The sequence below is a fragment of the Thermomonas sp. XSG genome (assembly GCF_014678725.1).
Taxonomy (GTDB): Bacteria; Pseudomonadota; Gammaproteobacteria; order Xanthomonadales; family Xanthomonadaceae; genus Thermomonas.
Genome location: NZ_CP061497.1, coordinates 1,409,224 through 1,466,894 on the forward strand (window position 1 = coordinate 1,409,224; position 57,671 = coordinate 1,466,894).

General features: G+C 65.5%; 47 protein-coding genes (2 of these 47 only partly in view). 34 read left to right on the top strand and 13 right to left on the bottom strand.

Going from position 1 to position 57,671, the window contains the following annotated elements; translation table 11 throughout:
- Window positions 1–126 carry the 3' end of a hypothetical protein gene (locus ICG51_RS06635; protein ID WP_190282193.1) on the top strand. The gene continues 273 nt to the left of window position 1, outside the view, so the window shows 126 of its 399 coding nt (coding positions 274–399); its start codon lies beyond the left edge, outside the window; it ends in the stop codon at window positions 124–126.
- A gap of 22 nt (window positions 127–148) precedes the next feature.
- Window positions 149–1,411: a Y-family DNA polymerase gene (locus ICG51_RS06640; protein ID WP_190282194.1), complete on the top strand. Its 1,263-nt coding sequence runs from the start codon at window positions 149–151 to the stop codon at window positions 1,409–1,411.
- Window positions 1,412–1,534: 123 nt separating this feature from the next.
- Here ICG51_RS06640 and ICG51_RS06645 read toward each other — a convergent pair whose 3' ends face one another.
- The gene (locus tag ICG51_RS06645) at window positions 1,535–3,187 is read right to left on the bottom strand and encodes an ATP-binding protein (RefSeq protein WP_190282195.1); all 1,653 of its coding nucleotides are present in this window, start codon (window positions 3,185–3,187) and stop codon (window positions 1,535–1,537) included.
- Between the two features lie 236 nt (window positions 3,188–3,423).
- Between ICG51_RS06645 and ICG51_RS06650 the strand changes: the two genes are divergently transcribed.
- The 20 genes from ICG51_RS06650 to ICG51_RS06745 all read left to right on the top strand — a co-directional run bounded on the left by ICG51_RS06650 (window position 3,424) and on the right by ICG51_RS06745 (window position 30,344).
- Window positions 3,424–4,047, top strand: coding sequence for a tyrosine-type recombinase/integrase (locus tag ICG51_RS06650; RefSeq protein ID WP_190282196.1), 624 nt, complete (start codon window positions 3,424–3,426; stop codon window positions 4,045–4,047).
- A gap of 236 nt (window positions 4,048–4,283) precedes the next feature.
- Window positions 4,284–4,961, top strand: a complete 678-nt coding sequence (locus ICG51_RS06655) for a TorF family putative porin (RefSeq protein ID WP_223809547.1) — start codon at window positions 4,284–4,286, stop codon at window positions 4,959–4,961.
- Between the two features lie 23 nt (window positions 4,962–4,984).
- The gene (locus ICG51_RS06660; protein ID WP_190282198.1) at window positions 4,985–5,077 is read left to right on the top strand and encodes a potassium-transporting ATPase subunit F; all 93 of its coding nucleotides are present in this window, start codon (window positions 4,985–4,987) and stop codon (window positions 5,075–5,077) included.
- Between the two features lie 12 nt (window positions 5,078–5,089).
- A complete protein-coding gene (kdpA, locus tag ICG51_RS06665; RefSeq protein WP_190282199.1) occupies window positions 5,090–6,796 on the top strand; it encodes a potassium-transporting ATPase subunit KdpA in 1,707 nt (568 codons plus the stop codon).
- A gap of 11 nt (window positions 6,797–6,807) precedes the next feature.
- Complete coding sequence (kdpB, locus tag ICG51_RS06670; protein ID WP_190282200.1) at window positions 6,808–8,895, top strand: potassium-transporting ATPase subunit KdpB; 2,088 nt, start codon at window positions 6,808–6,810, stop codon at window positions 8,893–8,895.
- A 10-nt stretch (window positions 8,896–8,905) separates the two neighbouring features.
- A complete protein-coding gene (kdpC, locus tag ICG51_RS06675) occupies window positions 8,906–9,496 on the top strand; it encodes a potassium-transporting ATPase subunit KdpC (RefSeq protein ID WP_190282201.1) in 591 nt (196 codons plus the stop codon).
- Window positions 9,497–9,515: 19 nt separating this feature from the next.
- Window positions 9,516–12,185 (top strand): sensor histidine kinase KdpD, encoded by a 2,670-nt coding sequence (locus ICG51_RS06680; protein ID WP_190282202.1) that lies wholly within the window; start codon window positions 9,516–9,518, stop codon window positions 12,183–12,185.
- Window positions 12,182–12,898: a response regulator transcription factor gene (locus tag ICG51_RS06685; protein ID WP_190282203.1), complete on the top strand. Its 717-nt coding sequence runs from the start codon at window positions 12,182–12,184 to the stop codon at window positions 12,896–12,898. Before ICG51_RS06680 ends, ICG51_RS06685 begins: the two co-directional genes overlap by 4 nt.
- A gap of 671 nt (window positions 12,899–13,569) precedes the next feature.
- Window positions 13,570–15,900, top strand: coding sequence for an ATP-dependent helicase (locus ICG51_RS06690; RefSeq protein WP_190282204.1), 2,331 nt, complete (start codon window positions 13,570–13,572; stop codon window positions 15,898–15,900).
- A 308-nt stretch (window positions 15,901–16,208) separates the two neighbouring features.
- Complete coding sequence (locus ICG51_RS06695) at window positions 16,209–17,165, top strand: DUF932 domain-containing protein (protein WP_190282205.1); 957 nt, start codon at window positions 16,209–16,211, stop codon at window positions 17,163–17,165.
- Window positions 17,165–17,542 carry a hypothetical protein gene (locus ICG51_RS06700; RefSeq protein ID WP_190282206.1) on the top strand — a complete coding sequence of 126 codons (378 nt, stop codon included), beginning with the start codon at window positions 17,165–17,167 and terminating at the stop codon, window positions 17,540–17,542. The genes ICG51_RS06695 and ICG51_RS06700 overlap by 1 nt, the downstream gene beginning before the upstream one ends.
- A 66-nt stretch (window positions 17,543–17,608) precedes the next feature.
- Window positions 17,609–18,586 carry a lambda-exonuclease family protein gene (locus tag ICG51_RS06705; RefSeq protein WP_190282207.1) on the top strand — a complete coding sequence of 326 codons (978 nt, stop codon included), beginning with the start codon at window positions 17,609–17,611 and terminating at the stop codon, window positions 18,584–18,586.
- A gap of 10 nt (window positions 18,587–18,596) precedes the next feature.
- Window positions 18,597–19,484, top strand: coding sequence for a hydrolase or metal-binding protein (locus tag ICG51_RS06710; protein WP_190282208.1), 888 nt, complete (start codon window positions 18,597–18,599; stop codon window positions 19,482–19,484).
- Between the two features lie 106 nt (window positions 19,485–19,590).
- On the top strand, window positions 19,591–20,094 hold the full coding sequence (gene radC, locus ICG51_RS06715; protein WP_190282209.1) for a DNA repair protein RadC: 504 nt from the start codon (window positions 19,591–19,593) through the stop codon (window positions 20,092–20,094).
- Between the two features lie 254 nt (window positions 20,095–20,348).
- Window positions 20,349–20,594 carry a DUF4258 domain-containing protein gene (locus ICG51_RS06720; RefSeq protein ID WP_190282210.1) on the top strand — a complete coding sequence of 82 codons (246 nt, stop codon included), beginning with the start codon at window positions 20,349–20,351 and terminating at the stop codon, window positions 20,592–20,594.
- A gap of 2 nt (window positions 20,595–20,596) precedes the next feature.
- Window positions 20,597–22,435: an N-6 DNA methylase gene (locus ICG51_RS06725; protein WP_190282211.1), complete on the top strand. Its 1,839-nt coding sequence runs from the start codon at window positions 20,597–20,599 to the stop codon at window positions 22,433–22,435.
- A 19-nt stretch (window positions 22,436–22,454) separates the two neighbouring features.
- Window positions 22,455–24,833, top strand: a complete 2,379-nt coding sequence (locus ICG51_RS06730) for a class I SAM-dependent DNA methyltransferase (protein WP_190282212.1) — start codon at window positions 22,455–22,457, stop codon at window positions 24,831–24,833.
- Window positions 24,833–26,239, top strand: coding sequence for a restriction endonuclease subunit S (locus ICG51_RS06735; RefSeq protein WP_190282393.1), 1,407 nt, complete (start codon window positions 24,833–24,835; stop codon window positions 26,237–26,239). Before ICG51_RS06730 ends, ICG51_RS06735 begins: the two co-directional genes overlap by 1 nt.
- Entirely contained in the window at window positions 26,226–29,300 is a 3,075-nt protein-coding gene (locus tag ICG51_RS06740; protein ID WP_190282213.1) for a type I restriction endonuclease subunit R, read from the top strand. The genes ICG51_RS06735 and ICG51_RS06740 overlap by 14 nt, the downstream gene beginning before the upstream one ends.
- A gap of 300 nt (window positions 29,301–29,600) precedes the next feature.
- Window positions 29,601–30,344 (top strand): MobA/MobL family protein, encoded by a 744-nt coding sequence (locus tag ICG51_RS06745; protein WP_190282214.1) that lies wholly within the window; start codon window positions 29,601–29,603, stop codon window positions 30,342–30,344.
- A gap of 147 nt (window positions 30,345–30,491) precedes the next feature.
- On the opposite strand, the gene ICG51_RS06750 is transcribed toward ICG51_RS06745, so the two are convergent.
- The 6 genes from ICG51_RS06750 to ICG51_RS06775 all read right to left on the bottom strand — a co-directional run bounded on the left by ICG51_RS06750 (window position 30,492) and on the right by ICG51_RS06775 (window position 35,580).
- A complete protein-coding gene (locus tag ICG51_RS06750) occupies window positions 30,492–31,940 on the bottom strand; it encodes a YfjI family protein (protein WP_190282215.1) in 1,449 nt (482 codons plus the stop codon).
- Window positions 31,937–32,242 carry a hypothetical protein gene (locus tag ICG51_RS06755; protein WP_190282216.1) on the bottom strand — a complete coding sequence of 102 codons (306 nt, stop codon included), beginning with the start codon at window positions 32,240–32,242 and terminating at the stop codon, window positions 31,937–31,939. Before ICG51_RS06755 ends, ICG51_RS06750 begins: the two co-directional genes overlap by 4 nt.
- Window positions 32,243–32,350: 108 nt before the next feature.
- Entirely contained in the window at window positions 32,351–32,584 is a 234-nt protein-coding gene (locus ICG51_RS06760) for an AlpA family phage regulatory protein (protein WP_223809548.1), read from the bottom strand.
- Window positions 32,585–32,761: 177 nt separating this feature from the next.
- Window positions 32,762–33,346 (bottom strand): hypothetical protein, encoded by a 585-nt coding sequence (locus ICG51_RS06765; RefSeq protein WP_190282217.1) that lies wholly within the window; start codon window positions 33,344–33,346, stop codon window positions 32,762–32,764.
- Window positions 33,347–33,679: 333 nt separating this feature from the next.
- On the bottom strand, window positions 33,680–34,876 hold the full coding sequence (locus ICG51_RS06770; RefSeq protein WP_190282218.1) for a HAMP domain-containing sensor histidine kinase: 1,197 nt from the start codon (window positions 34,874–34,876) through the stop codon (window positions 33,680–33,682).
- Window positions 34,873–35,580 (bottom strand): response regulator transcription factor, encoded by a 708-nt coding sequence (locus ICG51_RS06775; RefSeq protein WP_223809549.1) that lies wholly within the window; start codon window positions 35,578–35,580, stop codon window positions 34,873–34,875. The genes ICG51_RS06770 and ICG51_RS06775 overlap by 4 nt, the downstream gene beginning before the upstream one ends.
- Window positions 35,581–35,673: 93 nt before the next feature.
- Here ICG51_RS06775 and ICG51_RS06780 point away from each other — a divergent pair, with 93 nt between their 5' ends.
- The 5 genes from ICG51_RS06780 to ICG51_RS06800 all read left to right on the top strand — a co-directional run bounded on the left by ICG51_RS06780 (window position 35,674) and on the right by ICG51_RS06800 (window position 42,141).
- A complete protein-coding gene (locus ICG51_RS06780; RefSeq protein ID WP_190282219.1) occupies window positions 35,674–37,641 on the top strand; it encodes an LTA synthase family protein in 1,968 nt (655 codons plus the stop codon).
- Window positions 37,642–38,072: 431 nt separating this feature from the next.
- The gene (locus ICG51_RS06785) at window positions 38,073–39,752 is read left to right on the top strand and encodes a YadA-like family protein (RefSeq protein ID WP_190282220.1); all 1,680 of its coding nucleotides are present in this window, start codon (window positions 38,073–38,075) and stop codon (window positions 39,750–39,752) included.
- 139 nt (window positions 39,753–39,891) lie between these two features.
- Window positions 39,892–40,608, top strand: a complete 717-nt coding sequence (locus tag ICG51_RS06790; protein ID WP_190282221.1) for a hypothetical protein — start codon at window positions 39,892–39,894, stop codon at window positions 40,606–40,608.
- A 45-nt stretch (window positions 40,609–40,653) separates the two neighbouring features.
- Entirely contained in the window at window positions 40,654–41,325 is a 672-nt protein-coding gene (locus tag ICG51_RS06795) for an alpha/beta hydrolase (RefSeq protein WP_190282222.1), read from the top strand.
- A gap of 69 nt (window positions 41,326–41,394) precedes the next feature.
- Window positions 41,395–42,141, top strand: coding sequence for a LytTR family DNA-binding domain-containing protein (locus ICG51_RS06800; RefSeq protein ID WP_190282223.1), 747 nt, complete (start codon window positions 41,395–41,397; stop codon window positions 42,139–42,141).
- Window positions 42,142–42,154: 13 nt separating this feature from the next.
- Here the strand turns inward: ICG51_RS06800 and ICG51_RS06805 are convergent, their stop codons facing one another.
- The 6 genes from ICG51_RS06805 to ICG51_RS06830 form a co-directional block, all read right to left on the bottom strand.
- Complete coding sequence (locus ICG51_RS06805) at window positions 42,155–43,150, bottom strand: MlaA family lipoprotein (protein WP_190282224.1); 996 nt, start codon at window positions 43,148–43,150, stop codon at window positions 42,155–42,157.
- Entirely contained in the window at window positions 43,147–43,449 is a 303-nt protein-coding gene (locus ICG51_RS06810) for an STAS domain-containing protein (protein WP_190282225.1), read from the bottom strand. The genes ICG51_RS06805 and ICG51_RS06810 overlap by 4 nt, the downstream gene beginning before the upstream one ends.
- Window positions 43,436–44,083, bottom strand: a complete 648-nt coding sequence (locus ICG51_RS06815) for an ABC transporter substrate-binding protein (RefSeq protein WP_190282226.1) — start codon at window positions 44,081–44,083, stop codon at window positions 43,436–43,438. Before ICG51_RS06815 ends, ICG51_RS06810 begins: the two co-directional genes overlap by 14 nt.
- Window positions 44,080–44,601: an outer membrane lipid asymmetry maintenance protein MlaD gene (gene mlaD / locus ICG51_RS06820; RefSeq protein WP_190282227.1), complete on the bottom strand. Its 522-nt coding sequence runs from the start codon at window positions 44,599–44,601 to the stop codon at window positions 44,080–44,082. Before mlaD ends, ICG51_RS06815 begins: the two co-directional genes overlap by 4 nt.
- A gap of 93 nt (window positions 44,602–44,694) precedes the next feature.
- Window positions 44,695–45,444 carry an MlaE family lipid ABC transporter permease subunit gene (locus ICG51_RS06825; RefSeq protein WP_190282228.1) on the bottom strand — a complete coding sequence of 250 codons (750 nt, stop codon included), beginning with the start codon at window positions 45,442–45,444 and terminating at the stop codon, window positions 44,695–44,697.
- Window positions 45,444–46,232 carry an ATP-binding cassette domain-containing protein gene (locus tag ICG51_RS06830; RefSeq protein ID WP_190282229.1) on the bottom strand — a complete coding sequence of 263 codons (789 nt, stop codon included), beginning with the start codon at window positions 46,230–46,232 and terminating at the stop codon, window positions 45,444–45,446. Before ICG51_RS06830 ends, ICG51_RS06825 begins: the two co-directional genes overlap by 1 nt.
- Window positions 46,233–46,478: 246 nt before the next feature.
- On the opposite strand from ICG51_RS06830, the gene recC reads away from it, so the two are divergent.
- From recC to ICG51_RS06865, 7 genes are all read left to right on the top strand, one after another.
- Window positions 46,479–49,847 (top strand): exodeoxyribonuclease V subunit gamma, encoded by a 3,369-nt coding sequence (gene recC, locus ICG51_RS06835; RefSeq protein WP_190282230.1) that lies wholly within the window; start codon window positions 46,479–46,481, stop codon window positions 49,845–49,847.
- The gene (gene recB, locus ICG51_RS06840; protein WP_190282231.1) at window positions 49,844–53,437 is read left to right on the top strand and encodes an exodeoxyribonuclease V subunit beta; all 3,594 of its coding nucleotides are present in this window, start codon (window positions 49,844–49,846) and stop codon (window positions 53,435–53,437) included. Before recC ends, recB begins: the two co-directional genes overlap by 4 nt.
- Window positions 53,434–55,341: an exodeoxyribonuclease V subunit alpha gene (recD, locus tag ICG51_RS06845; protein ID WP_190282232.1), complete on the top strand. Its 1,908-nt coding sequence runs from the start codon at window positions 53,434–53,436 to the stop codon at window positions 55,339–55,341. Before recB ends, recD begins: the two co-directional genes overlap by 4 nt.
- Before the next feature lie 85 nt (window positions 55,342–55,426).
- Window positions 55,427–55,840 carry a hypothetical protein gene (locus tag ICG51_RS06850; protein ID WP_190282233.1) on the top strand — a complete coding sequence of 138 codons (414 nt, stop codon included), beginning with the start codon at window positions 55,427–55,429 and terminating at the stop codon, window positions 55,838–55,840.
- Between the two features lie 112 nt (window positions 55,841–55,952).
- A complete protein-coding gene (locus ICG51_RS06855; RefSeq protein WP_190282234.1) occupies window positions 55,953–56,693 on the top strand; it encodes a hypothetical protein in 741 nt (246 codons plus the stop codon).
- 105 nt (window positions 56,694–56,798) lie between these two features.
- On the top strand, window positions 56,799–57,101 hold the full coding sequence (locus ICG51_RS06860; protein WP_190282235.1) for a hypothetical protein: 303 nt from the start codon (window positions 56,799–56,801) through the stop codon (window positions 57,099–57,101).
- 191 nt (window positions 57,102–57,292) lie between these two features.
- Window positions 57,293–57,671: the 5' portion of a hypothetical protein gene (locus ICG51_RS06865; protein WP_190282236.1), read on the top strand. Its footprint extends 305 nt past the window's final position; only the first 379 of its 684 coding nucleotides appear in the window; the start codon lies at window positions 57,293–57,295; its stop codon lies off the right edge, out of view.

Below are 57,671 nucleotides of genomic sequence, written 5' to 3' on the forward strand. Positions count from 1 at the left end.
GAGCCGGAGACCTATGCCCGCGCCACCACTGAAGAGGCCGAATTGCAGCGCTTCGAGGGCGTGTTGAGCCTGATCCGCCAGCTGCCCGGTGAAGCGGAATCGACCGTCCATCTGCCCGTGGGCTGATGGGCGCACGGAGGGACAACGCATGTTCGGCCTGGTCGACGGCAACAACTTCTATGCCTCCTGCGAGCGGGCGTTCAAGCCCGAGCTGCAGGGCGTGCCCGTCTGCGTGCTGTCCAACAACGACGGCTGCGTGATTGCGCGTAGCCAGGAGTGCAAGGATCTCGGGATTGGGATGGGCCAGCCCATCCATGAGGTGTCGCCGGCGCTGCGCCGGCAGCTGCGGATCTTCTCGGCCAACTTCGCCCTCTACGGCGACCTGTCGGGACGAGTGGTGTCGATCCTGCGCGACCAGTTCGCCCGGGTGGAGGTGTACTCCATCGACGAGTCCTTCGTGGACTTCCAAGGCATCCGGGCGGAACGGCGCGAGCAAGTCGCCGCCGAGGTGCGTGCCCGAATCCGGCAGTGGGTGGGCATTCCCTGCTGCGTGGGAATCGGGCCAACCAAGACACTGGCCAAGCTGGCCAACAAGCTTGCCAAGAAGACGCCCCACGGCATCGTGACAGTGCTGCCCGGTGATGCGGCGCTGGAGCGTTTCCCCGTGGAGGATGTCTGGGGCGTGGGGCGCCGCCTCACGGCGCGGCTGGGTGCCGAGGGCATCCTGACCGCGGCAGACCTGTGCCGCGCCGACCCCGAAACGCTCCGGGCGCGCTACGGCGTCGTGTTGGCCCGCACCCAGCGCGAGCTGCAGGGCATCGCCTGTGCGGACCTGGAAGAGAGCGAGCCGGACAGGAAGCAGATCGTGGTCAGCCGCTCCTTCGGCCGCGAGGTCGTCGCGTTGGAGGACCTGCAGCAGGCCGCGGCGACCTTCGCCCAGCGCGCCTGCGAGAAGCTGCGGGCCCGCTCCCTGCAGGCCAATGGCGTCTGGGTCTGGTGCAACACCAACCCCTTCAAGCCGGACGCCCCGCAATACCACCCTTCCGGCGCCATGTCCCTGATCGCCCCCACGTCCGACACCCGCGAGGTGCTGCGCTTGGCGCAGCACCTCGTGCGGGCGATGTATCGGGAGGGCTATCGCTACAAGAAGGCAGGCGTCGGCCTGCTGGATCTGACTCACGGCGACCACCAGCAAGCGGATCTGTTCGCACAGGCCGATCCGCGCTCCAAGACCCTGATGGACGTGATGGATCGGGCCAATGCGCGCTTCGGGAGAGGGGCGCTAGGACTGGCGTCGAGTGCCTGGCGTCCGCGCAAAGGGGCGCTAGAGAAGCCGGTATGGAGGATGAATCAGGCGACGCTGTCGGGGCGATATACGACAAGCTGGGGTGAGCTTGCTGTCGCCAGATAAGGAGTGAGAAGCGGACGACTGATTTCGGCCAGAAGCTGACCTTCGCACTGCTCAAGCCCCCGGGACTCACGAGTGCTCGACCCGGGCGTGCGTGTGGCCGCGCCGGTCCAGCCAGGCTATGTCCTAGAGAATTCCTTCAATGAGGTGCTTCAGATCCATGCCTAATACACCCCCGGTCGGAGCTCCCAGAACCTTGAGTTCGTCGTACGCGTTTCCAGGAATCGCGTTCTTCAATTGCTTGAACACGAACTTTCCCTTGGCGCCTTTGAGCGGTCGAGCTTGGAATCCTGCCCAAACCGCAGCGTTCACGGGGCCACCGCCACCCGCGTGAAATTCCTGATTGTGCGCGGCACGCTGGGAATCAAACTGCTGCGAAATCGCAGCACTGTGCTTGGCCAAGACGCCTGCCAAATGTGCGTCCGCGTCGGCCTTGGTGCAGCCTAGGAACACCTCTAGAAACCGCGGATTGCAGTAATACGCTTCCACGTCTGACTCGGCGGGCAGCCAAAGCGTGATCCCTTCTGCGGCGTACGTTGAAATGAGTTCGTTAGCTTCGTCGTCAGTCATCGAGTCTCGATCTCGATGCACGACGATCTTGAACTTGCCGCCCATTGCTTCCGCAAGTTCTTTAGCTTGCTTAGGCGTTGCGAGGCTCTTATAGCCGAGGCCGGGTAGGACAGCAGTCACGCGGTCGACCTCTGGCCATTGCGACAGCAGATTTCTAAGCATTGACGTGTTTGAGTCTTCAGAAAGCATCAACACCCGCTTGCCGAAGGCACCCCATCCCAATGCACGTTCGACGACTGAACGGTCTTTTGATGCGATTTGACCGTCATGCAGCCAAAAAACACTAGTGGTTGGAGGCGCTCCTCGCACAACGAAGGGTGAATGCGTAGAGAGGATGATCTTGATGCCTCTCTCCGCCGCGATCTTGCCCAGCGCAGCCACCAGTTTTTCTTGCACGTCTGGATGTAGGTGGATATCCGGCTCATCGATGAGTAATACGCCCGGGTTGAACAATAGGACGTAGCAGAAAATTTGAATGAGCTGGAGGAATCCAGTTCCGGCCAGTTCCAACCCCCTGGTGACACCGTTCACAGTAACGTCGCACGAAATATGAAGATCTTTGTCTTCGTCGTGAGTCACGTTGATTGAAATGGGGCCGAGAATCGACGCAATCCACCTCTCAATGGTCTGAATGTTGTCTGGATCATCTTGCTTCAGGAGCAGAAGTGCGTTTCGGAGAATCACGTTCGAGTCTCCGAAGCTGCACGCCTTCATGATTACTTTCTTCGATCGCCTTTCTTCCCGATTTGGTACGCCGGAAATGCCCGGTATGTAGGCAGAAAAGAACCGTCGCTTAGTGCGTAGTAGTTGGCCAAGGTCGGCGGGGATGTGCCCCGAAATTGAAATGCCTGCATTTCTTGCAGATCTCAGCAGGCAGTGAGCATCCACCATCGACCCGTCGTCCTTTCGGAACGACATTGAGACCTTGGAAGACGGCGTGCCTTCTTTGTTGCCCCAGTTCGCTCCGTGGCCAAGCGTCTTGTAGTCATTCGTAGGGAGGTAATCAAGCTCTTCTACGCCGACCGTTGCGGTTTTGGTTGCCTCGATTCTTTCCGCTTGACGCATCACGCAGCACGCCAAGTGCACTGCCTGCAGGACGGAGGATTTTCCGGACCCGTTCGTCCCGACGAGCAGATTGACGTCCGAGAGGTCGAGCTCGAGATCTTTGGTCTTCTTGAACCGCTCGATCCTAAGTTTCTTGAGTTCCAAGGAGCATGCCTTCGTCGGATTCCAACCTAAAGCTATCCTGATGCGTTAAGGGACGCAACGGAGCCCACGGGCCCAGGAAGTCTGCAAGCGGCCAAGTCCGAACTTCATTTTAGGACTCGGCGCAGACCCGAAGCACACCGCGACAGAAGCGCGCAGAATGTCCGCTTCGGGTCGCATCACGCCTTGCTTCTGCACATAAGCGAACTCTGACCCCCCCTCATTAGCAGGAGTTGGTCATGGCAATTTTTCACACGCCTCAATCCCGGCACCCTTGGAACAAGGGAAAGCTGGTCGGCCAGAAGGCCCCGCTCAAGCTGAAGGACATCTGGGCTATCCGAATCAGGCTCCAGCTTGGCCAAAAGGTTCGTGACCTGGCCTTGTTCAATCTGGCGATCGACTCGAAGCTTCGAGCCTGCGACCTGGTGAAGCTCCGGGTATCAGACGTCTCTCATGGCGGGCAAATGGCGTCACGTGCCGGGGTGATGCAACAGAAGACGGGCCGACCCGTCCAGTTCGAGATCACCCAATCGACTCGTGAGGCCGTCCAGGATTGGATCCAGAAGGCCGGACTTACGTCATCGGACTTCCTGTTCACCAGCCGCGTTTCGGACTCGCCTCACCTGTCGACACGGCAGTACGCCCGGATAGTCCATCACTGGGTCGAGGAAGCCGGGCTCGAATCAGCCTCCTATGGAACCCACACGATGCGAAGGACCAAGGCATCGTTGATCTACCGCCGCACCAGGAACCTGCGTGCCGTCCAGCTCTTGCTTGGGCACACGAAGTTAGAGAGTACCGTGCGTTACCTAGGCATCGAGGTAGATGACGCCTTGGAGATCGCCGAGCAGACAGATGCCTGAACCCATATGGCCTGCTCCTCGACCTTAGGGGGTCGCGGAGCGGGTAGTTTCGGACGTTGGCCCACCAAGAATTTACGTCGAATTTACGTAGCGGCGACTCTGTCGAATAGAGGCTTTACGCACACCTTCCCGAGAATTTCGCCGTGGCCATGAGGCCTCGCAAACGGTTCTCGAGCAGGTAGATGAAACAGGTCCTATTCCGACAGCGCGAAGCATGCGCGCCCCTGATTGCGTTGTTGGCGCTGGTCGTGGGTGGCATGAGTCTGGCCTCGCAGACCAAGGCTGCCGACTTCAGCGGCAATGCCGCCCTTACCACCGACTACGTCTGGCGTGGCAGCACCCAGACGCAGGGCGATCCTGCCGTGCAGGCTGGCTTCAAGCTGTCCGGCGATTCCGGGCTCTACGCGTCCATCTGGGGCTCGAACGTCAGGTTCGCGCCGGAAATCGGGGCCGATACCGAACTGGATTTCACTGTCGGCTGGGGCAAGGCCCTTTCCGACGACTGGACCGCGGACGTCAACGTCCTGCGCTACCAGTACCCCTCGACCGCGGTCGACCTGAACTGGACCGAGCTCAACGGCACCCTGACCTACCGGGGCAACTACTGGGCATCAGTGGGTTGGTCGAATCGAGCGCTTGGCTATGATGCCGCGGGGGTCTACACGCTGGTCGGCGCGAAATTCCCGGTCAACGACGCGCTGCGCATCGAAGCCTCACTCGCCCGCTACTCCCTCGACGACGCGGTGGTCGCCGGCAGCGGCTATTCGCACGGCCAGCTCAGCGCGATCTGGGCGTTCAAGGCTCCGCTCGAGCTGCGCCTCACCGCGCACGCCACCGACACCCGTGCCAAGCGCCTCCTCGGTGATGACTTCGCCGGCAGCCGCATCGAAGCGTCGCTGCAGGCCAGCTTCTGATTCGGCAAGCAAGGAGACCCCTCATGCCCATCTGGCTCACCTTCGTTTGCAGCGCCGCGGTGATCGTGGCCTGCGCCTATCTGCTCTACGTGATCCTGCGCCCGGATCGGTTCTGACGAGACACCACCATGATCGAAACATTCCTCGTTTTCGCGCTGGCGATCGGCCTAGGTTGGCCGCTCGGGTGCTATCTCGCCGCGGTGATGCGCGGCGGGCCAATGCGCGGTGATCGCGCGTTCGAATTGATCGAAAGGCCGCTGTATCGGTTGCTCGGCGCCGATCCGGCGCGCGGCATGAATTGGCGCGGCTATGCCAAGGCCTTCGCCCTCAGCAATCTCGTCGTGGGCCTGCTGGTGTGGGCGCTGTTCATGACCCAGGCTTGGCTGCCGCTGAATCCCGACGCCATCCCCAACATGCGCTGGGACACCGCGCTGCACACGATGGTGTCGTTCCTGACCAACACCAACCAGCAGCACTACTCCGGCCAGGCGCAGCTGTCCTATCTCTCGCAGATGGTCGGCATCGTCGGCCTGCAGGTGATCACGCCGATGATGGGCCTGGCGCTGGTGGTGGCCACGCTGCGCGCGTTGATGGGCGGGCGAGCGGTCAAGCGCTCAGCCGATGCCCTGTCGGCATCGACCAGCGAAGCCGACGTCGGCAACTACTGGGCCGACGTGGTGCGCCCGACGCTGCGCTTCATGCTGCCGCTATGCCTGCTGTGGAGCGTGCTGCTGACCTCGCAGGGCGTGCCTTCAACCTTGCAGGCGGGGCCGGTGGCGACGCCGGTCGATGCCTCGGTGGAAATGAAGGAACAGAAGATCCCGCTGGGCCCGGTGGCACCGATGGTCGCAGCCAAGCAGCTGGGTTCCAACGGTGGCGGCTGGTATGGCCCCAACAGCGCGACGCCGCTGGAAAACCCGACCCCGCTGTCCAACTTCATCGAGCTGCTGGGCATCCTGCTGATCCCGGTGTCGGTGGTGTTCATGGTCGGCCCGTTCACCGGGCGCCGCCGCTTCACCGGGCTGGTATTCGGCAGCATGCTGCTGATGTCGGTCCTGTCCACCGGCGCGTCGCTGCTGCTGGAACAACACGGCCCGTTCGCGTCGGCGCTGATGGAAGGCAAGGAGGTTCGGCTCGGCGGCGACGCATCCGCGCTGTGGTCATCCATCACCACCCAGGTCAACAACGGCTCGGTCGATGCGATGCACGACTCGCTCAGCCCCCTGACCGGCCTGGTGTCGCTGGGCAACATGCTGATCAACGCGATCTGGGGCGGCGTGGGCTGCGGCCTGCAGCAGTTCCTGGTCTACCTGCTGCTGGCGGTGTTCCTGGCCGGCCTGATGACCGGGCGCACGCCGGAACTCTTCGGCCGCAAGATCGAGGCACGCGAAGTGCGGCTGCTGTCGCTGCTGGTATTGCTGCAGCCGATCGTGGTGCTGGGCTTCACCGCGCTGACGCTGGCGATGCCGTCGATCACCGGCAACTCCAATCCCGGCTTCCACGGCATCAGCCAGGTCTTCTACGAGTACACCTCCGCCTTCGCCAACAACGGCTCCGGCTTCGAGGGCCTGGGCGATGCCACCTACTGGTGGAACCTGAGCTGCGCGGCGGTACTGGCACTTGGCCGCTATCCCGCGCTGATCGTGCCGCTCGCCGTCGCCGCCGGCCTGGCCTGCAAGCGCCACGCGCCGGAAGGCCCCGGCAGCCTGCGCATCGAAACCCCCACCTTCGCGCTCACCACCATCGCGGTGATCGTGATCCTGACCCTGCTGCAGTTCATGCCCGCACTGGTGCTCGGCCCCGTCGCCGACCACCTGAGCCTGGCGGCGCGTTGAGGAATGCCCCGATGATCCAACAGACCTATGAAGCGAAAACGCAGCGCGGCCATCCCGCGCTGGTGGATGCCGCCGCGCTACGCTCCTCGGTGCGCGATGCGTTCCTGAAACTCGCGCCGCGCCACATCGTGAAAAGTCCGGTGATGGCAGTGGTGCTCGTCGGCACCCTGCTGGCCGCGCTGATCACGATCAGCGGCAATGCCGCCGCCGGCTTCGGCTGGACGGTGACCGCGATCCTGCTGGTCACCGTGCTGTTCGGCAATTTCGCCGAAGCGGTGGCCGAGGCGCGCGGCCGCGGCCAGGCCGCCTCGCTGCGGCGCGCGCGCAAGGATCTGGTGGCGCGCAAGCTGCACGATCCGAAGGGCTACGCCACCGCACTGCGCGGCGATGAAGTGCAACTCCCCGCCGCCGAATTGAAGCCCGGCGACCTGGTGGTGATCTCGGAAGGCGAGTTGATTCCCGCCGATGGCGAGATCGTGCACGGCCTGGCCACCATCAACGAGGCCGCGGTCACCGGCGAATCCGCGCCGGTGCTGCGCGAGGCCGGCACCGACCGCAGCGGCGTGATCGGCGGCACCAAGGTGCTGTCGGACGAGATCGTGGTGCGCGTCACTGCGGAACCGGGGCACAGCTTCCTCGACCGCATGATCGCACTGGTCGAAGGCGCGAACCGGCAGAAGACACCGAACGAGATCGCGCTGACCATGCTGCTGGCCGCGATGACCCTGACCTTCCTGGTCGTCTGCGCCACGCTGCCGGCAATCGGTGCCTTCGTCGGCGTCAAGGTCGATCCGCTGCTGCTGATCGCGCTGCTGGTCTGCCTGATCCCGACCACCATCGGCGGCCTGCTGCCGGCCATCGGCATCGCCGGCATGAACCGCGCGCTGTCGGCCAACGTGCTGGCCAAATCCGGCAAGGCGGTGGAAGTGGCCGGCGACGTGGACGTGCTGCTGCTCGACAAGACCGGCACGATTACCCACGGCGACCGCCAGGCCACCGCCTTCCATGCGCTGGCCGGCATCAATGCCGAACAGCTGCGCGATGCCGCGCTGCTGTCCTCGCTGGCCGACCCGACCCCGGAAGGCAAGTCCATCGTGCGTCTCGCGCGCGAACAGGGCGCGGCGATGCAGGATCCGGCGCAAGCGCATTACCTCCAGTTCACCGCGCAGACGCGCATGTCGGGCGTGGACTTGCCTGGCAACGGCCGCGACGGCGGCGCGCGGGTGATCCGCAAGGGCGCGGGCGATGCCATCGAACGCCATGTGCGCTCGCTCGGCGGCGAGGTGCCGGCCGAACTGAAGGCGCGCATCGAACAGGTCGCGCGCCAGGGCGCGACGCCGCTGGTGGTCAGCGAAGGCAAGTTCGTGCTCGGCGTGGTCGAGCTGTCCGACGTGGTCAAGCACGGCGTCAAGGACAAGTTCGCCCGCCTGCGCGCGATGGGCATCAAGACGGTGATGATCACCGGCGACAACCCGCTGACCGCCGCCGCCATCTCCGCCGAGGCCGGCGTGGACGATTACATCGCCGAAGCCACGCCCGAGGACAAGCTGGCGCGCATCCGCAGCGAACAGGCCGGCGGCCGGCTGGTGGCGATGGTCGGCGACGGCACCAACGACGCGCCGGCGCTGGCGCAGGCCGACGTGGGCCTGGCGATGAACTCCGGCACCCAGGCGGCGAAGGAAGCCGGCAACATGGTCGATCTGGATTCCGATCCGGCCAAGCTGCTGGCGGTGGTCGAAGTCGGCAAGCAGCAGCTCATCACCCGCGGCGCGCTGACCACGTTCTCGCTGGCCAACGATGTGTCCAAGTATTTCGCCATCCTGCCGGCGCTGTTCGCTGCAGCGATCCCCTCCATGGCTGCGTTGAACGTGATGGGTCTGTCCAGCCCGCAGAATGCCGTGCTGGCCGCGCTGATCTTCAACGCGCTGGTGATCCCGGCGCTGATCCCGCTCGCCCTGCGCGGCGTGCGCTTCAAGCCGGCCAGCGCCACCGTGCTGCTGCGCCGGAACATGCTGCTCTACGGCGTCGGCGGCGTGCTGCTGCCGTTCGTCGCCATCAAGCTGATCGACCTCGCGCTGGTCGCGACGATCGGCGCCTGAGGAACTCGACATGAATCAACCCATCACCTTGCAGGACAACATCGGCCTGCGCGCGCCGCTGCTGTTCGCCATCGCCATCCTGCTGCTGTTCGGCCTGCTGTATTCGCTGCTGGGTGCCAGCCTTGGCCGCGTGCTGTTCCCGGCGCAGGCGCAGGGCAGCCTGATCGAACGCGACGGCACGGTCGTCGGCTCGGCGCTGGTCGCGCAGCCGTTTGCCGATCCGCGCTACTTCCAGCCGCGCCCGTCCGCCGCGAACTACGACCCGATGGCCGCCGCCGGCAGCAACCTGGCGCGCAGCAACCCGGCGCTGCACGAACGCATCGCCAAGACCAGGCTTGCGATTGCCGAACGCGACGGCATCGCGACGGCGCAGGTGCCGGATGATCTCGTCACCCAGTCCGGCGCCGGGCTCGACCCGCACGTCAGCCCGATGGGCGCGCGCGTGCAGGCCGCCCGCGTGGCCCGCGCCCGTGGCCTCGACCAGGCGGTGGTGGAGCGGCTGGTCGATCAGGCCATCGAGCCGAAGCAGCTCGGCGTGCTGGGCCAGCCGCGCGTCAACGTGCTGCGCCTGAACCTGGCGCTGGATGCCATGGCGCGCTGAGCCGGCGCACAATCCGCGCATGCACAGCGATCCCTCCACCTCCGGCATCGACAGGCACGAGCGCGCCGATGCGCTGCTGGGCGAGCTGCGCAAGCACGACGGCGGCCGCCTGACCCTGTTCCTGGGCGCCGCGCCGGGCGTCGGCAAGACCTACGCGATGCTGTCGCGGGCGAAGGAGCTGCGCAGACAGGGCGTGGACGTGGTGGTGGGGCTGGTGGAGACGCATGGCCGCAGCGAGACCCAGGCCTTGCTGGAGGGACTCGAAGTACTGCCGCGCCGGCGCGTCGAATACCAGCAGCGGGTGCTGGAAGAACTCGACCTCGACGCCCTGCTGGCGCGCAAGCCCAAGGTCGCGCTGGTGGACGAACTGGCCCATCGCAACGTGCCCGGCAGCCGCCACGAGCGACGCTGGCAGGACGTGGCGGAACTGCTGGACGCCGGCATCGACGTCTATACCACCGTCAACATCCAGCACCTGGAGAGCCTCAACGACATCGTCCACCGCATCACCGGCGTACGCGTGTCGGAGACCGTGCCGGACGCGGTGTTCGACCGCCTGCGCGACATCAAGCTGATCGACCTGCCGCCACGGGAACTGATCGAGCGCCTGCAGCAGGGCAAGGTCTACGTGCCGGAACAGGCGGCGCATGCGCTGCAGGCATTCTTCTCGCCCTCCAACCTCACCGCCTTGCGCGAGCTGGCGATGCAGACCGCCGCCGACCGGGTAGACAGCGACCTGCGTGAAGCCCAGGCCGCGCGCGGCCTGCCGGGCACACCGCTGCGGCGGCGCGTGCTGGTCGCGATCGACGGTCGCGGCCAGTCCGAATACCTGGTGCGGATCTCGCGCCGGCTGGCCGAGCGCCGCGACGCGCCGTGGACCGTGGTGACGGTGCAGACCGGCGCCGCCGACGCCAGCCAGCAGCGAGAACTCGACCACGCCTTCGCACTCGCGCGCCGGCTCGGCGGCGAGACGGAAGTACTGCATGGCGGCAACGTGGTTGACGCCATCCTCGACCACGCCGCGCGCAGCGGGGTCTCCACAATCGTGCTCGGGCGCACCCGCGAGCGCCCGTTCGCGCGCATGTTCAACCGCACCCTGACCCAGCAACTGCTGCAACGCGGCGCGCATTACGAACTCACCATCTTCAGCACGCCCGAAGCGCGGGCGAAGGCGCGCCGGACGGAGCGCCGCATCGGCAGCTGGCTGAGCCGCAACGATGTCGGGCTGGCAGTGCTGGCCGCCCTGCTCGCCACCGGCGCGAGCGCGCTGACCGAACGCTGGTTCGGCCTCGACGACCTGTCGATGGTGTTCATCGTGGCGGTGGTGATGGTGGCGTCGAAAACGCGCATGGCGGCGGCGGTGCTGGCGGCCGCGCTGTGCTTCCTGTCCTACAACTTCTTCTTCCTCGATCCCCGCCTGACGTTCTTCATCGGCGCGCGACAGGGCGTGGTCACGGTATTCCTGTTCCTGGCCGCGGCGCTGGTGGCCGGCCGGCTGGCCTCGCGCCTGCGCATGCAGGTGGTGGCGCTGCGCGCCGCGAACGCACATGCAACCGCGCTGCAGGCGCTTGGCCGGCAACTGGCCGCCGCAGCCGACTTGGGGCAGGTGCTGGAAGCCGGCCGCCGCGCCCTGAAGCTGGCCACCGGCGCCGATGCCTTGGTGCGGGCCGGGGACGACCCCATCGGGACAGGCGATGCTCCAACCCTGTCCGACAGGGATCGCGCCGCCGCCGACTGGGCGCTGCGACACGGCCAGGTCGCGGGGCGCCACACCGACACGCTGGGCCATGCCGACTGGTGGTTCCTGCCGCTTGCGGGTGACAGCCGGCCGATCGGTCTGGTCGGGCTACGCTTTCCGGACAGCACGCCGCGCCCAGGCCCGGAGCAGAGCCGCTTGGTCGAAGCGATGGCCGACGACATCTCCCAGGCCATCGTACGCACCCAGCTGGTGACCGACCTGGAGAACGCGCGGGTGACCGGCGAAACCGAACGCCTGCGTTCAGCGCTGCTGTCGTCGGTGTCGCACGACCTGCGTTCACCGCTCGCCGCGATGATCGGCGCCGCCGGGAGCCTGCAGCATTACGGCGACTCGATGGATGCGAAGGATCGTCGCGACCTGCTGGACACCATCCATCTGGAGGGCGAACGGCTGGATCGCTACATCCAGAACCTGCTCGACATGACCCGGCTCGGCCACGGCGGATTGACGCTCAACCGCGACTGGATCGGTGTGGACGAACTGGTTGGCTCGGCGGTGTCGCGATTGCAGCGCTACCAGCCCGGCCTGCGCTTTGACCTGCGCATCGCGACGAAGCTCGATCCGCTGTGGGTGCATCCGGCCTTGCTCGAACAGGCCCTGTTCAACGTGCTGGAAAACGCCGCGAAATTCTCGCCGCCCGGCGAACCGATCGAAGTGGATGCCCGCAACGCCGACGGCGCGCTGCGGATCGATGTCATCGACCGCGGCCCCGGCATCCCGGAAGACGAACGCAGGCGCATCTTCGACATGTTTTTCAGCGTGGAACGCGGCGACCGTGGCCGTCAGGGCACCGGGCTGGGGCTTGCCATCACCCGCGGCATGGTCGGCGCGCACGGCGGCAGCGTCGAAGCACTGCCCGGCCACGATGGTCGTGGCACCCTGATCAGGATTACCCTGCCGCGGATGACGCCTGCATCTGCCAACGCATGAGCGAAACCACCGCAGCCGCGCCCGCGCGCATCCTCGTGATCGACGACGAGCCGCAAATCCGCAAATTCCTCGACATCGGCCTGCGCGCGCAGGGCTATCGCGTTGAAAGCGCGACGGATGGCGAAGCCGGCTTGCAGGCGCTTGCTACGCATGGCGCCGATCTCGTCATCCTCGACCTCGGTCTCCCCGATCTCGACGGGCACGAAGTGCTCGCGCGGCTACGCGAATGGTCGCAGGCACCGGTGATCGTGCTGACGGTGCGTGCCGATGAACGCGAGAAGGTCGCCGCACTGGATGCCGGCGCCAACGACTACGTGACCAAACCGTTCGGAGTCCAAGAGCTGATGGCGCGGGTGCGCGCCCTACTGCGTTCGCATGCCACCGCAGGCGAAGCGCCTCCGATGTTCGACGACGGTCGGTTGCGGGTGGACTTGGCGCGGCGCGAAGTTTTCCTGCAAGGCAAGCCCGTGCAACTGGCGCGCAAGGAATATGCACTCCTGGCCTTGCTCCTGCAGCATTCAGGCCGCGTGGTCACCCAGCCACAGATCCTGCGCACGTTATGGGGCGGCCAACACGACCACGACACCCACTATCTGCGCGTGCTGGCCGGCAAGCTGCGGCAAAAACTTGGGGACGATGCCGCTAGGCCGCGATGGATTGCTACCGAGCCCGGCGTAGGCCTGCGTTTTATTGGCAGAAATTCCACTTCTTGAACAAGTTGCGAATGTCTGCTTCGGGTCGAACCCGGACATAGCCTATCGCCGGCTTGCCGGTGCTTACTCCCCGATGAAGGCTCTTGGCATGACCCTTGTCGTCGCCTTCGGAAGGCTCTGCCGCCGATGGATGCACGTTCGCAAACTCGCGTAATGAGCGAAGATTCACCGAACTAGCAGAAGATTCAAGGGCCAGAGCTGCGGGGGCCTTCAAATCACCACCCGGCTGCGTCCGTGCCGCAGTCCATGGGCTGCCGACGCGGGGCGCTATGCGGCATGGCCCTTGATCGGCCGCACGATCGGAAAATTCTTACGCGCCGATACGCTGTTTCCTGATCGGTTGTCTCTGCAGCTCAATGCACCATGCACCCTTAGCCAGGCCACCGCACCCAGCAAGGAATCAGATCGGACAACGCACTCTGTCAGTACGGAGTGGGCCGTGAAGGGGGCTGCGGGACTAACAGCCCGCAACAAAGCGCCGGCACCAACGCCGCCCACAGGGCGGCGTTGTCTTTTAGGAAAAGAGCAAATCTGCAAAGAATGACAGCCCAGCCTCATGATAGAGACACACCCGAGATCGAATGAAACAGGCAAGTAGTCTCGTTTCCAGGCTGGGCCACGCACCCCATTCATGAGTAGGATTGCTTCCTAACACTCATTCCGACACGACCATGACCGAGAAGGCCTATACCGCCGAGCAGGTGAAGGTGATTGAGCACGACCATGGTCACGCCGTGGTGGCTGCGGTCGCAGGATCCGGAAAGACAGAAACGCTTGTAGGTCGTGTCAGGCATCTACTGCGGGATCACAACCCCGAACAGATCGCTGTAGTTATGTTTAATCGTGATGCCCGGGAGTCCTTCCAGAACCGGTTTGAGAAAGCCATACGCACCAAGCCTCCTGAAGTGCGTACGTTCAATTCGATGGGCAACAAAATCGTCAACCGGTTCGTTCAGAACGGACTTCTCCCAGACGCCAAGATCGAAGACAAGGACTTTCGTCGGACGAAAATCGCTAGGGAATGCTTCTCTCAAGTATTCAAGAGCCTCAACGGCGATGACCAAGCTCCAGAAAGGGATCTAATCGAATCCTTTATCCAGTTTGTTCTGCTCGTGAAGTCCGACGTGCGTTCCGCTGAGGAGGTATTCGAAGCCGGCAAGTACGGAAAATCAGCCGCTGGCTTTGTGCAGGCCTTCCTCTTGTACGAACAGGAGCGGAAGCGACTGAAGCTCCGCTTCTTCGAGGATCAGATCTACGACCCTGTAAAGCTCATGCTCCACAACCCAGAGACCCAGAGGTATGTCGCCAACAAGGTCGATCACCTCATCGTCGATGAAGCGCAAGACATGAATGGCATTCAGATCGCGCTGCTTCGCATCCTGGCTGGCACGCGAGCGCAGGTGATGCTGGTAGGCGATGAGGACCAAGCAATCTATGACTGGCGCGGCGCTAAGCCGGACTACTTGATCCGCGGCTTTGAGGAGGACTTCACCAACGCGAAGCGCTACACACTTCCCCATACCTTCAGATTCGGTCATGAGCTGTCCCTTGCAGCCAGTCACCTCATCACTCACAACGCGAACCGAAACCCGAAGATCAGTATTTCGGCGGAGGGCACCCCTCGAACTCGGATCCATTGCCTAGGCCTGGCACTTGGTCTGACAGGAATAGGAAAGCACATCGAAAGAGTGCTGGCCGAGGGAACTCCGCCTGACGACATCGCAGTGCTTGTCCGGACTTATAGCCTAAGCGTATCCATCGAGCTGGAGCTTCACCAAGCGGGAGTCCCTTATTACGTCTACGGAAGACCACCTCTCACACGCATCCCGGAGATCAGTGCGCTGGTTGGCGTCCTGCAAATGGCTAGCGGGCGCTGGAAGCGCATGAACCAAGATGAAATTCGCTTCGTCATCCGGAGTCTGCTGCAACGCCCCGCCTTGTACCTGGATAAGGTCGCAGCGCAAGAAGTTGTCGACCGCGTCATGGATCATCCTGAAGGCATCTCTGATGCCATCCGCTCAGCAATTACTCCGAAGACTCAACGCTTCCAGGCTGATCAAATTCGTGACCGAGCCGACCTTCTGGAAATCATCGCCACGTGCACGCAGCCAGATGAGAAGGTTGTCGAGGTCATCGAACGGTATCTACAAGGAACGGAATTCGAAAAATCCATCGAAAAGCAGTCGCCGACCGTAGAGGCAGCAGATGCGATCTTGGCCAACGTCGCTGCGTTTAAGCTGATTGCTGCCCGTCACGAGGGCACCATTGAAGAGTTCCTTGACGAGATCGATCCCCTGATCGACTCGTCCAAAGTCGACCCTCCCGACGAGCCGCACGTATGGATCGGCTCCATACACAGAGCCAAAGGGGCCCAGTGGCCTGTCGTGTTTGTGCCCGGCATGTCAGCCAGGAGCTTTCCCCGCGACAACATCGATGATGCCTCCTACGAGGCAGAGCGCCGCCTGTTCTACGTCGCCGCCACGCGTGCCAGCGATGAGCTATATCTAGTCCATCCGGCGGACCCAGAGTTCGCGAATGCCACCGAAAACATCGAGGCAACAGAGGAGCGATCTTTGGCTAGCCCGGTGTCACCGTTCTTATGGGAGATGGACTTGGCCTTGGCACGTCATGCGGCTCGAGCGATTGAAACCGGAGGCCCTTTCCATACAGCCACTGTCACCCGCCCAAACATCGCCAACACCTACTTCAAGCGCTTTCCATATTCACAAGACTGGGCTTACCTGCGAAAACCGAAGGTGCATCGCGTTGCTCCAAGCAACCAGCTCAATGCTGCAGTACTTGCCTCCGGCACACGCGTGACCCACGAGGTCTTTGGCTCGGGTGTTGTGGACAAGTGGGTAGACCAAAAAGTGGTGCGCGTCGTATTCGACAACGGGGACAGTCGAATGCTGGTCGCGGCGCATGCTCCCCTTAAGCTCGCAGACCGATCTGGTGATGAAACGATCATCGATAGGGTACTTAGCCACATCTTCCGCCGCTAAGCACCACCGGTTCATGGGTAGCGTCGCAACCTACTGAAAAATTTTTCAGACCTATATTACAACTGTGAAGCAGGCAGTTCTGCTTCTCGTCTGGGCGCTTCGGTTCAAGCGCCCCGTGGAGGTCAACGCATGTGCGATGACACCAAAGAGACGATTGTTCAGGTGCTGACCGTTGCAGCCGTGATCCTCGCGGCCATCTTCGGCAGAACCAACACTCGGATCTGACTCGCCACGTTGCTGGCAGCACAGAAGGCCCGCCTCACCGGCGGGCCTTCTGCGTTTATGCCGCTGACTCAAGGAGCAGGAACATGCATCTGGTGGAAACGATGGCCTATACGGGCGAGAAACCCTGGCATGGCCTTGGCAACAAGCTGGCCCCGCAACAGCCCATCGAGGTGTGGCGGCAGCAGGCCGGGATGGACTGGAAGATCGAGGAGTCCGAAGTCCGCTACATCACGGGCAACAACAACCTGGGCGTCATCAATGCCTTCCCGGAGCAGAAGGTGCTGTACCGCTCGGATACCCGTTCGCCGCTGGCGGTGGTGAGCAAGCGCTTCAAGGTCGTGCAGCCAGGGGAGATCCTGGAGTTCTACCGTGACCTCACCAACCAGAGCGGTTTCGAGCTGGAGACCGCGGGCGTGCTGCGCGAAGGGCGCAAGTTCTGGGCGCTGGCCCGTACCGGCCAGAGCACGACGCTCAAAGGCCGGGACAAGGTGGATGGCTACCTGCTGTTGGCCACGGCCTGCGACGGCACGCTGGCCACCACGGCGCAGTTCACCTCCGTCCGGGTGGTCTGCAACAACACCCTGCGGGTGGCGCTGGGCAACAACAACGGGGCGGTGAAGGTGCCGCATCGCAGCGAGTTCGATCCCGAGGTGGTCAAGCGGCAGTTGGGAATCACGGTGGCGTCCTGGGATGGGTTCGTGGCGCGGATGAAGGCGCTGGTGGAGCGCCCGGTAGATCCGGATATGGTCGAAGGGCTGCTACGCCGGGTGCTGACCTACGCCGCGCCCGATGGGCGTCCCGATATCGTCAACGAACAGGCGCTGGCCAACGTCCGCGCGCTGTACGAGGGCGGCGGGCGTGGGGCGATGCTGCCTTCCAGCCGCGGCACGGCCTGGGGGCTGCTGAACAGCGTCACCGAGTTCGTCGATCATCATCGGCGGGCGCGCAGCGATGACCACCGCAGGGATGCCGCCTGGTTCGGGCAAGGCGCGCAGCTCAAGCAACGGGCGTGGGACGAGGCGATGAAGCTGGTGGCGTAATGGATCGCCCGTCACCGCGACAAAGTCCGGCCGTACGGCCGGGCAACCTCGCTGACGTTGTTCCGGATCCGCTGGACATCGCCTACATCGCCATGGGTGCCAGACAGGCCCTCGCAGAGTGGCGCGATGGCCCGCCAGCGCCCTTCCCGTTCGAAGGGGAGCTTGCCTACATCGAGGCATGCATCGAGCAGGCCCCCGCCTTGCAACGCGCCTGGGAGGCTGCCCAGGACCGCTGGGACTTTGTCTGGTGCTACGAGGTGGCTGAGCCCTTCGGCCTGGCCTACGGCAGGCACCTGCTGCAAGGCGGCGGGCCGGACGCCGCAACCAGATTGCTGCAATACCTCCTGGGTGATGCGTTGCTCCCGCCCTCCGCCTGATACCTCGTCCCTGCACGACCCACCGCGCCCGGCCTTTGGTCGGGCGTTTTCTTTTGGAGAACACCGATGAAGAAGCAAAGCGCTCTGCGGCTGGTCGACACCCGCACCATGGACCGCGAGCAATGGCTAGAAGTCCGCAAGGGTGGCATCGGCAGCTCGGATGCCGCCGCCTCCGTGGGCCTGTGCCCGTACAAGAGCCAGCTCGAGCTGTGGATGGTGAAGACCGGCAGGACACCGACCGAAGCGGCGCCGCCCGGTATGGATGACCCGCGCTACTGGGGCACGCTGCTGGAGCCGTATGTGGCCGTGGCTTACTCCCAGAAGACCGACCGCAAGGTACGGCGCTGCAATGCCGTGCTCCAGCATCCGACGTTCCCGTTCATGCTGGCGAACATCGACCGGGAGGTCGTGGGCTGCCCTGACGTCCAGATTCTGGAATGCAAGACCGCCGGCGAATGGGGCTCGAAGCTCTGGCGGGACGGTGTGCCTGAGTACGTCCAGCTGCAGGTCCAGCACCAGCTGGCCGTCACCAACCAGCAGGCCGCCGATGTGGCGGTGCTGCTTTGCGGCCAACGGCTGGAGATCCATCGCATCGAACGCGATGAGGAGGTCATCGCCCGGCTGATGGTGCTGGAAGCTCGGTTCTGGCAGTACGTCACCACCGACATCGAACCGCCGGCTGACGGTAGCGAGTCCGCCGGTAAAGCCCTGCGCCAGCTGTATCCCGGTGGTGGTAACACGCTCGACTTCTGCGAGAACCGGGGCCTCTCGGACACCTTCGCCGAACTGGTGGCCCTGAAAGACGAGCTGGAGGTGCGCGGCAAGCACGCAGAGCAGCTCAAGCAGACCCTGCAGCAGGCCATGGGCGATGCCGCCCGCGCGGTCTTCGCCACAGGCGAAGTGAGCTTCAAGCGGGCCCAGGACGGCACCAGCCTCGACACCAAGCGCCTGGCCCAGGACCACCCGGACCTGGTGGCTCAGTACAGCGTCCCCAAACCCGGCGCACGCCGGTTCCTGATCTCGGCAAAGGCCGATCACCCTTAGGAGAACTCCCATGCTCAAAGGCTTTGCAATCACCCCGCCCGTGGTGGGGCGGATCTCGATCGGACGTGTGGTCGAACGCAACGGCAAGCGCCTGCCCGAGAAGGATGACCAGTTCACCCTCACCAGCCAGGTGCAGAACCGGGATGGCTGGTTGCTGCATCCGTTGGACGAGGCGCTACGCCAGCAGGGAGAAGGCAAGCTGCGCAGTCTTCCCATCCGGCTGTTGTTCAACGATCCGAGCCTGAACCTGCGCGCCGACTACAACCTGTTCGACCGGAGCACGGGGCGGCCGGTGTGCGTGGGCAATGGCGAGACCTGCAGGCGCTCAGGCCAGGACGGCATCGAGAGCTTGCCCTGTCCCGGATCGGAGTCTTGCCGTTTTGCCGAAGGCCAGTGCAAGCCATACGCCCGCTTCAATGTGCGCATCGGCGACGAGGACGAGACCGGCACCTTCGTGCTGCGGACGACATCGTTCAACACCATCCGCACGCTGGCGGCACGGCTGCAGTACTTCCACGCGGTTTCGGGAGGACTGCTCGCCTGTCTGCCGCTGGAACTGAGGTTGCGGGGCAAGTCCACAACCCAGAGCCACCGGGCGCCGATCTTCTATGTCGACCTGGTGGTTCGATCCGGGATGACGCTGGAAGAGGCCATCACCGAGGCCCGGCGTCTGGATGCGGTGAGAAAAGAGGCCGGGTTCGACCAGGCCGCGCTGGATGAGGCGGCACGCCTGGGCTTCGCCAATGGCGCGTTCGAGGAGCTGGACGAGGACGGACCGGCCGTGGTCGAGGAGTTCTTCCCCGATCAGCAGGGCTCGACCGCAAAGCCGAATGGCGCTCCGCTAAAGGGGCTCAGCGGCCGCCTTCAGGAGAAGGTCGCCATCGCCAGCACGGGCTAAGCGAACCGAAGCACCCATCCATGCAAGCGAACATGAAGGGACCCCCTGTGGCCCCTTCGCTTTGTTGCGCACGGCAGATCAATGCATCACAGACAAGGACACCGAAATGGAATCCGAAGCAATGCCGGGCAGCCGGTTGTACGTGAGAGGTGAGCAGCGGCGCTACCGCGTCGCCAATGCGGACGAGATCATCGAGGCGGCAAGGACCGTCGCAGGCCAGCGGATGCAGCGCGGGGAATCGTTCACGGATCCGCAGGCCTCCAGTAGGTTCTTCCAGGACAAGCTGGCAGGTTTGGAGAGGGAGGTCTTCGCGGCGGTCTTCCTGGACACTCGCCATCGGCTTATCGAGTACGTGGAACTGTTTCAGGGAACCATTGATGGGGCCGAGGTTCACCCACGGGAAGTGGCCCGGCAGGCGCTTCGCTGCAATGCCGCTGCCGTGATCGTGTCTCATAACCACCCTTCAGGCACCACGGATCCGTCAGCGGCAGATCGGGCGGTGACTGCCCGGCTCAGGCAGGCCTTGGCGCTGGTGGATGTTCGATTGCTCGATCACATCATCGTGGGTGGGGCGAAATCGATGTCGATGGCCGAGCGTGGATGGGCTTAGGTCGCCTTCAATGGCTTACTTGTCCCTGATCCGGAGGAGCACGCGGTGAGCAGACAGGAGCCCTCGGCTCCTCGTCTGCCAGTTATTTTTCTTTTGTTTTCAATGAATTACGTCGTTGCAGGTGGCTCATCGTGAATATCTAATAGATGAATGAATCATGAACAACAATAAAAGTAATCTTCTAATGCATGTTTTAGTACTTGCATACGGCAGGTGTTTTATTAACCTACGCCCATCGACGCGAGGGTGTAGTGATGCACAAGACGAAGCACTTCCAGAAGCGCATGAGCCAGCGTGGTATCAGCCGCGACATGGTGGATCTCGTTCTCAGCTATGGGCAGCCCGAGGGAGACAAAGTCATCCTCAGCCGTAAGGCATCGGCCCGCTTGATGGAGGCGGCTCGTACCCTCGCCAAGATCTTGGACAAGGGCGGCCTGGTCGTTGTGGCCAGTGGTGAGGCTCAACTGACCACGTATAACTACCAAGGTCGGGGCCATTGATCATGTCGAACGATCACGCAGGACAAGTGCTGCTTCAGGTTCAGGACCTGCTTCGCAAGTCGCCCTTGGGTTCCCGTGAGTCCGGCCTGCTGGCCTTCCAGCTGCTGACCTGGGCCCAGCTGTCCACTCAGAACAGGGTGGCAGCGGACACCACGATCGATGCCGCATTGGCCTTTGGTGCCTCTGGAATCGTGGAAGCACTCGCCCGGCTAGCCTTGGTTGATGGACCGATTGGCCAAGCGTTCGGCGACGCTCCGCGCTACGCCCAGGTTTCAGGGGACTACATCGTCGCCGCGGCAACCGCAGCAAAACGCCTCGCTGAGGGCGGGATCTTTGAGCGCTTCTCTGCGGCCGATGTCGCAATCGTCCCGCTGCAAGACAGCTCCGACTTCTTCACGGTTCCCTGCGAGGTGGCGCACCTCATGGTTCGCCTCATCAGCAACGATGTACCTCGGTCGGTCTATTGCCCTTGGGAGTCCAGTGGCCAATTCGTGGGCAACATGCTGGATCGGGATGCGCGCTTGTACGTGGAAGCGCCCTATCAGGCGCCAATGCCGGCCCTCTTGAGTTTGTTCCGATCCTCGCCCACGGAAATCGTGCTCACAGATCCATTGCGATCTCCTTCCGCGGTCAAAGGCGGACATTTGGAGAAGTTCGATGCCGCGCTGTCGGTGCCGCCGTGGAATATGTCGGCGAACGAGGACGTGGCTTTGACCGATCTCTACGGTCGGTTTCCGATACAGAAGGCCACGGGCAATGGGCTTCATGTGCAGCACATAGTGGCTCAGACGGAAGGCAAAGCTGCCGTCATCGTTCCCAACAGTTTCCTGTTCGGGCCTGGCAGGGACCGTGAGGTGCGTGAGTATCTGCTCGGCAAGGGCTGGGTCAAGGCCGTTATCGCCTTGCCGGCTGGGTTGTTCAACAGCACAAGTATGCCATCCGCTTTGCTGTTGCTGGACACGCGAGAAAGTAGCCGAGATGTGAACTTTGTCGACGCGACGCAGCCGTACTTCACCAAGGCGCTCACAAAGAGTCGCACGACCCTCAAGAACACTGACGCCATCCTGGAGTACTGCATCGGTTCCGGCGAGAAGCCTTCGCTTGTCGATGAACTGGATGGAACGCTCGCAGCTCGCATCGATGGTGGTGCGATCCTGGCGAACGACGCATCTCTGCAAGTGGATCGCTATGTAATCGCAAGCGAGCAGCGTGCCATGCAAGCAGCGCTTAGCAGCATGCATACCGTGGAGCTGGGCGATATCGTCAACGTTCTCAACCCCATTCCCAACAAGGACCGCGGCGCTGACTCGCCGACGGCATTTGAGGTCTATGAGGTAGGTGCTGCTGATCTTCCTTCAGTTGGTTACATCCGGACGCCGGAACGGAAGATCCACGTAAAGCTATCCACCCGCCGGTCGGGCAATTCCGATGATGTGTTTCTCCGTCCTTACGATCTGGTACTCGTCGTCAAGGGTAGTACGGGCAAGATCGGCATCGTGCCCGCCAACGTCCCGCCGCCTGGTCCTGGAGCGTGGATTGCCGGCCAGTCAGCGGTGGTGCTGCGCGCCACAAATCGGGAAGTGGACTTGCGCGGACTCGGATTGTGGTTGCGATCGAAGCTGGGTCAGCAGCTGCTGGACAGCATCAAGTCCGGTGCAACCATTCCGATGATGTCGATTGCAACACTGCGTAGGCTCAAGGTGATTGCCATGATCCCGGCGTGGACTGAACTCGCCATCGAAGTGTTGGAAGAGGAGGACGACCTCCAGCACCAGATTGAAGTCCTCCAAGACCAGCAAGCAAGCATCGCCGAGCAGCTCTGGAATGAGCTCCTTAAATAACACGATGGAATCTTGAGCAATGAACTCAAAGCAAGACCAGAGCCATATCAAATGGATTTCCGACTTCATCTGGAACATCGCTGACGACCGCCTGCGCGACGTTTACGTGCGCGGCAAATACCGTGACGTCATCCTGCCCTTCACCGTGCTGCGGCGGCTCGATGCCGTGCTCGAAGCGACGAAAGACGCGGTGCTGGAGCGCAAGAAGTTCCTCGACACCCACAAGGTGGCCGAGCAAGACGGCGCACTGCGCATGGCGGCAGGCCAAGCCTTCTACAACGTCTCGGAATTCACGCTGGCCAAGCTCAAGGCCAGCGCAGCAGGCCAGCGCTTGCGCGATGACTTCATTGCGTATTTGGACGGCTTTTCGCCCAACGTGCAGGAAATCCTCACCAAGTTCAACTTCCGCAACCAGATCCAGAAGCTGGTGGATTCCCACGTCCTTGGTTACTTGATCGACGACTTCCTCGACCCCGAGGTCAATCTCGCGCCGCTGCCAGTGAAGGATGCCGACGGCCGCATCAAGCTGCCCGCGCTGGACAACCACGGCATGGGCACAGTGTTCGAGGAGCTGATCCGCCGCTTCAACGAAGACAACAACGAAGAGGCAGGCGAACACTTCACCCCGCGCGACGTGGTGCAGCTCATGGCCAAGTTGTTATTTCTGCCGGTGGCCGACCGGATCGAGTCCAGCACCTATTCGCTCTACGACGGCTCATGCGGCACCGGCGGCATGCTCACCGTGGCCGAGGAAGCGCTACACGAACTGGCCGAGCAGCACGGCAAGGAAGTGTCGATCCACCTGTTTGGCCAGGAAATCAGCGACGAAACCTACGCCATCTGCAAGGCCGACCTGCTCTTGAAGGGGGAAGGAGCGGAAGCCGAGAACATCGTCGGTGGCGCAGACAAATCCACCTTGTCCGCCGACCAGTTCCGAAGCCGCGAATTCGATTTCATGATCTCCAACCCGCCCTACGGGAAAAGTTGGAAGACCGATCTGGAGCGCATGGGCGGCAAGAAGGAATTCAACGACCCGCGTTTCATTGTCAGCCACGCGGGCAACAACGAGTTCAAGCTCCTCACCCGCTCCAGCGACGGGCAGCTCATGTTCCAGGTGAACAAGCTGCAGAAGATGAAGCACAACACGCCGCTGGGCAGCCGCATTGCCCTGGTGCATAACGGCTCCGCGCTGTTTACCGGCGACGCAGGCCAGGGCGAGAGCAACATCCGCCGCTGGGTGCTGGAGAACGACTGGCTCGAAGCCATCATCGCCCTGCCGCTCAACATCTTCTACAACACCGGCATCGCCACCTATATCTGGGTGCTGGCTAACAAGAAGGCCGAAGCACGGCGTGGCAAGGTGCAGTTGATCGACGCATCGCAGTGGTTCCAGCCGCTGCGCCGCAACCTCGGCAAGAAGAACTGCGAACTCTCGGATGCAGACATCCAGCGAATCCTCGACCTCTACCTCGGCGATGCGCAGGAAACTGCCCAGTCAAAATGGTTCGACACCCAGGATTTCGGCTACTGGAAGATCACCGTCGAGCGCCCGCTGCGCCTGAAAAGCCAGCTCTCAGACGAACGCATCGAGCCTCTGCGGTTTGCCACCGGCGACGAGGCGCTTCGCGCCGAGATCTACGCCACCCACGGTGAGGCGCTCTACAGCGAGTTCGCCAAGCGCAAGCCAGCCATCGAGGCGTGGCTGAAGGGCGAGGACGAGAACGAAGACGACGACAGCGAAGACAGCGACAGCAGTGATGACGGCGAAGCCACCACCACCCGCAAGGCCGTGCCCGCCAAGCGCCGCAAGAAGCTGCTCGATGCTTCGACTTGGCAGCGTGACAAGGGGCTGATGGAGGTGGCGAAGCGGGCGCAGCAGGCACTGGGCAGCGCCGTGTTCGACGACCACAATGAATTCCGCTCCCGCTTCGATGAGGCGCTGAAGGCGCAGGGCGACAAGCTCGGCGCGCCGGAGAAAAAGGCCATCTACAAGGCGGTGAGCTGGCGCGACGAAGCCGCGCCGCCGGTCATCGCCAAGCGCAGCAAGCTCAAGGCAGGGGAACACTTCGAGCCCGGCTCCGACGGCGCGTACCTGGAAACCGTGGGCAAGGATCGCTTCATGGTCGAGTACGAACCCGACAGCGAGCTGCGCGACACCGAGCAGGTGCCGTTGAAGGAGCCGGGCGGAATCGACGCCTTCTTCGTCCGCGAGGTGCTGCCGCACGCACCGGATGCCTGGATTGCCACCGACAAGACCCAGATCGGCTACGAGATTTCCTTCGCCCGCTACTTCTACAAGCCCGCGCCGCTGCGCACACTGGCAAAAATCCGCGCCGACATCCTCGCCCTGGAGCAGCAGAGCGAAGGTTTGCTGCATCGGATCGTGGGGGGCGCGTGATGGCGGTGGTGAGCACCTATCCGAATTACCAGTCACTTCGTTCGCGCTGGGTGCCGCGTGTGCCAGAGCACTGGTCGCTCCTGCGCGCCAAGAATTTCTTGCGAGAGATCGACGACCGCTCGAAAACCGGCGAGGAAACGTTACTGTCAATGCGTATGCAGCGGGGCTTGGTGCCGCACAACGATGTGTCGGTAAAGCGCATCGCCCCAGCGAATCTCATCGGCTACAAGAAGGCACAACCGGACGAGCTGGTGTTGAACCGGATGCAGGCGGGCAACGCCATGTTCTTCCGTAACCGCCAGCCGGGTTTGGTCAGCCCGGACTACGCCGTATTCCGCTTGCTCCGAGACGACAACCCCGAGTATCTCGGCCACCTGTTCCGTTCGTGGCCAATGCGCGGGTTGTTTCGCTCAGAATCGAAGGGTCTTGGGACTGGCACTTCAGGCTTCTTGCGCCTCTACTCGGATCGCTTCGCGGCGCTGGAAATTCCGCTGCCCCCGCGCCCCGAGCAAGACCAGATCGTCGCCTACCTCCGCGCGCAGGACGCGCACATCGCCCGCTTCATCCAAGCCAAACGGGATCTGATCAAGCTGCTCACCGAACAAAAGCTGCGCATCATCGACCACGCCGTCACACGTGGCCTCGACGCGGCGGTCGCGCTGAAACCATCCGGCATCGAATGGCTGGGAGAGGTACCGGAGCACTGGGAGGTGAAGCCGCTGAAACGTTGGGTGCGGCTCAACGCCCGCACGCTGGGCCAAAAGACCAGTCCAGATTTTGAGTTCCGCTACGTGGACATCGGCTCGGTGCAAACCGGGCGCTTGGTGAAGGAGCCGGAGCGCATCCGCTTCGAGGCCGCACCATCGCGTGCGCGCCGCGTTTTGCGCCGTGGCGACACCATCATCTCGACCGTACGAACGTATCTCAAGGCCATCTGGTACGTCAGCGAGGATGCAGACGACCTGATTGCCTCCACGGGCTTCGCGGTACTCACACCAGGCAGCGGCGTTGAACCGGAATACCTCGGTTATGTCATCCAGAGCAGCCCATTCGTGAACCGCGTGACGGCGAATTCCATCGGCATCGCGTATCCCGCCATCGCAGAAACTGTGCTGGGGCGCTTCCCTGTGGCATTGCCACCGACCGTGAATGAGCAGCAGGCCATCGTCGCGCGCATCAAGACGGAGAGCGCACCGCTAGACGACGCCATCACCCGCACGGAAGACGAAATCAAGCTGATCCGGGAATACCGCGACCGCCTGATTGCCGATGTGGTCACCGGTCAAGTGGACGTGCGCGGCTGGCAACCCGGCCCGGACGACGTGGTGGACGACGCGGCGCTGGCCGCGCTCGGCGATGAAAACGAAGATGTGACCGAAGAGGAGGATGGCGATGGCGAAGACTGACACCAGCGAGCGCTGGTTCGAGGCGCGCGTGGTACGCGGCTTGACCGGTGTGCCGCAGCCCGAGTACAGCCATGCGCTGGCTCCCACCGACTTCGCCGCCACCCACAACGGCTACGTGCAGGGCAAGCCCACCGACTACAACCGCGACGTGGCGCTGGATGTGGCGCAGTTGCTGGCCTTTTTGCAGGCTACCCAGCCCAAGGCGGTGGACACGCTGGAACTGGCGGCGGACGGCATCAAGCGCACCCAGTTCCTGCACCGGCTGCAGGGTGAGATCACCAAGCGCGGCGTGGTGGACGTGCTGCGCAAGGGCGTGAGCCACGGGCCGGTACACGTCGATCTCTACAAGCTGCTGCCCACGCCGGGCAACGCCGCCGCAGCGGATGCCTTCGGCAAGAACATCTTCAGCGTTACCCGGCAGGTGCGCTACAGCAACGATTCCGGCAACGAGCTGGACTTGGCCATTTTCATCAACGGCCTACCGGTACTGACCTTCGAGTTGAAGAACTCGCTGACCAAGCAGACCCTGGCCGACGCCATCGTCCAGTACCAAACCACGCGCAGCCCACAGGAGCTGCTGTTCCAGTTGGGGCGTTGCGTGGCTCACATCGCAGTCGATGACGCAGAGGCCGCGTTCTGCACTGAGTTGAAGGGCAAAGCCTCTTGGTTCCTGCCGTTCAACCAGGGCTGGAACAGCGGCGCAGGCAACCCGCCCAACCCGGATGGTCTGAAGACCGATTACCTGTGGAAGCAGGTGCTGACCCGCGAGTCGCTGGCCAACATCATCGAGAGCTACGCGCAGGTGGTGGAGGAGGAAGAAGCAGACGCCAGCGGCAAGAAACGCAAGAAACGCAAGCAGATCTTCCCGCGCTTCCATCAGTTGCGCACGGTGCGTGCGCTGCTACGCCGTGCCCATACCGATGGGGTGGGCAAACGCTATCTGATCCAGCATTCGGCAGGCAGCGGCAAGAGCAACACGATTGCCTGGCTGGCGCACCAGTTGGTGGAGCTGCGCCGTAAGGACGATCCGATGACTGCGCAGTTCGACTCCGTCATCGTCATCACCGACCGGCGCGCGCTGGACACACAGATTGCCCGCACCATCAAGGGTTACGACCACGTGGCGGCGATCTTCGGCCACTCCGACAACGCGCAGGAGCTGCGTGAGTACCTGCGCCGTGGCAAGAAGATCATCGTCACCACGGTGCAGAAATTCCCGTTCATCCTCGATGAGCTGGGCGACCTCAGCGACAAGAAGTTCGCGCTACTGATCGACGAGGCGCATTCCAGCCAAGGCGGCAAAACCACGGCGCGGATGCACGAAGCTCTCGGCGGCAAGGTGGCCGAGGAGGAGTTCGAAGAGGACAGCACGCAGGATGCGGTCAATGCCGAAATCGAGAAACGCATCGCCTCGCGCAAGCTTCTGGCCAACGCCAGCTACTTTGCGTTCACTGCCACGCCCAAGAACAAGACGCTGGAGTTGTTCGGCGAGAAGACCCTAGTCGGCGACAAGGTGCAGTTCCGCTCGCCCGAAGAACTGACCTACACCACCAAGCAGGCCATCCAGGAGAAGTTCATCCTCGACGTAGTGGAGAACTACACCACCTACGACAGCTTCTACCAAGTGGCCAAGACGGTGGCGGACGACCCGGAATTCGACAAGGTGAAGGCGCTGAAGAAGATTCGCCACTACGTCGAATCGCACGACAAGGCCATCCGCCGCAAGGCCGAGATCATGGTCGATCACTTCATCGCGCAGGTGGCGGGCAAGCAGAAGATCGGTGGCAAGGCGCGGGCGATGATCGTGTGCAACGGCATCGCGCGGGCCATCGACTACTGGCGCGAGGTATCGGACTACCTCACCCAGATGAAGAGCCCGTACAAGGCCATCGTGGCGTACTCGGGCGACTTCGAGATTGGCGGGCAGAAAAAGACCGAGGCCGATCTCAACGGGTTTCCGAGCAAGGACATTCCGGCCAATCTCAAGCAAGACCCGTATCGATTCCTGATCGTCGCCAACAAGTTCGTCACCGGCTTTGACGAACCCTTGCTGCACACGATGTACGTGGACAAGCCGCTGGCGGGTGTGCTGGCGGTGCAGACCCTGTCACGCCTGAACCGGGCGCATCCACAGAAGCACGACACCTTCGTGCTCGACTTCGCTGACAACGCCGAGGCAGTGAAGGCGGCGTTCCAGGATTACTACCGAGCCACCATCCAGACCGGCGAAACCGACGCCAACAAGCTGCACGACCTGAAGGCTGAACTCGACGGGCAGCAGGTGTATAGCTGGCAGCAGGTGGAAGACTTGGTGGCGCTTTACTTGAGCGGCGCAGACCGCGACAAGCTCGACCCCATCCTCGATGCGTGCGTGGTCGAATACACCGACCAGCTCGGCGAGGACGATCAGGTCAAGTTCAAGGGAAAGTCTAAGGCCTTCGTGCGCAGCTACGGTTTCCTCGCCGCGATCCTGAGTTACGGCCACCCAACGTGGGAGAAGCTGTCGATCTTCCTGAACTTCCTCATCCCCAAGTTGCCCGCGCCCAAGGAGGAAGACCTCTCCAAGGGGGTGCTGGAAACCATCGACATGGACAGCTACCGGGTGGAGGCCAAAGCAGCGCTGAAGATGGCGATGGACGATGCCGACGCCACCGTCGAGCCGGTGCCGCCCGGTGGCGGAGGCGGCAAAGGCGAAGCCGACATCGACAGGCTCTCCGCGATCATCAAGACCTTCAACGACCTGTTCGGCAACATTGAGTGGAAGGACGAGGACAAGATCCGCAAGGTCATCGCCGAGGAAATCCCGGCGCGGGTGGCGCAGGACAAGGCCTACCAGAACGCGCAGGCGAACTCCGACAAGCAGAACGCCAAGCTGGAACACGACAAGGCGCTGAACCGCGTGGTTCTGGAGTTGCTGTCCGACCACACCGAGCTGTTCAAACAGTTCAGCGACAATCCCAATTTCAAGCGCTGGCTGACGGACACGGTATTCGACGTGACATACCATCCCGGTCTGCAGACAGGCCACGATCACGGCAATCAGAGCCGTACTGGGTTGTAGGGAATTGGATTGTTCACAAGCGAAAGTTGACCTGCGCCTGGCATTTTCAATGCACGATCTGACAGCTTGTTGCTGTAATTTTTCTACGCAATGTGACTAAGGATATGTGGAAGTATGTAGCCGACTGATTGAACGAGAGTAATTGGAGGATTCGATACTGGTATTGAGGGGGGAGGGTAAAGCCTTCGCTCACTTACCGTTTCTCCTTCTTTCATTCAGAAGAGGCGTGCAGAACCACATCACCGAGCCAGCGAGAGATCGCTGGCTTTTCTTTTACGTAGAAGAAAGGGTAGTACGACTATGGCTACATTCCACTTCAGGCTGAAGAGCGGCCGCAATGGGGTCAATCATGCGCTCTACATTGCACGTCAAGGATTCCACTCTGACAGGGACGATCTGATCGCAACAAGTCACGGCAATCTTCCAGCATGGGCAAATGGGGAGCCGAGAAGGTTCTGGAGAGCCGCAGAGGTTGGAGAACGAAAGAACGGCGCAATCTATCGCGAAGCGGTGATTGCACTGCCAAATGAACTGAGTGAGGAGCAGAACAAGGTGCTTGCTGAGAGGCTCGTCTCAAAGCTTGCCAAAGGAAAGCCATACCAATGCGCCATTCACGCACCGACATCATCTTTGGAAGGTGAACCAAATCCGCACATGCACCTGATGATGTCGGATCGGGTCGATGACGGTATCGAGCGGGCACCGAACAAGTTCTTCTCCCGCTACAGCGCGACAGATCCGGCGGCGGGTGGACGCCGGAAGGCTAGCGGCGGTCGCAACAGAATGGAACTGCGCGATGACGTGCTCGCCAAACGCAAGCTCGTGGCCGATACGATCAACGAGCACCTGTCGATGCATGGGCATGATGCCCGCGTCGATCATCGGACGTTGATTGAGCAGGGAGTTAAGCGATCTCCCGAGCGACGCATGAGTCCAGTCAGTATCAAGAAGATGTCGGAGCGACAGAAGGCAAAGCATGTCGCTGCTCGTAGGGCTGCAGTGCCAGCAAAGGCACGTGGTGATCGGACAGGGGTCAATCGCTGACGTGCCATCCGCCTGGCGGAGATCCTGGTCACGCCCTGCACGGCATGCGACTTTGCCCCATTTGGGGCGTAGGGGCATGCCGTGCGGACCCCTTGCCAACAAAAAAGCCGCCCTTTCGGGCGGCTTGAGGTTGGAGCTGGAGTCTGGCTAGCGGCGAACGTTATTGAACACCGCAGGGTTCATGTCGATCCAGAGCCGGCCCTTCCGCTTGAGCGGCTGCTCGTGACGCAGGGCAATGTTGCCGACCGCAATGTGACGCTGGATCGCGATCTCGAAGCGACCCTGGTGCCGGATCGGTCCGTTCTTGCGGACTTCGTTGCGCGGGACGGTCCATGCGCCATTCAGCCAGTACTTGGAGTGCAGATAGTCGCCCAGCGCATTCATGTCCTTCTGATCCTGGGGTAGATCGGGGCGGGCACCGAACAGCGCCAAGTACTCTTCGAAGTAATAGGAAACGATCTCCTGCGCTCGCTGCAGCGTCTCGCAGTTGATCACATCGCCAGCGATGCCTTCGAAGTGGTGCATGATGCCGGCCATGCGCCCGACAATCTCCATCGACTTCGAAGCGAAGTCGCGGATGCTCGCCAATTCGCCGCCATCACGCAGCTTCGACTCGACATTGTTCTGCAACGTGACGAACAGGTTCTTCGCATCTGCCGAGAACGACAACGTCCTGCGCGAAGTGTCACCGGACGCGCGACGAGCTGCAGTCGCTTCGAGCAGCTCGTTCATGCGCTGGTGCAGCTTCGGCAGGTGTTCCCACACCGGGTCATACAGCGACAGGTAGCGGAAGCCCTGCGTGGATGCGGGCCAGCACACCAGGAAGCGCGCGAGAAAGCCGGACTGGCGCGCGATCTCGCCGCGCTTGTTCAGGAACTCCTGGAACAGCTTTTCCTGAATCATGAAGCTGACGGTTACGCAGGGATTGCGTGCCACGATGTTGCCGTCGGCTCGATCGAACGTCATCACGCTCGGATTGTCCCAGGCCTTGTTGAGGGTGCCGAGTTTTTGGGTCGCACCGCCCTGCAGCACAATGCTGCCTTCATCGCTCAGGATTGCAACGCAATTGCCATCGCCCTCGAGTGCCTCCATCAGGGGGCGCTCGGTGACGCTCTGATAGATCATGCGCCGGAGTTTCGGCTTGCGCGGTTTCGTCTTGAGGTGGTCAGCCAGTTCACCGCGCAGTTGCGTCGTGTCATGACCCTTGTTGAGCGCTTTCACCAACTTGCCCTGAATCGCCTTGTCGATGATCTTCCAGTAACGAAGATCCGCCTGATAGAGCGCCTTTGCCTCTTCAAACTGCATCGCGTCACTTGCGTCGCGGGCATAGATCGGCGCAAGCACCAGCTTGTCGGTGGCGGTCTTGCGTTCACCCGAATCTGCGGTCGTTGCGACGTACAGCAAGCCGGGCGTGATCTGCCCGGTGGGCAGCAGGATCTGGATATCTCCCTGGGAGCAGATCGACATGCCAGTGAAGATCGCCCCGGCGATTAGCGCGTCGGGCGCCTTCACATTGGTGCGCATCTCGACGAGGGCGTTGGCCGCGCCGCTGTAAAGCGCATGAGACGGGAAAGCACGGTAGTGGTTCTGGTTCACGGTGCGTCCTCCGTGGTTGAGGGCGTTGTGTCAGCGCTGGACGCCGCTGGTTCGCAGGTGCTGCCGCTACGCTCGTTGGCCATCAGATCCTTGAATCGCGCCGGATGGAGCTTGAGGCCATGCTCCCCCAGCGTCTTGAGGATCGCTTTCTGGGTGACCTTTTTATCCAGCATCTCGACGATGACGGGGTACAGGATCGCGAACAGCTGCGAGTCGTGGTGCTGGCGGTTCGGTTTCAAGCTACGCAGGGCTGCCGCGATGTCCGCCGCCTCTGAGCGCCCATCGTTGGTGTCGTAAGACATGTGAAATCCTTCTTCTAGAGGTAAAAGTAGCTCTGCATCTGCAGGAGCCGCTCTCAGGTGAGACCCGGCGGGTCGACCTGGTCGAACAGTCGCGAACGAGGCCGCGGTCTACTGTTCGGACGCACCTCCACGGGCCCTAATCAGGCCGAGGATGTATTCGTCGATCTCGTGTTCAATGAAGCCCGACAGGCCGCCCTGATGAATGGGCTTGGGAACCTCCGGCCGATGGTTCGGGGAGGTCTCGTCGTTCCAGTCGTAAAGCGTGCTGCGGCCGATGCCGAGACGCTTCTGTGCCTCGCGACGCGGAATCACGCGAAGGCAGGGGGCAGGGGAGTCGTTCACGTTCGCGCAACCAGTCGTTGACTGATCGCTACGATATAAAAACCTTTAGAATCAGATGCTTATATAGCGCGCCATAAATTTTTACAGGGGCTATTTGCTAAATTTTGTGTGAAGCGAGACCCACCTGAGCGGGCCGACTCGCTCAGTCGTACTCGGATTGACGGAGTCAGCCCAGGATCACCCCGACGATGGTTGGGCCAGTGCGCCCTGGATATCGTCCCGCTTCAGAAGCGCCCGCCACTTTCGGTCTGCGTTCTTGTAGTCGGGTAGCTCGCCTGTGACTTGGTTGTATTCCTTCCGCATCAGGTTCCTTGTCCAGCCGCCTTTCGGTGTTTGCTTGGCAAGAATTTTTTGTGCGATGGACTCGAGCACCTTCTGTGCGTTCTCGCCTTTAGCTTTTCCGCCTTTGCTGCCTGCTTTACTGAGCGAGGATCGCAGGTCAGTGTCGTTTTCCCTGGGGTAGATCGCGCCTTCTGATCCAACGAGGAAGCCAACGCATTCGGCTACTTCCGTCAAGAAATACCAAGCATGGGATATCTCTTTCCGGTTGTACGCTTCGATCGCCAGTTGAAGCATCTCGTGCGCATGTTCAATCCGGATCCCGCGCAGAAACTTGGTGTTGACATCATTGGTCTTGTTTGGCGTCTTCTCTTTCAAGGTTTCGTGGAGATGCACTAGCGCTTCTTCGAAGCTTTTCGGTGTGCGCACAACTTTCCAGCCGTCCTCATCGACGAGTCCGTACTCATGCTCACCTTCAACCATGTCTCATCCCCCCCGCGTGGTTCGTAGACGCAGCGTAGCGTCTGTTCAATGGGTCGGCAGCGACAGCCTACGCATGCTATAGCTCAGCGCGAAGTTCGTAGCTGGTTGCTTTAGGAGCCGAGTAGCATCGATTGACGGAGCTAACGGCTCGCGCTGCGTAATGTCACGATTTGACGGCCTGACTCTGAAGCTGGCGATCGTGCTGAATTTTCTCGGGCTTGAGTGGGTGACCAGAAAGTGAGTCAAATTGGGAGTCAGGTAGCGATATCAAATTGAGAAAAAATCACCTAATCAGTAGCATGGACTGATTATTCGAGTCCTGGTGGGCCCATGTCAGCGCAGGCGAATCAAAGTCTGCGCCGGCGCATCGAACGCCACCCTCCACCCCAGCCGCGCGGCGAGGCGGTCGAGCAGGGCGGATCCCGTGCCGGTATCCGCACGCGTGGCCAGGGTGGCATCGCCACCGGCGTCTTCCGGCGACATGGCGAGGATGATCCGGTCCTGCACGCGCGCCAGCCGCAGGGTGCCCTCGGTACGCGGTTGCGCCAGCTTGCGTGCCAGCCCGGCGATCAGCAGCACGGCTTCGCGCGGGGCCGTGGACAGATCGCCCACCGCATCGACCTGCACGGCAATGCCCGGCTTGCCGGCCAACGCGATGTCGGCGGCCTCCCGCAACAGCGGCGCGGCCTCCAGGGTCTCGACCTGCAGCGGGCGCCGCCGCGCCGCGGCGAGCATGGCTTCGAGCAGTCGGTGCATCTCGCCTACGCCACGCGCCAGCCGCGCATGCCGGGCCCGCTGCGCCGGCGACGCGCCATCGTCGTCCAGCAGGACCTCGGCCACGCCCTGGATCACCGCCAAGGGGGTGCGCAGTTCGTGGCTGGCGTCGGCCAGGAACGCCTGCTCGTGCGCGTCGGCGTCGACCAGGCGCGTCTGGTAGCCATCGATCGCCCGCGCCAGCCGGCCGAGGTCGTCGTCGCTCACCGCGGCGGCGAGCCGGGTGGGTTGCGGCTGCACCGGCAACGCCTCCACGCCTTCGGCCAGCGCGCGGACCGGCTTGAGCGCAATCCCCGCCAGCCACCAGCCCAGCCAGCCAGCCAGCACGGTGCAGGACAGCAGCATCGCCGCCACCAAGAGGTGCAGGCGGCGCTCCATCGCCTCGATGTCGCCGAGGTCGATGACGAAGATCAGCCGGCCGGCCGCGGTATCGAACACGCCGACATGCGTGGCTGGATCCTGCGGGTCCTCCTGCACGCCGGGCGGGAAAGCCGCGTAGCCGCGCGGCAGCGCGGGATCGTCGCCGCGGTAGCCGCGCAGGCGCTGGGTGCGCGGCAGCTGTGCGGGCAGGTGGTTGGCCAGGCGCAGGCCGTAGTCCTCGGCCTGGCCGCGCAGGATTTCCGTGGCCAGCACGTACTCGTTGTCCTCGGCGACCGCCAGCACGGTGACCGCAGCCAGTCCGCCGAGCAGCAGGCCCAGCAGGGCGGCCAGCAGGGTGAAGCGCTGCCGCAGCGACAGCGGGCGGCGCGCGCTCATGCCGGCGCCACGATGCGGTACCCCACGCCGCGCACCGACTGCAGCAGCGGCTGCGCGAACGGCCGGTCGACCAGCGTGCGCAGTTCGTATACCTGCGTCTGCAGCGCGGCCGTGTCGGCGCCGCCCGGGCCCCAGGCGCTCTCGATCAGGCGCGCATGCGGCACGATCCGCGGCGCTTCGCGCAGCAGTACGCCCAGCAGTGCGCCCTGCAGGCGGGTCAGCGGGATGTCGCGCCCTTCACGCCGCGCGGTCAGCGTGCGCGGATCGTAGGCCAGCGCGGCGTAGGCCACCTCGCCGGCGACCGGTCGTCCGCGCCTCTGCACCGCGCGGATGCGCGCCTCCAGCTCCGGCAGCGCGAACGGCTTGACCAGGTAATCGTCCGCCCCTTCGGCAAAACCGCGCAGCCGGTCGTCGAGGGTGTCGCGCGCGGTCAGCATCAGCACCGGCACGCCGTGTCCGGCCTCGCGCAGGCGCCGGCAAAGCGCCAATCCGTCCAGTCGCGGCAGGCCCAGGTCCAGCACGATCACGTCGAAGCCGCCGCGCAGCGCGCGCGCCAGGCCGGCGACCCCGTCGGCACAGTGGTCCACTTCGTGGCCGCGACGTTCGAGGAAGTCCCAGATGTTGGCGGCGATATCGTGCTGGTCTTCGATCAGCAGGACGCGCAGACCACCAGCAGGCGGGCCGGGCGGGGCGGGGCTGGACATGGCGATAGCCTGCCACCACTGCACGGTGCCGTGTTAACGGGCGGCTGAGATTCGGCTGAGGTGCACTTACCGGCGCCCCCGCAGGCTGCCTGCATGACTCTGCTCCCCGACACGCGCCCCGGGCGCTTCCGCCCGCTGACGTGGCTGGCCCTCTGCTTCCTGTCGATTTCCGCGCTGACCCGGCTGGCCCTGCTGATGGCCACTGGCAGCGGGGTGCCGGCGGCGCCCGGTGCCTGGCTCTACACATTCGGCGTCGGGCTGGGCTACGACCTGCTGGCCTTCGTGTATTTCGCCTGGCCGCTGGTGCTGCTGCTGTGGCTGCTGCCTGCCGGCTGGCTGCTGCGCAGGCGCGGGCGGCTGGCGGTGGGCGCGTTGTGCCTGCTGCTGCTGTTCGTGCTGCTGTTCGTGGCGGTGGCCGAATGGACGTTCTGGGAGGAGTTCCAGGCACGCTTCAATTTCATCGCGGTGGACTACCTCGTCTACACCACCGAGGTGATCGGCAACATCCGCCAGTCCTACCCGGTGGGCTGGATCCTGGCCGCGGTGGCCGCGCTGGCCCTGGGCACGTTCACCGCTACCGGCCGCTGGCGGCGGGTAGTCCACGACAGCGCCGGCTTCGCGGCCCGCAGCGTGGTGGTGGCGGCCTGGCTGGCGGCCAGCCTGCTGGCCACCTGGCTGGTCAGCGGCGAGATGAAGGACCGCAGCAGCAACGCCTACGTCAACGAACTGGCGGGCAACGGCATCTACCAGTTCTTCGCCGCCTACCGCAGCGCCTCGCTGGACTACCCGCGCTACTACCGCACCGTGCCGATCGACGAAGCGTGGGCGCAGGCGCGCGCGCAGGTGGCCACGCCCGATGCCTCCTTCTTCGGTCCCACCGGCATCGCCCGCCGCATCCACAACCCGGCGCCCGAGCAGCGCATGAACGTGGTGCTGGTCAGCGTGGAAAGCCTGTCCGCCGATTTCTCCGGCACCTACGGCCGCAAGGACTCGCTGACCCCAAGGCTGGACGCGCTGACCACGGACAGCCTGCTGCTCGCCGACCTGTGGGCCACCGGCACCCGCACCGTGCGCGGGCTGGAGGCGCTGTCGCTGTCGGTGCCGCCGACGCCGGGCGAATCCATCGTCCGCCGCGAGCACAACGAGGGCCTCGCCACGCTGGGCGAGGTGTTCCGCGGCAAGGGCTACCACGCCATGTTCCTGTACGGCGGCTACGGCGCGTTCGACGACATGAACCGCTTCTTCGGCCACAACGGCTACGACGTCCACGACCGCACCGACATCCCCGACAAGGAGATCCACCACGAGAACGTCTGGGGCGTGGCCGACGAAGACCTCTACAGCATGGCGATGAAACACTTCGATGCCGATTTCAAAGCCGGCAAGCCGTTCTTCGCCCACCTGATGACCACCTCCAACCACCGCCCGTACACCTTCCCCGCCGGCCGCGGACCGTGGCCGCAGGGCAAGCGTGACAGCGCGGTGGCGTACACCGACTGGGCGATCGGCGACTTCCTGCGCCGCGCCAGCGGCAAGCCGTGGTTCCGCAACACGCTGTTCGTGATCACTGCCGACCACTGCGCCTCCAGTGCAGGTATCGCTGCCCTGCCTGCGTTCCGCTACCGCATCCCGCTGTGGTTCTACGCGCCCGGCGGCCAGGTGGCACCGGGCCGGGTGGAGCGCCGGGTCAGCCAGATCGACATCGCGCCCACCCTGCTCGGCCTGCTGGGCATGGACTACGACAGCCGCTTCTACGGCGTCGACGTGCTGCAGCAACCGACCGGCCGCGAACGCGCCTTCATCGGCACCTACCAGCTGCTGGGCTACCTGCGCGACGACAAACTGGTGCAGCTCTCGCCGCACCGCAGGGTGGATACGCTGCGGCCGGCCTACGCACGCGACGTCGCGCAGCCCGAACTGCCGGAAGACCCCGCGCTGACCCTGCAGGCGATCAGCGACTACCAGACCGCCGCCGCCGCGTTCGCCGACGGCACGATGACGCAGGCCGCACTGGAGCGCGAAGCCCGCGCGGCTGCGGTGGCGGGCGCCGGCTCGCGCTGAGGCCGGGCGCTGGCCCGCAACGACGGGCAACACCAACGCCCTGCCGCGCCGCGCCGCGTGCCCGCGCGCGTCCCCAATGCATGGGCAGGCCCCGCGCTCGACACCAGACCATAGCTGCAAGCTTTGGAACATGGGTCGGATTTCGCAGGAAATTCCCCGTAAATGTCGCAAGTTGTCCCCATTCATCGGTAATTTCCGTATTCCCCCTGTGGTATCAGTCGAGCGCTCGGACGGGTCCATCACCGTCTTCGGTGGCACTCGCCCGGGCCACGAAATTTCACAACCAGAAAAGGGGAATTGTTTTGATCCGCAGCCGCTTCCAGCCACACCCTCTTTGCGCCGCATTGGCGCTGCTCCTGCTGGGCGCCGCTGCGCCTGCCTTCGCGACCGATCCGGCCTGCGTTTCCGCAGCGAGCACCAGTGGCGAACCGATGAGGGAACCGGCCAGCCGGCTTGCGCCGAAGGACGGCGCAATCGCCGGGCCCGGTGGCGACGCCGCGGGCTGCGCGTCGGCGACGGACAGCGCCGGCCTGGCCGATGACCCGATGGTTGCCGGCAGCGAATCCACCCTCAGCGGCACCATCAATCCCGCGTTGTCGGGCATCCCATCGGGTTCCGCCTATGCCTACCCCACTGCCATCGGCGCGAGCCCCCTCGCCATCGGCGTCACCCCGCTGGCCCTCGGCGTCAACACCTTCCCGGCATCGGGCAACGTCGGCATCGGCACCGATACGCCACTGAAGACCCTGCACATGGTCAACAACAACACACCCACCATCCGCTTCGAGCAGGTCGCGGGTGGTGGTTATATCCCCTATACCTGGGACATCGGGGCCAACGAAAGCAACTTCTTCGTCCGCGACCAGACCGGCGGCGAACGGCTGCCGTTCCGGATGGCTCCCGGCAACGCCACCAACACCCTGACCCTGAAGAACAGTTCCGTCGGCATCGGCACCTGGGACCCGCAGTCCGCGCTGCACGTGATCGGCAAGGTCCAGGTCAGCTCGCTGATCAGTTGCGGCAACGGCGTGACCAGCGACAGCAATGGCGTGCTCGGCTGCGCGCTGGCCGCTGGCGGCCTCCAGTACTTCAGCGTCAATTCCAGCGCCACCGGGGCGGGCAGCAACGCCGCGAACGATGGCGCAACCGGCACCAATGCCATCGCGGTGGGCATGGGCGCGGCCGCCAGTGGCGCCAATGGCGGCGCATTCGGCAGCGGGGCCTTCGTCACCGCAGGTGGCAGCACGGCGATCGGTTATCAGGCCGTGGCCAACCAGGCCGGCGTGGTCTCGTTCGGCCATGCCGTCGGCGACCTTGGCGCCAACGGGACGCCGTATGCCACCGCGCTGACCCCGCGGCTGGTGAACGTCGGCGCCGGGGTCGCCGCCACCGATGCGGTGAACAAGGGCCAGCTGGATGGCACGCTCGCCACGGCGATCGCCTACACCGACCAGCGCGAAGCCGCCATCCGCGCCGACATCACGGCAACCGGCGCGGCCAGCAATGCCGCCTACACCGACGCACGGGAAGCAGCGGTCCGCACCGACATGGCGGCGGCGGACGCGCAGACGCTGGCAAGCGCCAACAGCTACACCGACACACGCGAGGCGGCGATCCGGGCCGACATGGGCCAGATCGGCGCGGTGGCGATCGATCAGGCCAATGCCTACACCGATACCCGCGAGACCGCGATCCGCACCGACATGGCCGCCGGCGACGCGACCACGCTTGCCGCGGCAAGAACCTACGCGGACACGTCCTCGGCCAACGCGATGACGTCGGCCAATGCCTACACGGATACCCGCTTCACCGCCTGGAACGACCGCTTTACCCAGTACCAGCAGGCAGTCGACCAGCGCTTCGTCGCCACCGACGAACGCATCAGCCAGATGGGCGCGATGAGCAGTGCGATGACCCAGATGACCGCCAACGCGGTACCGGCACAAGCGGGCAACGGCCGCATGGCGATCGGCGTCGGCACCCAGTCGGGCAAGGCGGCGCTGTCGGTGGGTTACGGCAAGCGCCTGCCCGGCGGCGCGAGCTTCACGTTTGGCGCCAGCTTCAGCGGTGGCGAAAACAGCGCGGGCGCAGGCTTCGGCTTCGACCTGTAAACACCGATGGGCGAAGTGCCATCCGCTGCCGCGGGTGGCACCCGCCCTGCCAAACATCCATCCAAGGCGTGGTGACTTCCGGCGCTGGCGACGCGCCGGGACGCGCCGCATCCTGCGCGCAGCCGCCGAGGTCTTCGCGATGCGCCACCTGTTCGCCCTGCTGCTGTCCTGCTGCCTGCCGCTGGCCCACGCCGGCGAACCTGCGCCCGCCGAGGTCGCGGTGCTGGCCACCCTGCACCGGATGCACGCCCAGGTGCCCGCCTACGACGACGCGGCGCTGAAGCGCAGCATCGAACGACTGGCGCCGGACGTGCTGTGCATCGAGGTAAGCCCGGTGCGCTACGCCGCACGCGGACCGGAGGCCAACAAGGTCGAGTACCCGGCGGTGGTCTACCCGCTGATCGATGCGCGCGGCTACCGGGTGTATCCGATGGAGCCGGCGGCGCCGCGCGACGCGGAGATCCTGCAACCCTACCTTGCCGCCAGCCGCGCATTCGCCGAGCAGCAGCCCGCCGCGTCGAAGGCGTTCCAGGCGCAGACCAGCGCGTTGTACGACACCCTGCGCCTGTACTGGACCTCGCCCACCCGGGTGAACGACGCCGTCACCGACGCGCAGATGCAGGCCAAGCATGCGCTGCAGGCGGCTTTGATCGGCGAAGGCGAGCAGGCGGGTTGGGAGGCCTGGAACGGCGAGTTCCTGGCCACCATCGCGGGCGCCGCGCGGGAGCACCCGGGCAAGCGCATCGTGGTGCTGGTTGGCGCCGAACACGGCTACTGGCTGCGCGCGGCGCTGGCGCGCACGCCCGGCCTGCGCTTGCTGGACACGGCGTCGCTGCTGGCCGCGACCGACGACTGAGGAAGCCCCGGCATAATGCGCGGCCCCCTTTTGCTGGAGCCGCGCATGCTGCTGGATACCGTCGAACACGAAACCGGTCCGGACCCGCGATGGTGCGTGCTGTGGCTGCATGGCCTCGGCGCCGATGGCCACGATTTCGCGCCGATCGTGCCGGAGCTGGTGCGCCGCGACTGGCCGGCGCTGCGCTTCGTGTTCCCGCATGCGCCGGTACGCGCGGTCACCATCAACGGTGGCGCGCGGATGCGTGCGTGGTACGACATCCGCGACTTCGACCTGGCCAACCGCGCCGACTTGCAAGGGGTGGATGAATCAGTAGCGCAGGTGGACGCGCTGATCGCGCGCGAAGCCCAACGCGGCATTCCGCCGCAGCGGCTGCTGCTGGCCGGGTTCTCGCAGGGTGGCGCGATCACCCTGGCGGCGGGACTGGCGCGCGCACAGCCGCTGGCCGGGCTGATCGCCCTGTCCACCTATCTGCCGATGCCGCTGGCGCTGGCGCAGCAGCGGCTGCAGCCGCAGGCCGCCGCGCAGCCGCTGTTCATGGCCCACGGCAGCTTCGACCCGGTGGTGCCGGTCGCCGCGGGCGAAGCCGGGATGCAGGCGCTGCGCGGCTTCGGCTTTGACCCGCAGTGGCATCGTTATCCGATGCAGCACCAGGTCTGCGCCGAGGAGATCGCCGATCTGGCCGACTGGATGGACGCGCGCCTGGCCGCCGGTTGAGGTGACGCGCGCCGCGCGCCGCGGCTACCATCGCCGCCAGGGCCGGGCGCTGCCGGGGAGAGACACGCCATGACCGCAACCACGTTGCGCGTGCTGATCGTCGATGACGAGCCGCTGGCACGGGCGCGGCTGCGCGCGCTGCTGGAGGCGCAACCGGGCGTGCAGGTGATCGGCGAGGCCGGCAATGGCGAGGCGGCGCTGGCGGCCTGTGCCGCCGAGGCCCCGGAGCTGGTGTTGCTGGACATCGCCATGCCCGGTATCGACGGGTTGGAGACCGCGCGCCGGCTGGGTGCGCTGCAGTCGCGGCCGGCCATCGTGTTCTGTACCGCGTTCGACGCGCATGCACTGTCGGCGTTCGAAGCGCAGGCGCTGGACTACCTGGTCAAGCCGGTGCGCGGCGAACGCCTGGCCGCGGCGCTGGACAAGGTGCGCACCTTCCTCGCCGGGCGCGCGCGCCAGCAGGACGGGGCACCGGCGGGCCCGCCGCGCAGTCACCTGTGCGCGCGCCTGCGCGGCAGCCTGCGGCTGATCGCGATCGAGGACATCCGCTACCTGCAGGCCGATGAGAAGTACGTGGTGGTGCACCACGCCCGCGGCGAGGACCTGATCGAGGAATCGCTGAAGTCGCTGGAGGCGGAGTTCCCCACCCGCTTCATCCGCATCCACCGCAACTGCCTGGTGGCCCGCGACGAGATCGTCGAGTTGCAGCGCGCGCCAGACGGCCAGGTGCATGCCGTGCTGCGCAACGTGGCGACACCGCTGGAGGTCAGCCGGCGCTGCCTGTCGCAGCTGCGCGACACGCTGCGCCACCTGTAACGGCGCACACCGCTCAGGGACGCGACGGCGCGGGCTCGGCTTCCATCAGGTAGGCGGGCAGCGATTCGTTGCCTTCGTCGCGCTCGCTGCGATCGGCCTCCACCAGATAGCGGCGGCGCGCCAGCCAGGCATCGCGGGTCAGCACGTACTCATCCGGCGCGGCATCACGCAGTTCGTCCAGCGACAGCAGGGCGGAGCGCACGTCCACCAGCCACAGCGCCTCCAGCGACACCCGGGTGCGGTCGTGCTCGACATAGGTCATCGGCGCCATCGAGGTATCGCCGAACGCACCCACCGCATCGCGCAACGTGCGCGGGCCGAGGAAGGGCAGCTCCAGGTAGCGCGACTCGCGCCAGCCCCAGCGCGCCAGCGTGCGGCCGAAGTCGGCGCCGTGGCGGTGCATTTTCAGCGCCTTGGTGGCCGGGTCGAACAACCCGCCGAGGCCAGCGACGGTATTCACCAGGAACCGCCCCAGCGTTTCCACCGACTCGCGCGGGCGGCCCTGCAGCAGCAGGTTGCCGAATGCCAGCGGGGCACTGAGGTTGTCGAAGAAGTTGCTGACCCCGGTGCGCACCGGCGCAGGCACGACCCTCACGTAGCCGCGCGCCAGCGGGCGCATGAAGCCCTGGTCGATGGCGCTGTTGAACGCGTGCACGCGGCGGTTCATCGGCTCCCACGGGTCCAGCGCGGCGAAGCTGTCGCCATTGGCACCGCCGCTGGCATCCTCGCCGTAGATGGCGGCGAAATCCTCGTCGCCGCCCTCCTCGGCCGGTGGTTCGACAGCGGCGACGGCGGCCGTCGCGGCATCGCCCGCCAGCGGCGCGGCCGGATCGGTGGTCGCGGCGGGGGCTGCCGGCGGCGCGGGTTCGGCGCCTGGCGCCTCCGCGACCGGCGCCTCGACAATGGTGTCGGCCGGCGATTCCGCTGCGGTGCGCGGCGCGGGCTGCGTGGCGCAGCCGGCGGTGGCCAGCAGCAGGCCGAGCGTGGCGCCGGCAAGCAGGCGGTTCATACGGTTCCTTCCGAGCGGATCAGGTCCGCGTTCATACGGTAGGCGGCGCACAGGCCGGCCAAGCAGGGCGGCTGGCCTTCGATGCGCCGAGCCTGCGGCGGCAGGCGGTCGGCAAGCTCCGCCAGCAGCGCCAGGCCGGCACTGTCCAGCGCCTCGACCGCGTGCAGGTCGAGTCCCTGCACGCCGTCCAGCGCGGCCAGCGCCTGCGGCCACACGGCGGCCACGCTGGCACGGTCCAGCCGGCCGCGCAGGCGCAGCAGCGTGCCCACGCGCTCGACGGTCGCCTCAGCGGCTGCCATTGCCGGCGGTAGCGGTCTTGAGGCTGCCGTTGCGCAGGTCGGCGGCGACCTGGGCGATGCCCTTCTGCCGCAGCGGGCTGTCGAACTGGCCGCGGAAGGTCTGCACATAGGACACGCCTTCGATCATCACGTCGAAGATCTTCCAGCCGCCGTTGTTGCGGACCAGGTAGTCCACCGGCACCGGCGCACCGTTGTCGCGCAGCAGCTCGGTGGACACCTTCACGCCGCGCCCGCCGGGCAGGGCGGTCTCGCCCTTCAGGCGCAGCCGCGGCTTGCCCTCGAAGTCGAGCAGGGCGGTGCCGTAGCGCTGCATCAGGTTGTCCACCATGGCGTCGGCGAACAGCTTGACGTCGGCCTCGCTCGCACCGCGGCCGTGCGCGCCCAGCACCAGCCGGGCGGCGTACATGCTGTCGAAGCTGCCGCGCAGCTCGGTGTCGATGAAGCTGCGCAGGGCGGCCGGGTTCTTGCGGAACTCGGCGCGGCGCTGCTGCAGGGTGGCGAGGACGCGGCCGCCAGTGGCGACCACCTGCTGGCCGGGACTCGTGGCGGCCTGCTGGGCCTGGGCAGCCAGCGGCGTGACCGCCAGCAGTGGCGCCGCAACGGCGATCGACAGGGACAGGATCAGGGACTTCATGGGGTGGTTTCCGTGGGGGACGGGGGAGTTGCGCTGTCGTTGGCAGCGGCCGGCGCGGATGCGTTGCCGCCGCCGAACATGTACTTGCCAACCATCTGGATCAGATCCACTGCCGGCTGCGTATAGGCGATTTCCTCGCCGGACTTGAGGTTTTCCGGGTCGCCGCCCGGCTGCAGGCCGACGTAGCTCTCGCCCAGCAGCCCGCTGGTGAAGATGCCGGCGGAGGTGTCGGCGGGCAGCTGGTAGCGCTGGTCGATGTCCAGCGTCACCACCGCGTCGAAGCGCTTCGGGTCGAGGTCGATCTTCGCCACCCGGCCCACCGCCACGCCGCCGATCCTCACCGGTGCCTGCAGGCGCAGCTGGCCGAGGGTGGAGAAGCGCGCGGTCAGCGGATAGGTGTCGCCGCCGCCACCGAACTGGCGGTTGGTCGAGGCGAACGCCAGCACCAGCAGCGATGCCAGCGCCAGCAGCAGGAACGCACCGACCGCGAATTCGAGCCTGGGGCCACGGATTGCCATTGATCTACCTCTGTCCAAACTTGCCGGGCATGAGCAACGCCCCGGTGTTGCGTTGAACCCCTGCGCAGCAATGCGCGGAGGCATGGGAATGGATTACTGGAACAGCAGCGCGGACATCACGAAATTCAGCATCAGCACCAGCAGCGAGGCGTTGACCACCGCGCGGGTGGTGGCCACCGAGGTGCCCTCGATGGTGGGTTCGGCATGGAAGCCGGAATGCGAGGCCACCAGCGCCGCGGTGCCGCCGAACACGGCCGACTTCAGCAGCGCCACGCCGAAGTCGTCCCACGCATCCACGCTGTTCTGCAGCGCCGACCAGAAGGTGCCGTTGTCGAGGCCGAGGATGCGCACCGCCTCGAACCAGCTGGCGGCAATCGCCAGCGAGCAGAAGAAACCGGTCAGCAGCGGCACGCACAGCACCGCCGCCCAGAAGCGCGGCGCCACCGCCTTGGCCAGCGGATCGATCGCCATCAGCTCCAGCGCCTTGATCTGGTCGGTGGCGCGCATCAGCCCCAGCTCGGCCGAGATCGAGCTGCCGGCGCGGCCGATGAACAGCAGCGCGGTCAGCACGGGGCCGAGTTCGCGGTACAGCGACAGCCCCAGCAGGGTGGACAGCGCGTCCGAGGCGCCAAAGGTCTGCAGCGTGCGGTAGCCCTGCAGGGTCAGCACCAGGCCGACGAAGGCGCCGCCCACCGCGATGATCGGCAGCGAGCGCGCGCCGACCTTGTAGATCTCCTTGACCAGCTCGGCCAAGAAATCTGCGCTCGGGCGCGAGGCGCGCAGCACGGAAAGCGAGAACAGCCCGGCACGGCCGAGCGCACGCATCGAGGCGACCACGGGCATCAGGCAGCCTCCTGCCGCGGCGCGCTTTCGAACGCGATCGGGCCGTCGGGCGCGCCGTCCAGGAACTGCCGCAGCAGCGGATCGGTGCTGGCCTGCAGCGCATCGGGGGCGCCGTCGAACATGATGGTGCCATTGGCGATGACCACCGCCTGGTCGCAGACCGGCAGGGTTTCGCGCACGTGGTGGCTGACCACGATGCAGGTCAGGCCCAAGGTCTGGTTGAGCCGCCGCAGCAGGCTCATGATCACGCCGCTGGCAATCGGGTCCAGCCCGGTCAGCGGTTCGTCGCAGAGCAGCAGCGGCGGGTCCAGCGCCAGCGCGCGCGCCAGCGCTGCACGGCGGGCCATGCCGCCGGACAGCTCGCGCGGGAACAGGTTGGCGGCGGCGCGCAGGCCCACCGCGTCCAGCTTCATCTCCACCAGCCGGCGCAGCACCGGTTCCGGCAGGCGGGCATGGGTACGCAGCGGCAGCGCCACGTTCTCGGCTACGGTCAGGTCGGTCAGCAGGCCGTTGCCCTGCAGCAGCACGCCCAGGCCCTTGCGCATTTCCAGCAGCGCGCGCGGCTGGCGCGGGACTTCCTTGCCGAACACCTCGACGCGGCCGGCCGCCGGCACCAGTTCGCCGGTGATCGCCGCCAGCAGGGTGGACTTGCCGGTGCCGGACGGGCCCAGCACCGCGGTCATGCTGCCCTGCGGGATGGCCAGGTCCAGCCCGTGCAGGATGCTGCGCCCGCCGCGATCAAGGCGAACGGACGACAGGCGCACGGCAATGGCGGACGGGTCGGACATGGACTGGGGGGAACCGAATGGGGGACGCCGGAATGGCTTCGCGCGCGAGCGCGAGGCCGCACAGGTTGCCGCGATATGGCTGAACAGGGCCGAAGCGACTGAACCAGCGGGTACAGGAATTATCGCGCATCCCGACACCGCGGTGTACCGCCATCCGGCTGCCGGGCTGGAATGCTGCGTCCTGCCGGACGCGGTCCCGGCGCGTGCGGCTCACTGCATGAGATGGGGCTCCGGCATCATGGCTGCATGTCCGGCACCGCCTCCGACTTCCGCCTCTACCACTCCAACGCACTGGACGTGCTGGCCGCGCTGCTGGCCGATGAACTGCGCTCGCCTGCCGCCGGCCAGCCGCTGCTGGCGCCGGACACCGTGCTGATCCCGCAGGTGGCGATGCGGCGCTGGCTGCAGGCCACCCTGGCGCAGCGGCACGGGGTCGCCGCCAACCTCGAATTCCTCACCCCCGGCGAATTCGTCACCCGCGCGCTGGACGCCAACCTCGGCAAGGCCGGCGACGACCTCGACGCCGCCGGCCTGCACTGGCGGCTGTACGCCGCGCTGACCGATCCGTCGCTGCTGTCGAAGCCGGCCTTGGCGCAGATCGCGGGCTGGCTGGGCGATGCCGATCCGCTGAAGCCGTGGTCGCTGGCCGGGGAGCTGGCTGGGGTGTTCGAGAAATACCAGGCCTGGCGCCGCGACTGGCTGCTGCGCTGGGACGATGGCGCCGACCGCGACGACCCGCAGGCGATCCTGTGGCGCGCGGTGGCGGGCGGCCGCGGCCACCGCGCGCGGCGCATCCAGGACTACCTCGCCCGTTTCGCCGACGGCGACGCCAAACCCGCTGGCCTGCCGTCGCGGCTGTTCGCCTTCGCCACCCTCAACATCTCGCCGGACGTGCTGCGGGTGCTGGCCACGCAGGCGCGCGTCGGCACCCTGCACTTCTACCTGCCCACGCCCAGTCGCGCCTACTGGGGCGACCTGCAGACGCTGGGCGCACGCCTGCGGGCGGGCGAGGAGCCGTTCGCCGGCGATGCCGCCGACAACCCGCTGCTGCGCGACTGGGGCGCGGCCGGCCGCGATTTCATGGCGCTGCTGGGCAGCTACGAGGTGGTGCATCCCAGCGGCGAGATCGCCGCCTATGCCGACCCGGCCGAAAGCGCCAACGCCGGCCTGCTTCAGCGCCTGCAGGCCGATCTGTTCCACCGCCGCGCCACCCCGGGGGCGCCGCTGCGTGAAGCCGTCGACCTCGACGATCCCAGCCTGCAGTGCCACGCCAGCCATACCCGGCTGCGTGAACTGCAGGTGCTGCACGACCGCCTGCGCGGCCTGCTCGAAGACCCACGCTTCGACCCACCGCTGCAGCCGCGCGACATCGCGGTGCTGGCGCCGGACATCGACCCGTACGTGCCCTATCTGGACGCCGTGTTCGGTGGCCACGGCCAGCGCAACCAGGCTGTTGGGCAGGCAATTCCGTACGCACTGGCCGACGCCAGCCCGCTGGCCGACGAGCCGCTGGCCGACCTGTTCCTGCGCCTGCTGGCGCTGCCGGTGGCGCGCTTCGGGCTGGAGGAAGTCCTCGACCTGCTGGCCACGCCGGTGCTGGCCGAGGCCAACGGCCTGGACGCCGATGATTTCGAACGCCTGCTCGGCTGGCTGGGCCAGGCCGGCGCGCGCTGGGGCATCGATGCCGGCCACCGCGCGCGCCAGGGCGCACCGGCCGACGATGCCTACACGTGGCAGTTCGCGCTGGACCGGCTGCTGCTGGGCCATGCCAGCGGCGCCGACGACGACATCGCCGGGGTCGCGCCGTGGAGCGAACTGGAGGGCAGTGCGCTGGAGGCGCTGGACCGGCTGCTGCGGCTGCTGCGCGTGCTGGCGCGGCATGCGCGCGCGCTGGACGAGGCCGTGCCGCCGGCACAGTGGCGCGAGCGCCTGCTGAAGCTGCTGGACGCACTGCTGCCCAAGCCGCCGGCGGACAGCGGCGCGCAGCGCGCGCTGGAGCGGCTGCGCAAGCTCATCGATGCCTTCGCCACGCAGGCCGGACAGGCCGGCTTCGACGCGCCGGTGCCGGCCGAACCGGTGCGCGCGCATTTCGCCGCCGTGCTGGGCGAGGCCGACACCCGCGCGCCGCTGCTCACCGGTGGGGTCAGTTTCGCGCGGATGGTGCCGATGCGGCTGCTGCCGTTCCGGGTGATCTGCCTGCTGGGGATGAACGACGGCGACTTCCCGCGCCGCGACCCCGCCGCCGGGCTCAACCGCCTCACCGCTGAGCTCGGCAGCGAACGCCGCCGCCACGGCGACCGCTCGACCCGCGAGGACGACCGCTTCCTGTTCCTGCAGCTGTTCGCCTCGGCGCAGGACGTGTTCTATCTCAGCTGGCTGGGCGCGGATGCGCGCGACGGCAGCGCGCGCGAACCGTCGGTGCTGGTGACCGAACTGCTGGCCGCGGCCGCGGCGCAGCATGTCGATGCCGCTGCCGCCGCGAAACAGCTGGTGCTGCGGCACCCGCTGCAGCCGTTCTCGCCGGCCGCGTTCGGCGCTGCCGATGACGGCGGCGCGCAGGACCCGCGCCGCTTCAGCTATCGCCGCCACTGGCACCCGGCCGCCGGCCGCCTGTCCGGCGCGCGCACTGCGCTGGCGCCGTGGATGCGGATGGATGCGGCGCTGGCACCGCTGCCCGACGAGAACGAACTGTCGCTCGACGCATTGCGCCGCTTCCTGCTGGCGCCGGCGGAACAGTTCCTGCGCCAGCGCCTGCAGTTGCGCCTGCCGGAAGCGGAAGACGGCGGCGAGGACATCGAACCCTTGCAGGCGCCTGGTCGCGGACTGGCCCGCAGCCTGCTGCAGCGCGCGGTGTTCGCACGCCTGCTGGCCGGCGACGATCTGGATGCGATGCAGGCGCCGCTGCGCGCGCGCGGGCTGCTGCCCTCCGGACCGCCGGGCCGGCGCGCGCTGGCGGAGATCGCCGGCGAGGTCACGCCCTACGTGGCGCCGTACGCGCAGTGGCGCGGCGCGACGGCGGCAGACACGCTGCCGCTGGAGGTGGAGATCGACGGGCTGCGCCTGCATGGCCGCATTGCCGACGCTTGGCCGCAGGGCATCGCCCGGCTGCGCTTCGGCGCGCCGAACGGCCCGTCGATGCTGCGCAACGGCCTGGACTGGCTGCTGGCACGTGCGGCCGGCGTCGAGCTGCCGTTCGTGGAGTTCCACGACATCGAGGGCGACATCGGCCCGTACACCCGCAATGCGCTGTCACGCGACGACGCGATCGAGGCGCTGGGCGCGCTGCTGGCGCTGCGTCGCGAGGGCCTGCAACAGCCGCTGCCATTCGCGCCCTACAGCGGCTGGGAGCTGTTCTCCGCGAAGACCGTCAACGCCGGCATCGGCAACGCCGCAAAGAAATGGCGCGGCAACGGCAACGGCGGCTGGGCCGAAGGCAGCGCCGAGGCGCTGCGGCTGGCGCTGCGCGGGCGCGACCCGTTCGACAGTGCCGCGGCGCTGCGCGACTTCGCGCGGGTGACCGGGATCGTGTTCGGCGCCGCCACCTGCGGCCTGCCCGCGTCCATCGACATCGACGACGTGGCGCTGCCGGACGACGACACGGAGGACGCGGCATGAGCCTGCCCGCGCCCGATCCGTACCTGCATCTGCCGCTGGACGGCGTGCGCCTGGTCGAGGCCAGCGCCGGCACCGGCAAGACCTACACGCTGGCCACGCTGGTGACCCGGCTGGTGGTGGAGCGCGGCCTGCGCATCGGCCAGGTGCTCGCCGTCACCTTCACTGAAGCGGCCACGCAGGAGCTGCGCAAGCGCATCCGCGAACGCCTGCAGCTGGCGCTGGCACTGGTGGACGCGGCGCCGGCCGAAGACGAAAGCGCGGAAGCCGCACTCACCCGCGCAGTGCTGCAGCGCCATCGCGCCGCCGTAGGCGAAAGCGATGCCGCGCTGCGCCGGCGCCTGCGCCAGGCGGCGGTGGAAATCGACCTGGCCGCGATCTTCACCATCCACGGCTTCTGCGCGCGGGTGCTGCGCGAACACGCGCTGGAAGCCGGCCAGGGTTTCGATGCGCCGGAGCTGCTGGCCAGCGACGCCGAGCTGCGCAAGGAGATCGCCGCCGACCTGTGGCGCCAGCATTCCCAGACGTCCGAGGGCGCGGACGATCTGGCCGCACTGTGGAAGGGCGGCTACGAGGAGCTGGCGAAGGATCTGCCGGCGCTGCTGGGCGGGCAGGTGCTGCTGCCGCCCGATGCGCCGCTGCCGGCGGACCCGCTGCCGCGCGTGCAGGCCAGCGGGCAGGCATTGGCAGACGGGTTCCGTACGCACGGCGACGACTTCCTCGATGCGCTGCGCGCCGCGCTGTCGAACAAGGTGCTCAACGGCCAGAGCTACAAGCTGGATTGGATCGAAGCGCTGTGGCCGGCGTGGCGGAACTGGTGCGATGGCGGGGACTTCTCAGTGCCGCCGGATGCGCGCATCGAACGCTTCGCGCCGGAGACGCTGCGCGGCAAAGCCAACAAGGGCAAGGACGCGCAGGTGCCGGCCTCGCCGCTGTGCGGGCTGATCACGCCGTACCTGAACGCCCTGCATGCGCAGGTCGAATACCGCGCGCTGCGTCGCGCCGCCCTGCTGCATCGCCTGCGCGAGGACGCCCGCACCCGCATGGCCGCGCGCAAGCGCGAGCGCCGCGTGCAGGGCTACGACGACCTGATCGACGGCGTCGCCGACGCGCTGGAAGGCCCGCACGGCGACGCCCTCGCCGCACGCCTGCGCGCGCAGTACGCGGTGGCGCTGGTGGACGAGTTCCAGGACACCGACACGCGCCAGTGGCGGATCTTCGAGCGCGTGTTCGGCAGCGGCAGCAGCGAGCCCGCGCTGTTCCTGATCGGCGATCCCAAGCAGGCGATCTACGGCTTCCGCGGCGGCGACGTGCATACCTATCTGGAGGCCGCCGCCGTTGCCGACCATGCGCCCGCGCTGGCGCACAACTTCCGCTCGCGGCCAGCGCTGCTCACCGCGATTGCCGCGCTGTACCAACAGGCGGGCGAAGATGCATTCGTCGATCCGCGCATCCGCTTCTTCGAAGTCGAGGCCGGCGGCAAGCGCGCCGACGCGGACTTCCAGCGCGATGGCGAACCCGCACCCGCGCTGACGGTCTGGCAGGCAGCACCGCCCAGCGGGCTCGACGCCAAGGGCAAGCCGAAGTCCCGCTGGAACGCCGGCGAAGCGCGCGCGCTTGCCACCCGCGCCTGCACCGCCGCCATCCACGGCGTGCTCACCGACGCCCGCGCCGGGCGCGCGCTGATCGAGGGCAGGCCGGTGCAGCCCGGCGACATCGCCGTGCTGGTGCGTTCGCACCGGGAGGCGTTGATGATCCAGCAGGCGCTGGCCCAGCTGGGCATTCCCGCGGTCGCAGCCGGCAAGCTGAGCCTGTTTGCCACCGGCGAGGCGCGCGAGCTGCACGCGCTGCTGCTGGCGCTGCTGCACGGCGCCGACGATGGCCGCCTGCGCGCGGCGCTGGGGACGGTGCTGCTGGGACTGGACGCACTTGCCATCGACGCGCTGGAACGCGACGGCGACACCCACCGCCGCTGGCAGCTGGAGGCCCAGCGCTGGCGCGAGCGCCTGCGCGGCGGCGGCCCGCTGGCGCTGGTGGGCGACCTGTGCGCGGCGCACGGCGAGCGCCTGCTGGCGCTGGTCGACGGCGAACGCCGGCTCAGCAACTACCTGCAGCTGGCCGAACTGCTGCAGGAAGCGCAGCGGCAGGCGTTGGGCCTGCACGGGCTGGTGGACTGGCTGGGCCGCGCCATCGCCGGCGCCGATGCGAATGACGAAGCACAGCTGCTGCGGCTGGAATCCGACGCGCGCCGCGTGCAGATCGTCACCCTGCACAAGAGCAAGGGATTGGAATACCCGCTGGTATTCCTGCCCTTCGTCGGCATCGGCAGCAACGAAAAATCGCCGAACCGCCATTGCAGCGTGCATCTGGAAGGCGCGCGCCGCCTGCACTGGAAGTTCGAGACCCTGCCGGAAGCGGACTGGACCGGCGCCAGCACCACATGGAAGGCCGAGCAGCGCGCCGAGGACGCGCGCCTGCTCTACGTCGGCCTGACCCGCGCCGAGCACGCGCTGTGGATCGCCAGTGGCGATTTCTTCGCCGCCGACAGGACCGCGCTGGCAAAGCTGCTGGGCGATACGGATGCGCTGCAGCAGGCCGGCATCGTGTTCGATGCCGCGCCGCTGCCCACCGATCTGCCGCGCCTGCCGCCGGCGTCCGATGCCGCGGTGCCGCCCGCGCGCGAGGCAACGCGCGCGCTGCACAACGACTGGTGGGTGTACAGCTTCAGTCAGCTGGCCCGCGCCGAGGCCGGCGGCGACACCGCCAGCGCCGCCACCCTGCCGGCGCCCGGCGGCCACGACGAACCAGAGAACGCGGACGACACCGCACCTGTCGAAGCGTTCGACCCGCGCTTCGCCGGCAACCGCTACGGCGTGGCCCTGCACTCGGCGCTGGAACACACCGACTTCGCCACCTGGGGCGACTGGCATCCGGGCGAGCCGGCGCCGGCGGACGAAGCCGACGTCATCGCTACGGCGCTGCGCGGCGAAGGCTACGGCGAGGACGCGCTGGACGACGGCATCGCGCTGACCACCCAGCTGATCGGCCACACGCTCACCGTGGCGCTGCCGGAAGGCACCCGCCTGTGCGACGTGCCGGCCAGCGAACGGCGCCCCGAGATCGAGTTCCAGTTCGCCCTGCAACCCGTGCAGGTGGAAGCGCTGCTGGCGCTGCTGCACGCGCACGGTATCGTCCGCGAGCGCGACCGCTTCGGCGCGCGGCAGCGGCTGGAAGGCCTGATGACCGGCCTGATCGACCTGACCTACCGGCACGGCGGCAAGTGGTACGTGCTGGACTACAAGTCCAACCGCCTGCCCGGCTACGACGACGCGGGGCTGCAGCACGCGATGGCGCACAGCGAATACGACCTGCAGGCGCTGATCTACACGCTGGCGCTGCATCGCTGGCTGCGTTTCCGGCTGGGGGCGGGCTACGACTACGCGCGCGACTTCGGCGGCATCCGCTACCTGTTCTGTCGCGGCCTCGATGCCGGCAGCGCGGCGTCGCCCGGCATCCACGCGCAGCGCTTCCCGCCCGAACTGGTGCATGCGCTGGATGCCCTGTTCGGCCACGCCGAAGGAGTGGCCGCATGAGCCTGCTGCGCGAACTCAACCGCATCGGTGCGCTGCGCCCGCTGGACGATGCACTGGCGAATACCCTGCGCCGGCTCGATGCGGACACCCCGGACAGCGTGCTGGCCGCCGCGGCACTCGCCTCGCTGGCGGTGGCACAGGGCCATGCCGGCTTCGACCCCGCGCAGCCGCGCCTGCTGGTGGATGCCGACCTGGCGTGGCCGGATGCAGACGCTTGGGCGCAGGTCTTGGCGGCGTCGCCGTTCGTGGCCACGCCCGAGGCGGCCGATGCGCAGGCCGCCGCCGCGCCGCTGGTGTTCGAACACGGCCTGCTCTACCTGCGCCGCTACCGCGAATACGAACGCCGGCTGGCGCTGCGCCTGCGTGCGATTGCCGCCGCTACGGTGCCGGAGACAGGCATCGAACCGTTGGCGCCGCTGTTCGCGCAGCTCTTCCCCGACGCCGCCAGCGGCGACGCCCAGGCCCGCGCCGCCGCGCTGGCGCTGCGTCGCAACCTGCTGCTGGTCACCGGCGGCCCCGGCACCGGCAAGACCACCACCATTGCCCGCCTGCTGGCGCTGCGCATCGCGCAGGCGCTGCAGGCCGGCCACCCGCCGCCGCGCATCGCCCTGGCCGCGCCCACCGGCCGCGCCGCCGACCGCATGGCCGAAAGCCTGCGCCGCGCCGTGCGGCAGATGGAAACCTACGGCATCGATGACGCCCTGGCCGCGCTGCCGGGCGAGGCCAGCACCCTGCACCGCCTGCTCGGCGTGATCCCCGATGCGCCGCGCTTCCGCCATCACGCGGACAACCCGCTGCCGTTCGACATCGTGGTGGTGGACGAGGCCTCGATGGTGGACCTGCCGCTGATGTGCAAACTCGCCGAGGCGGTGGCGGATGGCGCGCAGCAGGCACCTACCCAGCTGATCCTGTTGGGCGACCCGGACCAGCTGCCCTCGGTGGAAGCCGGCGACGTGCTGGCCGGCATCCTGCGCGCCGCGGGCGCCGGCGATGCGCTGGGCGCGGACGATGCCGCCGCGCTGGCGCCGCTGCTCGGTGCGGCCGCCGTGGCCTCGGCGGCCGACAACATCCCGCCCGCGGTAGAAGCTGCAGAACCGCAGGCAACGCTGCCGCTGTTCCCTTCCTCAACGTCGGCGCCATCCGCCCTGCACGGCCACCGCATCCACCTCACCCGCGGCTGGCGCCAGAGCGACAGCCTGACGCTCGCGCCGCTGGCCGATGCCGTGCGCCGCGGCGATGCCGACGACACGCTCGCACTGCTGCGTGGCGGGAGCCTCGCCAACGTCCATTTCCACGACAGCACCGACGACCCGCTGGCCGCGCGCGGCTTCGACCTGCTGGCGCATTTCCGCGGCCTGGCCAGCGCCGCCGATCCCGCCGCCGCGCTGGCCGGCGCCAACCACCTGCGCCTGCTCACCGCCCTACGCGACGGCCCGCAGGGCGCACGCGGTCTCAATGCTCGCATCGAAGCCCAGCTCTCCGGCCGCCGCATCGGCAGCCCACCCGCGTGGTTCCCCGGCCGCCTGCTGCTCATCACCGAGAACAGCTACCGCCACGGCCTGTTCAACGGCGACGTGGGCGTCTGCCTGTTCGACACCAGCGGCGCGCTGCTGGCCTGGTTCCCCGGCGGCAACGAAGGCGTCCGCGCCTTCCACCCCGCCGCACTACCCGCGCACGAATCCGCCTTCGCCATGACCGTGCACAAGGCACAGGGCAGCGAATTCGACGAAGTCTGGCTGCAGCTGCCCCGCGCCGATGCCCGCGTGCTCAGCCGCGAACTCCTCTACACCGGCCTGACCCGCGCGCGGACCGCGTTGCATATAGCAGGGAGCGCGGAGGTGATTGCCGCGGCGCTGGGAAGGCACGCGGGAAGGGTGTCGGGGTTGGGGTGGAGGTTGGGATAGGCTGCGAAATTAGGCGGTTTTAGGTTGCTATGCTTCGAAATCGGAAACTAGTTATTAGTTAGGCGTTAGGCGCTAGGGAGAGTTCATGAGGCCTCAAGCTGCCCATGCAATAGTCAAAACAGGAGTGTCTTGGCTCATTTTTGCAACGGGCTTCTGGCTCATGGCATACGTATGGAGCGACGGCGTGGGCACAAGAGCCGCTCTTGCATTCGTACGCGAGGGGAGATCAGAAGAAGCCTTGAAGTGGCTTATGCCATCAGCGCTCGTTCTGGTCGCCATAGTTGGCGTCGCCGCTGTTTTTATAAGACAGAACAACAAATGCAAACACTTCAAGGAACTGTGCGGTGAGATTATTGAAACTCTTGCATCTGCATTTACCATAGTCTCGTCTGCAACTTTCTTCCTCAGCTTCCGAGAGCCAGCAGAGTTTCTGGCTATGCTGGTAGCGATTCCAATTTCATTTATTTTGTACTGGGCGGCTAAAGAGCTCGGCGCCTAACAATTCGTTCAAGCCGAGACCGCTTCGCGGCCTCGGCACTTGATCGCTATGATTCAATCAACTGCCGCGGCCACTGCGCGTTCCGGCTTAACTCAGGCGTTAGGCAACAAACGTGACTACATCGAATCGTCGTTATGTGGCTCATCTAGACATACTCGGTATGTCAGCGATCATGAGCAAAGACCCAGAGGAAGCGTGGTCCATGCTATCGGCGCTGGTGGACGCGCGTGACTCCTCCACAAATGTAAGTCTTGAGTTCAAGGACCGGAGCGAGCTAATCCACGTCCCAGAACACGTCAAAGCAGTCACTTTTTCCGACACAGTATTTCTGTTCACCCACGGCGACACTGAAGCCGATCTTCGGGCTCTTACCATCGTGGCGGCCCAAATGTTTAACAATTCCCTCTACAACCGAGTACCCATACGAATCGGTGTCGCAAAAGGTGATCTGTACGTCAATTTCGAGCGATCAATGTATGCGGGACCCGCTTTGATCGAGGCTTATCGCGTTGGCGAGTCTTCCCAATGGTTAGGAGCTACATTCGCCCCATCCGTCGCCAATGAGGTGGCAGCCCTCGGTCTAGTTGCCGGAGAGCCTGGAGCAAATGCGAGCAATGTCATTGTTGCCTGGCCGGTACCTTTGAAAAATTCAGTTGAAGATATGCAAGTACTCAACTGGCCAGCTTTGATGGCTCACCAGCTCAAAGTCGAACCGCCCTTCACTACAGAAGGCTTCTATCAAATATTTGAACCAACCTTTGGCCCTTTTGAAGAATTGCCGCAAGACGTCCGCGTCAAGTACGAGAACACTGTCGCGTTCTTCAACGCCCAATATTCCGCACATGTTGCCTAACAATTCGTTCAAGCCGATTCCGCTTCGTGGCGGCAATTGCGGCACAAAAAGCGTGCCACAATTGTCGCCACTACGCTCCACGGCTTAACTCAGGTGTTAGCGCTCATGGCCAGATCACCGATGTTCTTGCTTCTAGGCACTGCAATCGCTATCTGCGCCGGCTGCGATAAAGGCGACAATCTTGGCGGGCCGCGACAGTACTTCGAGTCGAATAAGGTTGGCTCCTCGCCAGACTATGCGATCGTGAAATGGAACAACCCGACGGACCACGTGGCCACCGTCCACGGGTTCATGGATGATATGAAGAGCTGCCAGATCATGGCGGATGCCTTGAACAAAGACGCCTGCGCAGAGACCGGCGGTAAAGGTTGCCTCAATCCCTTCTCATGTCAGCCGCTCAACCACTGAGCGCTAACGAAGAACGGGGTCAGGTTCACTTATCGAAACAGTAGGAAATAGGCGCTTCACTTAAGCGCTTCTTTGACCAGACCCGTGAATCCCCGGGCCGGAGTCGATTTCGAAAGCACATGGCCGGTGTAGCACCGAAGCCCCGTGCTTTGGGGAGGCAACTTCGGTCTTCCACCCGCGCGGGGAGCGCAATGACCCAGCCACCGTCGGGAACCTACTTTTCCATCGTTAGCGTGTTGCTGCTGGTGCTGAGCGTTGTCGCGTTCTCCGACAACCTGTTCACGGACGTGGGCCAGCCCAGCAACCGCGACCCGAAGTTCATCGTCCACGGCGTGTTCGGGCTGGCCTGGTACGTGCTGCTGGCAACGCAGGCGAACCTGGTGCGGACGCGCAACCTGCGGCTGCACCGCAAGCTCGGCATCGCTGCTTTCATCGTCGCCATCGGCGTCACCCTCAGCACGCTCTACATATTCGTGGTGTTGTGGAAGGGCTGGGCGGACATGGAGCCCGAGGTGCGGGCCAACCGCCTGCTGCTGCCGGGTTATGCGCTGTGCATCCTGCTTGCATGGC

What these genes read in the sequence shown, in the direction of transcription:
- ICG51_RS06765 (WP_190282217.1), bottom strand. Translation starts at nt 33,346, where the DNA reads ATGGTTGAAGGTGAGCATGAGTACGGACTCGTCGATGAGGACGGCTGG.
- ICG51_RS06730 (WP_190282212.1), top strand. Translation starts at nt 22,455, where the DNA reads ATGAACTCAAAGCAAGACCAGAGCCATATCAAATGGATTTCCGACTTC.
- ICG51_RS06810 (WP_190282225.1), bottom strand. Translation starts at nt 43,449, where the DNA reads ATGGCAGCCGCTGAGGCGACCGTCGAGCGCGTGGGCACGCTGCTGCGC.
- ICG51_RS06850 (WP_190282233.1), top strand. Translation starts at nt 55,427, where the DNA reads ATGAGGCCTCAAGCTGCCCATGCAATAGTCAAAACAGGAGTGTCTTGG.
- ICG51_RS06795 (WP_190282222.1), top strand. Translation starts at nt 40,654, where the DNA reads ATGCTGCTGGATACCGTCGAACACGAAACCGGTCCGGACCCGCGATGG.
- ICG51_RS06685 (WP_190282203.1), top strand. Translation starts at nt 12,182, where the DNA reads ATGAGCGAAACCACCGCAGCCGCGCCCGCGCGCATCCTCGTGATCGAC.
- ICG51_RS06705 (WP_190282207.1), top strand. Translation starts at nt 17,609, where the DNA reads ATGAAGAAGCAAAGCGCTCTGCGGCTGGTCGACACCCGCACCATGGAC.
- ICG51_RS06725 (WP_190282211.1), top strand. Translation starts at nt 20,597, where the DNA reads ATGTCGAACGATCACGCAGGACAAGTGCTGCTTCAGGTTCAGGACCTG.
- recD (WP_190282232.1), top strand. Translation starts at nt 53,434, where the DNA reads ATGAGCCTGCTGCGCGAACTCAACCGCATCGGTGCGCTGCGCCCGCTG.
- recC (WP_190282230.1), top strand. Translation starts at nt 46,479, where the DNA reads ATGTCCGGCACCGCCTCCGACTTCCGCCTCTACCACTCCAACGCACTG.
- ICG51_RS06815 (WP_190282226.1), bottom strand. Translation starts at nt 44,083, where the DNA reads ATGAAGTCCCTGATCCTGTCCCTGTCGATCGCCGTTGCGGCGCCACTG.
- ICG51_RS06790 (WP_190282221.1), top strand. Translation starts at nt 39,892, where the DNA reads ATGCGCCACCTGTTCGCCCTGCTGCTGTCCTGCTGCCTGCCGCTGGCC.
- ICG51_RS06745 (WP_190282214.1), top strand. Translation starts at nt 29,601, where the DNA reads ATGGCTACATTCCACTTCAGGCTGAAGAGCGGCCGCAATGGGGTCAAT.
- ICG51_RS06640 (WP_190282194.1), top strand. Translation starts at nt 149, where the DNA reads ATGTTCGGCCTGGTCGACGGCAACAACTTCTATGCCTCCTGCGAGCGG.
- ICG51_RS06785 (WP_190282220.1), top strand. Translation starts at nt 38,073, where the DNA reads ATGAGGGAACCGGCCAGCCGGCTTGCGCCGAAGGACGGCGCAATCGCC.
- ICG51_RS06740 (WP_190282213.1), top strand. Translation starts at nt 26,226, where the DNA reads ATGGCGAAGACTGACACCAGCGAGCGCTGGTTCGAGGCGCGCGTGGTA.
- ICG51_RS06775 (WP_223809549.1), bottom strand. Translation starts at nt 35,580, where the DNA reads ATGTCCAGCCCCGCCCCGCCCGGCCCGCCTGCTGGTGGTCTGCGCGTC.
- ICG51_RS06680 (WP_190282202.1), top strand. Translation starts at nt 9,516, where the DNA reads ATGCACAGCGATCCCTCCACCTCCGGCATCGACAGGCACGAGCGCGCC.
- kdpC (WP_190282201.1), top strand. Translation starts at nt 8,906, where the DNA reads ATGAATCAACCCATCACCTTGCAGGACAACATCGGCCTGCGCGCGCCG.
- ICG51_RS06650 (WP_190282196.1), top strand. Translation starts at nt 3,424, where the DNA reads ATGGCAATTTTTCACACGCCTCAATCCCGGCACCCTTGGAACAAGGGA.
- ICG51_RS06700 (WP_190282206.1), top strand. Translation starts at nt 17,165, where the DNA reads ATGGATCGCCCGTCACCGCGACAAAGTCCGGCCGTACGGCCGGGCAAC.
- kdpA (WP_190282199.1), top strand. Translation starts at nt 5,090, where the DNA reads ATGATCGAAACATTCCTCGTTTTCGCGCTGGCGATCGGCCTAGGTTGG.
- ICG51_RS06830 (WP_190282229.1), bottom strand. Translation starts at nt 46,232, where the DNA reads ATGTCCGACCCGTCCGCCATTGCCGTGCGCCTGTCGTCCGTTCGCCTT.
- ICG51_RS06755 (WP_190282216.1), bottom strand. Translation starts at nt 32,242, where the DNA reads ATGTCTTACGACACCAACGATGGGCGCTCAGAGGCGGCGGACATCGCG.
- ICG51_RS06800 (WP_190282223.1), top strand. Translation starts at nt 41,395, where the DNA reads ATGACCGCAACCACGTTGCGCGTGCTGATCGTCGATGACGAGCCGCTG.
- ICG51_RS06735 (WP_190282393.1), top strand. Translation starts at nt 24,833, where the DNA reads ATGGCGGTGGTGAGCACCTATCCGAATTACCAGTCACTTCGTTCGCGC.
- ICG51_RS06825 (WP_190282228.1), bottom strand. Translation starts at nt 45,444, where the DNA reads ATGCCCGTGGTCGCCTCGATGCGTGCGCTCGGCCGTGCCGGGCTGTTC.
- ICG51_RS06780 (WP_190282219.1), top strand. Translation starts at nt 35,674, where the DNA reads ATGACTCTGCTCCCCGACACGCGCCCCGGGCGCTTCCGCCCGCTGACG.
- radC (WP_190282209.1), top strand. Translation starts at nt 19,591, where the DNA reads ATGGAATCCGAAGCAATGCCGGGCAGCCGGTTGTACGTGAGAGGTGAG.
- mlaD (WP_190282227.1), bottom strand. Translation starts at nt 44,601, where the DNA reads ATGGCAATCCGTGGCCCCAGGCTCGAATTCGCGGTCGGTGCGTTCCTG.
- ICG51_RS06805 (WP_190282224.1), bottom strand. Translation starts at nt 43,150, where the DNA reads ATGAACCGCCTGCTTGCCGGCGCCACGCTCGGCCTGCTGCTGGCCACC.
- ICG51_RS06860 (WP_190282235.1), top strand. Translation starts at nt 56,799, where the DNA reads ATGGCCAGATCACCGATGTTCTTGCTTCTAGGCACTGCAATCGCTATC.
- recB (WP_190282231.1), top strand. Translation starts at nt 49,844, where the DNA reads ATGAGCCTGCCCGCGCCCGATCCGTACCTGCATCTGCCGCTGGACGGC.
- kdpB (WP_190282200.1), top strand. Translation starts at nt 6,808, where the DNA reads ATGATCCAACAGACCTATGAAGCGAAAACGCAGCGCGGCCATCCCGCG.
- ICG51_RS06710 (WP_190282208.1), top strand. Translation starts at nt 18,597, where the DNA reads ATGCTCAAAGGCTTTGCAATCACCCCGCCCGTGGTGGGGCGGATCTCG.
- ICG51_RS06690 (WP_190282204.1), top strand. Translation starts at nt 13,570, where the DNA reads ATGACCGAGAAGGCCTATACCGCCGAGCAGGTGAAGGTGATTGAGCAC.
- ICG51_RS06695 (WP_190282205.1), top strand. Translation starts at nt 16,209, where the DNA reads ATGCATCTGGTGGAAACGATGGCCTATACGGGCGAGAAACCCTGGCAT.
- ICG51_RS06720 (WP_190282210.1), top strand. Translation starts at nt 20,349, where the DNA reads ATGCACAAGACGAAGCACTTCCAGAAGCGCATGAGCCAGCGTGGTATC.
- ICG51_RS06660 (WP_190282198.1), top strand. Translation starts at nt 4,985, where the DNA reads ATGCCCATCTGGCTCACCTTCGTTTGCAGCGCCGCGGTGATCGTGGCC.
- ICG51_RS06770 (WP_190282218.1), bottom strand. Translation starts at nt 34,876, where the DNA reads ATGAGCGCGCGCCGCCCGCTGTCGCTGCGGCAGCGCTTCACCCTGCTG.